Source organism: Methylosinus sp. sav-2 (genome assembly GCF_004366495.1).
Taxonomy (GTDB): Bacteria; Pseudomonadota; Alphaproteobacteria; order Rhizobiales; family Beijerinckiaceae; genus Methylosinus.
Genome location: NZ_SOEJ01000017.1, coordinates 1 through 57,671, shown reverse-complemented (window position 1 = coordinate 57,671; position 57,671 = coordinate 1). Strand labels below are relative to the sequence as shown.

General features: G+C 64.1%; 44 protein-coding genes, 3 tRNA genes and 2 pseudogenes (1 of these 49 running past the window's edge). 26 read left to right on the top strand and 23 right to left on the bottom strand.

Annotated elements, in window-relative coordinates:
* The 3 genes from EDE12_RS18940 to EDE12_RS18930 all read left to right on the top strand — a co-directional run.
* Nucleotides 1–234, top strand: the 3' portion of a protein-coding gene (locus EDE12_RS18940; RefSeq protein WP_026599190.1) for a YaiI/YqxD family protein. It extends 225 nt beyond the left edge of the window; 234 of the gene's 459 nt are visible here — the last part of the coding sequence; the start codon falls outside the window, past its left edge; its stop codon occupies nt 232–234.
* Between the two features lie 76 nt (nt 235–310).
* Nucleotides 311–2,155, top strand: coding sequence for a DNA mismatch repair endonuclease MutL (gene mutL, locus EDE12_RS18935; protein ID WP_026599189.1), 1,845 nt, complete (start codon nt 311–313; stop codon nt 2,153–2,155).
* Between the two features lie 147 nt (nt 2,156–2,302).
* The gene (locus tag EDE12_RS18930; protein ID WP_026599188.1) at nt 2,303–3,370 is read left to right on the top strand and encodes a hypothetical protein; all 1,068 of its coding nucleotides are present in this window, start codon (nt 2,303–2,305) and stop codon (nt 3,368–3,370) included.
* A 153-nt stretch (nt 3,371–3,523) separates the two neighbouring features.
* Here EDE12_RS18930 and EDE12_RS18925 read toward each other — a convergent pair whose 3' ends face one another.
* Nucleotides 3,524–3,862 (bottom strand): YidB family protein, encoded by a 339-nt coding sequence (locus EDE12_RS18925; protein WP_026599187.1) that lies wholly within the window; start codon nt 3,860–3,862, stop codon nt 3,524–3,526.
* Between the two features lie 212 nt (nt 3,863–4,074).
* Here EDE12_RS18925 and EDE12_RS18920 point away from each other — a divergent pair, with 212 nt between their 5' ends.
* Both EDE12_RS18920 and EDE12_RS18915 read left to right on the top strand, forming a co-directional pair.
* The gene (locus tag EDE12_RS18920) at nt 4,075–4,566 is read left to right on the top strand and encodes a DUF4265 domain-containing protein (protein ID WP_051592534.1); all 492 of its coding nucleotides are present in this window, start codon (nt 4,075–4,077) and stop codon (nt 4,564–4,566) included.
* 136 nt (nt 4,567–4,702) lie between these two features.
* On the top strand, nt 4,703–5,449 hold the full coding sequence (locus EDE12_RS18915) for a YebC/PmpR family DNA-binding transcriptional regulator (protein WP_024880790.1): 747 nt from the start codon (nt 4,703–4,705) through the stop codon (nt 5,447–5,449).
* A 71-nt stretch (nt 5,450–5,520) separates the two neighbouring features.
* Here EDE12_RS18915 and EDE12_RS18910 read toward each other — a convergent pair whose 3' ends face one another.
* Both EDE12_RS18910 and EDE12_RS18905 read right to left on the bottom strand, forming a co-directional pair.
* On the bottom strand, nt 5,521–5,859 hold the full coding sequence (locus EDE12_RS18910) for an integration host factor subunit alpha (protein WP_024880789.1): 339 nt from the start codon (nt 5,857–5,859) through the stop codon (nt 5,521–5,523).
* A gap of 234 nt (nt 5,860–6,093) precedes the next feature.
* Entirely contained in the window at nt 6,094–6,918 is an 825-nt protein-coding gene (locus EDE12_RS18905; RefSeq protein ID WP_026599186.1) for a carbon-nitrogen hydrolase family protein, read from the bottom strand.
* Between the two features lie 161 nt (nt 6,919–7,079).
* Between EDE12_RS18905 and EDE12_RS18900 the strand changes: the two genes are divergently transcribed.
* Nucleotides 7,080–7,156, top strand: a tRNA-His gene (locus tag EDE12_RS18900).
* 180 nt (nt 7,157–7,336) lie between these two features.
* Here the strand turns inward: EDE12_RS18900 and EDE12_RS18895 are convergent.
* Both EDE12_RS18895 and EDE12_RS18890 read right to left on the bottom strand, forming a co-directional pair.
* Nucleotides 7,337–8,515: a DUF5666 domain-containing protein gene (locus tag EDE12_RS18895; protein WP_134188227.1), complete on the bottom strand. Its 1,179-nt coding sequence runs from the start codon at nt 8,513–8,515 to the stop codon at nt 7,337–7,339.
* The gene (locus EDE12_RS18890; protein WP_036291092.1) at nt 8,512–9,375 is read right to left on the bottom strand and encodes a DUF6502 family protein; all 864 of its coding nucleotides are present in this window, start codon (nt 9,373–9,375) and stop codon (nt 8,512–8,514) included. Before EDE12_RS18890 ends, EDE12_RS18895 begins: the two co-directional genes overlap by 4 nt.
* Before the next feature lie 227 nt (nt 9,376–9,602).
* On the opposite strand from EDE12_RS18890, the gene EDE12_RS18885 reads away from it, so the two are divergent.
* Genes EDE12_RS18885 through EDE12_RS18880 form a run of 3 tightly spaced genes read left to right on the top strand, consistent with a single transcriptional unit; the run spans nt 9,603 to nt 11,847 of the window.
* The gene (locus tag EDE12_RS18885) at nt 9,603–11,084 is read left to right on the top strand and encodes a glycosyltransferase family 1 protein (RefSeq protein WP_245275797.1); all 1,482 of its coding nucleotides are present in this window, start codon (nt 9,603–9,605) and stop codon (nt 11,082–11,084) included.
* Between the two features lie 39 nt (nt 11,085–11,123).
* On the top strand, nt 11,124–11,267 hold the full coding sequence (locus EDE12_RS21955) for a hypothetical protein (RefSeq protein ID WP_157096124.1): 144 nt from the start codon (nt 11,124–11,126) through the stop codon (nt 11,265–11,267).
* Between the two features lie 40 nt (nt 11,268–11,307).
* A complete protein-coding gene (locus EDE12_RS18880; RefSeq protein WP_024880784.1) occupies nt 11,308–11,847 on the top strand; it encodes an NYN domain-containing protein in 540 nt (179 codons plus the stop codon).
* Nucleotides 11,848–11,874: 27 nt separating this feature from the next.
* Here EDE12_RS18880 and EDE12_RS18875 read toward each other — a convergent pair whose 3' ends face one another.
* Nucleotides 11,875–13,089: an MFS transporter gene (locus tag EDE12_RS18875; RefSeq protein ID WP_026599183.1), complete on the bottom strand. Its 1,215-nt coding sequence runs from the start codon at nt 13,087–13,089 to the stop codon at nt 11,875–11,877.
* Between the two features lie 349 nt (nt 13,090–13,438).
* Between EDE12_RS18875 and EDE12_RS18870 the strand changes: the two genes are divergently transcribed.
* Together EDE12_RS18870 and EDE12_RS18865 are read left to right on the top strand one after the other, a co-directional pair.
* A complete protein-coding gene (locus EDE12_RS18870) occupies nt 13,439–14,998 on the top strand; it encodes a leucyl aminopeptidase (RefSeq protein ID WP_026599182.1) in 1,560 nt (519 codons plus the stop codon).
* Nucleotides 14,999–15,106: 108 nt separating this feature from the next.
* A tRNA-Glu gene (locus EDE12_RS18865) sits at nt 15,107–15,182 on the top strand.
* 160 nt (nt 15,183–15,342) lie between these two features.
* Here the strand turns inward: EDE12_RS18865 and EDE12_RS18860 are convergent.
* Both EDE12_RS18860 and EDE12_RS18855 read right to left on the bottom strand, forming a co-directional pair.
* Nucleotides 15,343–16,710 carry a HAMP domain-containing sensor histidine kinase gene (locus tag EDE12_RS18860; RefSeq protein ID WP_024880780.1) on the bottom strand — a complete coding sequence of 456 codons (1,368 nt, stop codon included), beginning with the start codon at nt 16,708–16,710 and terminating at the stop codon, nt 15,343–15,345.
* Nucleotides 16,707–17,399, bottom strand: coding sequence for a response regulator transcription factor (locus EDE12_RS18855; RefSeq protein WP_024880779.1), 693 nt, complete (start codon nt 17,397–17,399; stop codon nt 16,707–16,709). The genes EDE12_RS18860 and EDE12_RS18855 overlap by 4 nt, the downstream gene beginning before the upstream one ends.
* A gap of 837 nt (nt 17,400–18,236) precedes the next feature.
* Here EDE12_RS18855 and EDE12_RS18850 point away from each other — a divergent pair.
* The 7 genes from EDE12_RS18850 to accC all read left to right on the top strand — a co-directional run bounded on the left by EDE12_RS18850 (nt 18,237) and on the right by accC (nt 27,943).
* Nucleotides 18,237–20,495, top strand: coding sequence for a TonB-dependent siderophore receptor (locus tag EDE12_RS18850; RefSeq protein ID WP_051592532.1), 2,259 nt, complete (start codon nt 18,237–18,239; stop codon nt 20,493–20,495).
* Between the two features lie 461 nt (nt 20,496–20,956).
* Nucleotides 20,957–22,042: an LPS export ABC transporter permease LptG gene (gene lptG, locus EDE12_RS18845; protein WP_024880775.1), complete on the top strand. Its 1,086-nt coding sequence runs from the start codon at nt 20,957–20,959 to the stop codon at nt 22,040–22,042.
* Nucleotides 22,042–24,678, top strand: coding sequence for an LPS-assembly protein LptD (locus EDE12_RS18840; RefSeq protein ID WP_024880774.1), 2,637 nt, complete (start codon nt 22,042–22,044; stop codon nt 24,676–24,678). The genes lptG and EDE12_RS18840 overlap by 1 nt, the downstream gene beginning before the upstream one ends.
* 47 nt (nt 24,679–24,725) lie before the next feature.
* The gene (locus EDE12_RS18835) at nt 24,726–25,517 is read left to right on the top strand and encodes a DsbA family protein (RefSeq protein ID WP_024880773.1); all 792 of its coding nucleotides are present in this window, start codon (nt 24,726–24,728) and stop codon (nt 25,515–25,517) included.
* Between the two features lie 82 nt (nt 25,518–25,599).
* On the top strand, nt 25,600–26,043 hold the full coding sequence (gene aroQ / locus EDE12_RS18830; protein WP_024880772.1) for a type II 3-dehydroquinate dehydratase: 444 nt from the start codon (nt 25,600–25,602) through the stop codon (nt 26,041–26,043).
* A gap of 6 nt (nt 26,044–26,049) precedes the next feature.
* Nucleotides 26,050–26,577, top strand: a complete 528-nt coding sequence (gene accB / locus EDE12_RS18825) for an acetyl-CoA carboxylase biotin carboxyl carrier protein (protein ID WP_024880771.1) — start codon at nt 26,050–26,052, stop codon at nt 26,575–26,577.
* A 7-nt stretch (nt 26,578–26,584) separates the two neighbouring features.
* Nucleotides 26,585–27,943, top strand: coding sequence for an acetyl-CoA carboxylase biotin carboxylase subunit (gene accC / locus EDE12_RS18820; protein ID WP_026599179.1), 1,359 nt, complete (start codon nt 26,585–26,587; stop codon nt 27,941–27,943).
* A gap of 99 nt (nt 27,944–28,042) precedes the next feature.
* On the opposite strand, the pseudogene EDE12_RS22340 reads toward accC, so the two are convergent.
* From EDE12_RS22340 to EDE12_RS18805, 3 genes and pseudogenes are all read right to left on the bottom strand, one after another.
* Nucleotides 28,043–28,252: pseudogene (locus tag EDE12_RS22340) on the bottom strand (transposase); the annotation flags it as partial.
* Between the two features lie 136 nt (nt 28,253–28,388).
* The gene (locus EDE12_RS18810; protein ID WP_051592530.1) at nt 28,389–29,486 is read right to left on the bottom strand and encodes a helix-turn-helix transcriptional regulator; all 1,098 of its coding nucleotides are present in this window, start codon (nt 29,484–29,486) and stop codon (nt 28,389–28,391) included.
* 149 nt (nt 29,487–29,635) lie between these two features.
* Nucleotides 29,636–30,583 carry a UDP-glucuronic acid decarboxylase family protein gene (locus EDE12_RS18805; protein ID WP_024880767.1) on the bottom strand — a complete coding sequence of 316 codons (948 nt, stop codon included), beginning with the start codon at nt 30,581–30,583 and terminating at the stop codon, nt 29,636–29,638.
* A gap of 280 nt (nt 30,584–30,863) precedes the next feature.
* Here EDE12_RS18805 and EDE12_RS18800 point away from each other — a divergent pair.
* The 3 genes from EDE12_RS18800 (at nt 30,864) to EDE12_RS18790 (ending at nt 35,656) form a co-directional block, all read left to right on the top strand.
* Nucleotides 30,864–30,939 (top strand) — tRNA-Thr (locus EDE12_RS18800).
* Nucleotides 30,940–31,718: 779 nt separating this feature from the next.
* On the top strand, nt 31,719–33,095 hold the full coding sequence (locus EDE12_RS18795; RefSeq protein ID WP_026599177.1) for a 3' terminal RNA ribose 2'-O-methyltransferase Hen1: 1,377 nt from the start codon (nt 31,719–31,721) through the stop codon (nt 33,093–33,095).
* Nucleotides 33,092–35,656 carry a polynucleotide kinase-phosphatase gene (locus EDE12_RS18790; protein ID WP_026599176.1) on the top strand — a complete coding sequence of 855 codons (2,565 nt, stop codon included), beginning with the start codon at nt 33,092–33,094 and terminating at the stop codon, nt 35,654–35,656. The genes EDE12_RS18795 and EDE12_RS18790 overlap by 4 nt, the downstream gene beginning before the upstream one ends.
* A 255-nt stretch (nt 35,657–35,911) precedes the next feature.
* Here the strand turns inward: EDE12_RS18790 and EDE12_RS18785 are convergent, their stop codons facing one another.
* On the bottom strand, nt 35,912–37,240 hold the full coding sequence (locus tag EDE12_RS18785) for an extracellular solute-binding protein (protein WP_036291088.1): 1,329 nt from the start codon (nt 37,238–37,240) through the stop codon (nt 35,912–35,914).
* A 271-nt stretch (nt 37,241–37,511) separates the two neighbouring features.
* Between EDE12_RS18785 and EDE12_RS18780 the strand changes: the two genes are divergently transcribed.
* Both EDE12_RS18780 and fdhF read left to right on the top strand, forming a co-directional pair.
* Nucleotides 37,512–39,224, top strand: a complete 1,713-nt coding sequence (locus EDE12_RS18780) for an NAD(P)H-dependent oxidoreductase subunit E (protein WP_026599175.1) — start codon at nt 37,512–37,514, stop codon at nt 39,222–39,224.
* A 22-nt stretch (nt 39,225–39,246) separates the two neighbouring features.
* Nucleotides 39,247–42,018 carry a formate dehydrogenase subunit alpha gene (gene fdhF, locus EDE12_RS18775; RefSeq protein ID WP_026599174.1) on the top strand — a complete coding sequence of 924 codons (2,772 nt, stop codon included), beginning with the start codon at nt 39,247–39,249 and terminating at the stop codon, nt 42,016–42,018.
* A gap of 37 nt (nt 42,019–42,055) precedes the next feature.
* On the opposite strand, the gene glp is transcribed toward fdhF, so the two are convergent.
* From glp to EDE12_RS18750, 5 genes are read right to left on the bottom strand one after another with little or no spacing between them, the layout of a single operon-like run.
* Nucleotides 42,056–43,312, bottom strand: coding sequence for a gephyrin-like molybdotransferase Glp (gene glp / locus EDE12_RS18770; protein WP_024881984.1), 1,257 nt, complete (start codon nt 43,310–43,312; stop codon nt 42,056–42,058).
* A gap of 2 nt (nt 43,313–43,314) precedes the next feature.
* Nucleotides 43,315–43,863, bottom strand: coding sequence for a molybdopterin-guanine dinucleotide biosynthesis protein B (gene mobB / locus EDE12_RS18765; RefSeq protein WP_024881983.1), 549 nt, complete (start codon nt 43,861–43,863; stop codon nt 43,315–43,317).
* The gene (locus EDE12_RS18760; RefSeq protein ID WP_051592529.1) at nt 43,854–45,833 is read right to left on the bottom strand and encodes a molybdopterin biosynthesis protein; all 1,980 of its coding nucleotides are present in this window, start codon (nt 45,831–45,833) and stop codon (nt 43,854–43,856) included. The genes mobB and EDE12_RS18760 overlap by 10 nt, the downstream gene beginning before the upstream one ends.
* A 16-nt stretch (nt 45,834–45,849) precedes the next feature.
* The gene (locus EDE12_RS18755; RefSeq protein ID WP_084768560.1) at nt 45,850–47,103 is read right to left on the bottom strand and encodes a hypothetical protein; all 1,254 of its coding nucleotides are present in this window, start codon (nt 47,101–47,103) and stop codon (nt 45,850–45,852) included.
* Nucleotides 47,063–48,022, bottom strand: coding sequence for a helix-turn-helix transcriptional regulator (locus EDE12_RS18750; protein ID WP_024881980.1), 960 nt, complete (start codon nt 48,020–48,022; stop codon nt 47,063–47,065). Before EDE12_RS18750 ends, EDE12_RS18755 begins: the two co-directional genes overlap by 41 nt.
* A gap of 284 nt (nt 48,023–48,306) precedes the next feature.
* On the opposite strand from EDE12_RS18750, the gene EDE12_RS18745 reads away from it, so the two are divergent.
* Nucleotides 48,307–49,092: a sulfite exporter TauE/SafE family protein gene (locus EDE12_RS18745; RefSeq protein ID WP_026599172.1), complete on the top strand. Its 786-nt coding sequence runs from the start codon at nt 48,307–48,309 to the stop codon at nt 49,090–49,092.
* 243 nt (nt 49,093–49,335) lie between these two features.
* Nucleotides 49,336–50,172 (top strand): site-specific integrase, encoded by an 837-nt coding sequence (locus EDE12_RS18740; RefSeq protein ID WP_051592528.1) that lies wholly within the window; start codon nt 49,336–49,338, stop codon nt 50,170–50,172.
* A 649-nt stretch (nt 50,173–50,821) separates the two neighbouring features.
* On the opposite strand, the gene EDE12_RS18735 is transcribed toward EDE12_RS18740, so the two are convergent.
* The 6 genes from EDE12_RS18735 to EDE12_RS18710 all read right to left on the bottom strand — a co-directional run bounded on the left by EDE12_RS18735 (nt 50,822) and on the right by EDE12_RS18710 (nt 56,933).
* Nucleotides 50,822–51,013 (bottom strand): hypothetical protein, encoded by a 192-nt coding sequence (locus EDE12_RS18735; protein WP_051592527.1) that lies wholly within the window; start codon nt 51,011–51,013, stop codon nt 50,822–50,824.
* A 50-nt stretch (nt 51,014–51,063) separates the two neighbouring features.
* Nucleotides 51,064–51,708, bottom strand: a complete 645-nt coding sequence (locus EDE12_RS18730; RefSeq protein ID WP_084768559.1) for a tyrosine-type recombinase/integrase — start codon at nt 51,706–51,708, stop codon at nt 51,064–51,066.
* 381 nt (nt 51,709–52,089) lie between these two features.
* Nucleotides 52,090–53,097: a spore coat protein U domain-containing protein gene (locus EDE12_RS18725; protein WP_051592526.1), complete on the bottom strand. Its 1,008-nt coding sequence runs from the start codon at nt 53,095–53,097 to the stop codon at nt 52,090–52,092.
* Complete coding sequence (locus EDE12_RS18720) at nt 53,088–55,316, bottom strand: fimbria/pilus outer membrane usher protein (protein WP_166671895.1); 2,229 nt, start codon at nt 55,314–55,316, stop codon at nt 53,088–53,090. The genes EDE12_RS18725 and EDE12_RS18720 overlap by 10 nt, the downstream gene beginning before the upstream one ends.
* 293 nt (nt 55,317–55,609) lie before the next feature.
* On the bottom strand, nt 55,610–56,347 hold the full coding sequence (locus EDE12_RS18715) for a molecular chaperone (RefSeq protein WP_166671894.1): 738 nt from the start codon (nt 56,345–56,347) through the stop codon (nt 55,610–55,612).
* 100 nt (nt 56,348–56,447) lie between these two features.
* The gene (locus EDE12_RS18710) at nt 56,448–56,933 is read right to left on the bottom strand and encodes a spore coat U domain-containing protein (RefSeq protein ID WP_036291730.1); all 486 of its coding nucleotides are present in this window, start codon (nt 56,931–56,933) and stop codon (nt 56,448–56,450) included.
* Between the two features lie 212 nt (nt 56,934–57,145).
* Here EDE12_RS18710 and EDE12_RS22335 point away from each other — a divergent pair.
* Nucleotides 57,146–57,357, top strand: a pseudogene (locus tag EDE12_RS22335) (LysR substrate-binding domain-containing protein); the annotation flags it as partial.
* Nucleotides 57,358–57,671 lie beyond the last annotated feature (314 nt).

Genomic DNA, 57,671 nt, shown 5'->3' with positions numbered 1-57,671 from the left:
ATTCCTTTGGCCGCGCGTGTATTGGCGAAGGACGCGCACGCCATCGCGCCCTATGGCCGCGCCTTCACCAAGGATTCGATCGGTCTGGCGCTCGCGCAGCGCTCGCTCATGGAGCATATACGCTCGACGGGCGAGGTCACCGGCGGGCCGCCGCCGTTTTCTTCGGCCGCCCGGTCGCAGTTCCTTCAGGCCTTGGATCAGGCCATCGCCAGAGAGCAGAGACGGCGGCGATAGACCGGCGCCCGCCCCATTTCACCGAATCGCTCCCCTCCTATAGATTGCCGCGCTCCATTCACCGCCGGCTCCCTTCATGCGCGTTCGCCGTCTCGATCCCATTCTCGTCGATCGCATCGCCGCCGGTGAGGTGATCGAGCGGCCGGCTTCCGCCGTCAAGGAGCTGGTCGAGAATGCGCTCGACGCCGGCGCCGCGCGCATCGACGTCGCCATAGAGGCGGGTGGGCGGCGGCTCATTCGCGTGATCGACGATGGATGCGGCATGAGCGCCGAGGATTTGGCGCTCGCCGTCGAGCGTCACGCCACCTCGAAAATCCCCGATGGCGATCTGACCGCCATAGCGACGCTCGGCTTTCGCGGCGAGGCGCTGCCCTCCATCGCCGCGGTCGCCGATCTGACCATCGACGCGCGCGCGGCCGGCGCCGAGGTCGGCGCGCAGATAAGGGTGGAGGCGGGCGAGAAGCGCGGGCTCAAACCCAGCAATTGGCCCAAGGGCGCGCGGGTGGAGGCGCGCGATCTCTTCGCGGCGACGCCGGCGCGGCTCAAATTCCTGAAGACCGAGCGGGCGGAGACGGCGGCCGTCGCCGATGTGGTCAAACGGCTGGCCATGGCCAATCCGGCGGTGCGCTTCTCTTTCGCGGCGGATATGGGCGCCTCCTTCGATTATCCCGCCTGCGGGGCGTCCGAGGAGGGGCGGGCGCGGCGCATCGCCCAGGCGCTGGGGACGGAATTCGCCGATAATGCGATCGCGCTGCATGCGGAGCGCGAGGCGTTCCGCCTCGAGGGGCTCGCCGGCCTGCCGACCTTTCATCGCGCCAATGCGCTGATGCAATATGTCTATGTGAACGGCCGTCCGGTGCGCGACAAGCTGTTCTCGGGCGCGATACGGGCCGCCTATCTCGATTTTCTCTCGCATGACCGCCATCCGGCGCTGGCGCTGTTCCTCGAATGCGATCCGCGCGTCGTCGATGTGAACGTCCATCCAGCCAAGGCGGAGGTGCGCTTTTCCGATCCCGGCCGCGCGCGCGGCCTGGTGGTGGGCGCGCTGAAGGAGGCGCTGGCCTCGGCGCTCCATCGCAGCGCCGACACGCCGGCCCGCGCCGCGCTGGATGTGCTCGCCGAGCGGGCCAGAACGCCCGGGCGGGAATGGTCGGCCGCTTCCGGCGCGGGCTTCTCTTCCTTCGGCGGGCCGCCGCGCAGCCGGCCGCTCGACTGGAATTTGCGCAGCTCGCCCAGCGCCCCGGCCGGCTTTGCGGAGCCGCCGCAAGCGGCTTTCGACGTCGGGCTGCCTTCGGCCGACGCGCGGCCCGCGGCCGCGCCGCCCGCGGCCGCCGCTGTGGAGAACCCGCTCGGCGCGGCGCGGGCGCAGCTGCACGAGACCTATATCGTCGCGCAGACCAAGGACGGGCTGGTCATCGTCGATCAGCACGCCGCCCATGAGCGGCTCGTCTATGAGAAATTGAAGGCCCAGCGGGAGGCGGAGGGCGTCGCCCGCCAGCTGCTGCTGGTTCCGCGCGTCGTCGAGCTGGATGCGACGCGGCTCGACGCGCTGCTGTCGGCGCAGGAGGAGCTTTCCGCCCTCGGCCTGGCGCTGGAGCCTTTCGGGCCGGGCGCCGCGCTGGTGCGGGAGACGCCGGCGGCGCTCGGCGACATAGATGTCGGAAGGCTCATCGAGGATATCGCCGATCTCCTCGCCGAGGAGGGGGACGCGCGTGGGTTGACGCGGCGGCTCGATGCGCTTTTGGCGCGCGTCGCCTGTCACCATTCGGTGCGCGCCGGCCGCCGGCTGACGGCGGAGGAGATGAATGCGCTGCTGCGCGAGATGGAGAAAACGCCGGGCGCCGGCCAGTGCAATCACGGCCGGCCGACCTATGTGGAGTTGAAGCTCGCCGACATAGAAAAGCTGTTCGGCCGCGGCTGATCGGCGCGGGACGCGGAAAAACCCTTAAGTCCGGGCGCGGCCGAGCGCTTTGATTTCAAGTCGGCGACGTGGCATTGTCGCGGCGCGACATTCGGCGCCCCGAAGGGAAATGACAGCGCCCGAGCCAGAGCGAAGGAACGCCGCGTCTTGATCGAACAAGCGATGTTTTTCGCGCTCGGGTTCCTCGCGGCCGGGCTGTTCACATTGATGTTCCTGCCCGCCTTCTGGCGGCGGGCCATGCGTCTGTCGCTGCGCCGGCTGAATATGCTGACGCCTCTCTCGATCGAGAAAATGGTGGCGGAGCGCGATCTGCTGCGCGGCGAGCTGGCCGTGCGCTATCGCCGGCTCGAGCAGCAGATGGCGACGGTCCGATCGACCAAGGCGCAGGATATGGTCGAGATCGGCCGCAACGCCGCGCGCGTCGCGCAGCTCGACGGCGAGCTGACGCAGGCGGTCGCGCGCGGCGATGAATTCGAGCGCAAGTTCAACGAGACCAGCGGCTTCCTCGAGGAGCGCACGGCGTTGCTGCAATCGACGGAAACCGCGCTGCACGACATGACCGACCGCGTCGAGACGTTGATCTACAATCTGCGCAATGTGGAGATGGACAAGGAGCAGCTCGCCCGCCTCAGCGAGGAGAGCCGCGCCGAGGTCGTGACCCATGAGTCGAGCATCGCCAGCCTGCATGTGCAGAACGCCGAGCTGCGCCAGCGCCTGGACGCGCTGCAGACGGAATTCGCAACCGCCTCCGCCGTGGCGGAGCGTCTGTCCGCCGTCGACGGCGTGCTGGCGCGCACGACGCGCGAGCTCGACGCCGCCGTGCTGGAGACGGCCGATCTGAAGAAGGATCTCGACGAGACCCGCGCGCGGTTGGCGGCGTCGGAGCACAGCTCCGCGGCCGAGATCGCGCATCTCGAGGCGGCTCTGCGCGTCGCCCGCGCGGAGGAGCGCGACCACGCCGATCGGCTGGAGACGGCGCGTTCCGACAATGCGCTGCTGCAAGGGACGATGGACGCGCTGCGCAAGGAGCATGCGAGCCTGCGCGAGACGATGGCGGCGGCCCCGGCCGCAGCGCCCGCCGAGGCGGCGGCGGCGGGCGACCGCGAGGTGCTGGTTCTGCGGCAGGCGATCGTCGATCTCGGCGCCAGAATGGCGGAGATCGCCGCCGCCACGGCCGCCGATCCGGGCGAAGCGGCCCAATCGAAACGCGCCTGACGAGACAGGCCCGAGCGGAGCTTTAGCCCCGCCCGGCGTTCTTCCGAGCCTTCAGAGTGATTCCGGTTCATATTGAACCGGAATCACTTTCGATCTCCTTGTTCTGTCGTGTTTTCTTCACGCGAACCGGTTCCCACTTCGCTCGAAAACACTCTAGTGCTGCTGGGGCGGCAGCTTGCCTTCCGGCGTCGCCTTGTCGACGACCTTGGGCAGATATTCGGCCAGCGCCGCCGAGACCTTGTCCATCGGAATGCCGAATTTATTGCCGAGCTCCTTCACCCGATCGGAGCCCAGCGTCTGCTGCACCTGCTCGGCGGAGATGGGCATGTTCGGGCCGGTGCCGACCCAGGACTTCACCTTCTCGCCATAGCCGCTCTTCTCGAAGTCTTGGAGCACGTTCTGCAAGCCGCCGCGCTTCTCGATATAGCCGTTGATCAGAGTGGCGAGCTCGACGCCGATCGCGCCGCCGATGATTCCGTCCAGCAGACCCATTTTTCATCCTCCTTGGCAGAAGCTGGGGCGCCATGATCCCGAGGGGCCATAGCGACGCTGCTCACTTAGGGCGCGGCGTGGCCGCGTCGATGCGGCGCGCCGCCGCGAAGGGGCGGGGAAGCGGCGGCGGGCGACGAATTGACGTCGAGCCCCCGGCTCGGCTAGGGTTTCTCCTTATCTTCCGAGACTTGCATTTCAGGGAAGGGGCGAGGGTGGAAAGCAAGCCGAAAGTCTTGTTTCCGCTGGACCCCGAGGACTGGCACGGCCATGCGTCGGAAACGCTCTGGGCCGAGCCGGTGGAAGGAAGCGGCTGGACGCGGTTCCGGCTGCTGAACTCCCCTTATTTCGTGACCGGGGTGTCGTTCCGCGACATTGTGATCGCCGTCCCCAGGGCCAACGGCCATGTCTTCGACTTCAAGGGCTTGGTGCGGAGCGGCGGCCATTCGACCTATATGCTGCTGATCGACGGCGAGGAGGTTCTGGCCGGCTCGGACTGGCGGCTGCTCAAGGCGATGGGCTGCTCCTATGAGAGCATGCATATCGACCTCAACGTCGGGCGCAAGCTGCTGCTGAGCGTCGATATTCCAGACAAGGTCGATATCGCCGAGGCGCATGCGATCATCGCGGAGGGCGAGTCGAAAGGCTTCTGGCTCTATCAGATCGGCTCCTCCACTTTCGAAAGGGAGACGCCGCTGCTCTCGTGAGCGGCGCCTGTGACGGCGAAAGCTCGAGGCCGCGTTTTCACGCTGCTTCGCCTTCCTTTATTTCCGCGCGGCGCCGGCGTATATGACGCGGCGACGCCCTGCGGGGCAGGAAAGCGGAATTTCAAGGGCCGGGACGATGGCGGGACATAGTCAGTTCAAGAACATAATGCATAAGAAGGGCAAGCAGGACGCGATCCGCTCCAAGCTCTTCTCCAAGCTCGCCCGCGAAATCACCGTCGCCGCCAAAATGGGCCTGCCCGACCCCAATATGAACGCCCGCCTGCGCGCCGCCGTGCTCGCAGCCCGCGCCGAGAATATGCCCAAGGACAATATCGAGCGCGCCATCAAAAAGGCCTCGGGCGCCGACGCCGAGAATTACGACGAGGTGCGCTATGAGGGCTATGCGCCGGGCGGCGTCGCCGTCATCATCGAGGCGCTGACCGACAATCGCAATCGCACCGCTGGCGAGATTCGCTCCTATTTCACCAAGGCGGGCGGTGCGCTGGCGGAGACCGGCGCCGTCTCCTTCATGTTCGATCGCGTCGGCCTCATCGAGTTTCCGCGCAAGGCGGCCTCTGAGGACGCGATGATGGAGGCGGCGATCGAGGCCGGGGCCGAGGATGTGGCCGTCGGCGAGGAGACGCATGACATCATCACCTCGGTCGAGGGCCTGCGCGACGTCGCCAAGGCGCTGGAGGCCAAATTCGGCGAGCCGAAAAAGGCCGCGCTGGTTTGGCGGCCGCAGAATTCCGTCGCCGTCGATGATGAGGCGGGCGAGAAAATCCTCAAGCTGATCGGCGCCCTCGAGGACAATGACGACGTGCAGAACGTCTACGCCAATTTCGAGGTGTCGGACGCTCTGGTCGCCAAGCTGTCGGGCTGAGAGGCGAGGGGGCCGACCGGCCCCGCTCGCATATTTGCGTTCCTCCCCGATCGATCGAGTGGAAGCGGCGGTCAGTCCGCCTCTTCCAAATGCTCGATCGGCAGCCCGTTCACCTGCGCGATGAGCACGGGCGACGCCTTGAAGGTCAACACCTTGCGCGAGCAGATCGGCGCCTCCACGCCGGTCTTGGGATTGCGGCCGACACGCTCGCGCTTGGCGCGAACGTTGAAGCTGCCGAAGGATCGCAGCTTGACCGATTCCCCTCGCACGAGGGCTTCGCTGATCTCCTCGAAGGTGGCGTCGAGGATCTGGCGGGCTTCGGCGCGCGACAGCGTTGGACAACAGCTGTACACGGCCTCGCGCAGGGACGCCCGCGTCAAAGTGCGCCCTGGCTCGATTTTCTTCGTCATGCTACGGATGCGGGCGCAAGCCTGCCCGCTTCGCGGCTTTTGGTTCGCGAGGCCATTATTTTTTGCTCCCCCCCCCTCTGCCGGCGCCTTTTTTGCGGCGCGCCGATCCTGTTTTGCGGATTGTCGGCAGTCTAAACAATAATGTAGCCACACTTTGCCGAATCGCGCAAGAGCGCCTGGGATTTCCCCTGAAGGCTCCGCTGGTTAGATCGTAAACGCACGGCTGCCGCCCGTTCAAACGGGCAGGCTCACCCTATGGCTCGCGACGGGAATCATGGCGCGGACCTTACGGATGCGGTCACGGTCGATTCGCGTCGAGACGAGGCCGACGCCCTCCGAAGCGCGGGCGACGACATGGCCCCAAGGGTCGGCGATCAACGAATTGCCATAGCTCGCGCGGGTCTCGTGTCCCGCCTTATGCGCGCCAGTCTGATTCGGGGCGCAGAAATAGGCCTGGATCTCGATCGCCCGGGCGCGGGCCAGCACCTCCCAATGATCCTTGCCAGTGACGAGGGTGAAGGCGGAAGGGAGGGCGACGATATCGGCGCCCTTGTCGGCGAGCGCCTGGAAAAGATAGGGAAAGCGCAGATCGTAGCAAATGGCGCAGCCGATGGTGAGGCCCTCGCAATCATAGGTGACGACCGCATCGCCGGGCTTGAAGGCGGCGCTCTCGCGATATTGCGCGCCGTCCGGGGCGGTGATGTCGAACATGTGAATCTTGCGGTAGCGCGCCACTTCCCTGCCGCTGCGGTCGAAGGCGACCGTGGTGTTGTGGAGGCGCTCCTCGCCGGGGACCTTCTCGAGAATGGAGCCGGCGTGGATGAAGACGCCATATTCGCGGGCGAGGGCGCTGCAGAGCGAATAGGCGGGGCCGCCGGGCAGCTCCTCGGCGGCGGCGGCCTTGTCGGCGCGATTGCCGCCGATGAAGTCGAAAACCTCCGGCAGACAGATCCAGTCCGGCCGCTCCTCGCGAACGGCCTGGTCGATGAGCGCCCGGGCGGCGGCGAGATTGGCGGCTTTGTCGCTGACCGAATTCATCTGGACCAGGGTGACTTTCATCGCTTCACGTCTCACGGGCTGGAGGGGGCGGCGCCGCCGCCATGGGAGGCGACATTCTAGACCGGCGCGGCGATCGCGAAACGCGGAAATTTTCGCTTCCCTTCCTGCATTTCTGCATTGCATTGGCGCGACGATGCTTCTAGTTTCCGCCCCGCCGACGTGCCGCCATAGCTCAGTTGGTTAGAGCACCAGATTGTGGATCTGGGGGTCCCCCGTTCAAGTCGGGGTGGCGGTACCATTCAAGCTGCTGAAAAATAGAGGCTCTTGGCTTCCGCGGGCGCAGCCGTGACGTGGCTGGCGCGGTCTCGAATCTCGCCGTTCGGCGCTGTCTCTCCGCGCGTGAATTTGTCAGTCGCTCGCAACGCGCTCTAGCTGCGTCGCGACCCTCCGCCGCCGCCTCCGATTTTACACGCGCAAATCACCGCCCCGGCCGTCCGACGCCGGGGCTCGGCGCGCCGCCGCCGCCGCCGAAGCCGCCCGGCCCAGACGGAAAGCCGTGACCGACCGGACCCGTCGGAATTGCAGGAGTCCCGTAGCCGCCCGGCGCGCCCGGAGAGTCTAGGCCGGATGGAAATTGGACGCCGACGCCAGGGGATGCGTCCGCGGGCCGGCGCGTCGGGCTCGGCGGCTCGAGGTTCTCGCGCTGCTCCTTGGCGGCGCCGCGCTTGCCGAGCGTCTCGCTCGTTCTGAGCGAGCGAATCGACCAGCCGCCCGCCGTTGTCGCATCTATGTCGACGACCGCGCGCGCCACGCCCTGGAAGGAAAGATCATGACCGCCGCCGAGCGTCAGGCCGCTCGCGGTCTTCACTGTCGCGCCGCGCCGCTCGAGATAGGTCTCCACCAGAAAATTGCTCGGCCCGCGCGGGAGCCAGGCGTCGGCGGATGTCGAGGTCACGTCCAGAGTTCCATCCGCGGCCGCGCCGCGCACCAATATGCGCTGGCCGAGCATGGCCTCCGCGACGCCGGACAAGGTCTGCGCGCCGATCGCGAGCCGGCGATCCGACGCGCGCGTGACGACGCCGGCGAGCTGGGCGGCGCCGGGCTCCACTCTTTCCACGAGGCTCGCGACGATCGTCTGATCCGGCAGGCGAAGGCCGCTCACCGCCACCTGCTGGCCGACGGCGAAGGCGCTCGGCTTCTCGATTCTTGCGCCGCGTCCGAATTCGATTCTTTGGCCGAGAACGCGCAAGCCATGGTCGAAGACTTGCTCCACCGGGCCGACGACCTCGCGCAGAATCTGAATTTTATTCGTGGTCGATCGTCCGCCGTCGTTGAAGGCCACCAGCGAGACGACATGGCCGATGCGCAGATCGCCGACGTTCGCCGCGCGGCCGTCGATGCGCACCTCGGCGTCCGCAGGATAGGAGACGCGAAGCCCGTTGACGATGATGCTGCCGAAAGCGCGAATGGTTCCGACGACGCCGGTTCCGCCAATGCCATTGTCGCGGTCGGGAATGACGGAGATATAGCCGGTTCCGCCAATGCCATTGTCCTTGGGCTTGTCTCCGGCCGCCTGCACGCGCGTCACGGCGGAAGAGAGAAGCGAGACGAGCAGCGTCGCCAATTGCCGTCGGGTCGGATGGCGGAACGGGCTCACGAGCGCGCGCCCTTCTTTCCGCTCGCCGACTCGCCCGAAGGCCGCTCATCCTCGCGATACACATAGACGCCGAAGGTCCAGCGCCAGCCTCCCTCCTCGCCGCTGCGCTGGAGCGTCTGCGCCTCGCGATTTGCCGCGATCAGCCCTTCCATCGCCAGCTCGCGCGACAGCGCCTCGAGGCGCCGCGCGCCATCCTCCGAGAGACCTTCGTAATGAACGGCGCGCTCCATGAAAGGCGCCGGCTCCTGAATGATATTGGCGGCCGCCGCCGCTATGTGATCGTGGAGATTGCGGCCGAAATAGTAGAGCTGACGCTCGTCGCCCTTGTTGGGCGCGATCGCCGCCTCGCCGAGCACGACGCGTCCATCCGCATCGAGCGATGCGATTTTGCGATCGAGCCATTCGTCGAGCACGGCGCGCGGGCGCACGTCGCGCGTCACTTCCTCGACCAGCGATTCGAAGGTCGGACCGCGCCCTTGCGATCCCGCGCGCCGCAGCGGCGCCGGGGCGCCCTTCCTATCGGTGAAGCGCCGATCGCCGAGCCATAGAGCGACGATCTGCGACGTGCGCGAGACGCTGGCGGGAACGGTCCGCACCGGCGCGCCGGCCTCTCTGAGGCGCCGGACCTCCTTGCGGTGAATGCCGGTGAGCAGGCTGATGCGGCTGTCGGTCTGTTCCTTGTCCGGCAGAGCGAAGTCGTGAACCGCGACATTCACATAGAGCTCGCGCAGCAGATCGCAGAGCGCGGGAAATGTCGCGCCGTAGCGAATGAGCAGCCGCACGAGCGGACGCAGCAGCCGGGCGATCGGCTGTTGCAGACGCGCGGCGTCGGTAAGCCCATTGTCCTCGCTATCGGCCATGATCGAAGGTAACCCGGCGGCGCGTGGGATACAATCCCACGTGCTCTTGACAGGGTGGATTTTTGTTCGCAGAGTGCGTGGGATATTTTCCCACGCTGCGCGAAGGGCCGGCGAAGCGGGCGAATGTCACGCTTGAAACGCGCGTTCCCGACGAACTGCCGACGATGGCTCGGGTCGAGAGGCGCGAGACGACGGCGATCGTCGGAGCATTCGGGAAACTTCGAGCCATGAACATGCATGCAATGCCGGATTTTCTGAAAAACGCAGGCTCTGCGGGGCTCTCCGACGACATCGCGCGCCAGCAGGACGATGCGACGCGGATCGCGCTCTATCTCGCTGCGCAGATCCAGAAGGAGCATCTCGAGCTTCATCGCCAGCGCGTCGCCGGCGCCATCGATCCCGTCACCGCGCATTGCTATCTGAAGATCAAGGAATTCATCTGGACCGCGACGCGCCTCCTCGGCTTGGCGCATCTGCATGACGGCACGCGCAAGCGCATTCCCGCTCCGTCGCATCCGCGCAATCCGCTCGGCGGCGACGATCCGACTTGCGCCATTCTCGACTCCACATCGCCACGGCTCTTCATCGATGTGACGCCGACCTATCGACATGGCGGCAATCAGGGGATTCAGCGCGTCGTTCGCGAGATCGCCAAGCGTTCGATGCGCGGCGAAGGCGCGCTTCCCGTGGTGATCCAGAATGGACGGCTCGCGCCTTATTTCGAGCGCCGCGCGCCGCTGCCGCCGATAGAATTTCGCAAGGGCGACAAATTCCTGATCTTGGACGCGAGCTGGCTGGTGACGGACGAATATGTTCCGATCATCGAAAAGCTGACGGCCGCCGGCGGACAGCTCGTCACTTTGGTCTATGATCTCATCCCGCTGACGCAGCCGCTCAGCGTCGCCGCGCCGATGACGGATCAATTCAAGACATGGTTCGAATCCATCGTGCTGAAGAGCGATCGCATCCTCTGCATATCGCGAAGCGTGGCCGATGACGTCGTCGCCTATATCTCGCGTGAGGGCGCGCGGACGAAGCCGGATCTGCGCGTCGGCTGGTGGCGGCTCGGCGCGGATTTCGACGAGCAGGCCGAAAAATCCGTCTCCGCCGAGGCGCGTGAGATAACAGCGGACGACACGCCCATCTTCTTGAGCGTCGGCACGCTCGAGCCCAGAAAAGCCTATCCGATCGCGCTCGAGGCCTTCGATATTCTTTGGCGCTCCAATGTCCTCGACGCGCGCTATGTCATCATCGGCCGTCCCGGCTGGCAGAGCGAGGCGCTTCAGCGCGACATCAACGACCATCCCGAGCTCGGCCGCCGTCTCTTCTGGCTGAACGATGCGAGCGACGCCGATCTTCGACATTGCTATGAGCATGCCCGCGGCTTGATCTTTCCGTCCATGGTCGAAGGATTCGGCCTGCCGCTCGTCGAGGCCGGCCGGCGTGGTATTCCCGTCATCGCCTCGGATATTCCGGTCTTTCATGAAATCGCCGGACCCGATGTCCGCTACTTCGATCTTCTCGATCCGGTCGATCTCGCCCACGAAATTCTGCGCCTCTCGCGCGAGGCGCCGATGCGCGGCGAAGCCTCTTACCTCACATGGGACGACGCCGCGGACGCGCTGCTGGAGCTGGTGACGAGAGACGCCTATCAGGCGCGAATCGTCGGCGCGGCGAGCGCGCCCGGCCTCGCCGCGCATGGCCGATGAGCCGAGCGCTTTTTGAAACATCCTGCAAGAGGAGCTTGCATGAATCTATCGATCATCATGATGATCCAGCCGCTGGTCGAGAAAGCCGACGGCATTCTCCAGCTCTTGGCCAATGGGCTCGTCGTCGTCGATCTCGCCGGCTTTCTGCTGATTCTCGGAGCTCTCGTCTTTGAGCTTTTTTGACGTCGCCGTCCGAGCGGCGCATGCGAATACGAGACAGAAAATGCGATATTTCGATCGAAGCGCAATATTCATCGACGGCGCGAATCTTCATCTGACGGTCAGCTGTCTCGGCATAGATCTCGACTACGCCCGGCTTCTGCGCGCGCTTCGCGGAAAGGCGTCCTCCGCCCAGGCTTTCTATTATGTGGCGTTGAGCGACTCGCAATCCAATGGAGCCATAAATCGGCTGACGGACTGGCTCGCCTATAATGGATATATCGTCGTCGCGAAGCCGATCGCGGAAACGGTCGATGGCTTCGGCCGCCGTCGATTCAAAGGCAGCATAGACGTCGATCTCGCCGTCGCCGCCATGGCGATGGCCGAGCATGTCGATGCGATGACATTGGTGTCGGGCAATGGCGCCTACCGATCGCTCATCGGCGCGGTCCAGCGCAAGGGCGTGCGCGTCTCCGTCGCTTCCACGATCAAGACGCATCCGCCGATCATCGCCGAGGAATTGCGACGCCAGGCGGATGATTTCATCGATATCGGCGCCATAGCGGACAAGATTCGACGCGCCTCGATCGAAACCATCGGCTGATCGAGAGGCCGAGGAGAGCGCGAGCGATCACGCTCGATCATTGCGCGGCTTTGCGTCGCCTGCCGGAAGGAAGATCGCGAGCAGTCCGATCAGCGGCAGGAAGGAGCAGATCTGATAGACGAATTCTATGCTCGTCCGATCCGCGAGCGCGCCGAGCGCCGCTGCGCCGAGGCCGCTCATGCCGAATGCGAAGCCGAAGAAGAGGCCCGAGACCGCGCCGATGCGATTGGGCGTCAGCTCCTGCGCATAGACGAGAATCGCCGGAAACGCCGAGGACAGCATGAAGCCGATCACCGCGCTGAGGCCGACCGTCGCCGGCAGGCCGACATAGGGCAGGGCGAGAGTGAAGGGCAGGACGCCGAGAATGGAGCCCCAGATCACGCGCTTGCGGCCGAGCCGATCGCCCATGGCGCCGCCGATGACCGTGCCTCCCGCCGATGTGGCGAGAAAGACGAACAGATAGATTTGCGAGTCCTGCGGCGACGTGTCGAAGCGGCTCATCAGATAGAAGACATAATAATTGCTGAGCCCGGCAAGATAGACGAATTTCGAGAACATCAGCGCGATGAGAACCGCGAGCGTGCGGCGGCGCTGCGCCGGTGAGAGCCCCACGCTGGCGCGCGTCGCCGCGCCGGACCGGCTGCGCGCATGGCCATTGTTGCGAATCCAATGTCCGAGCGGCGTCACCACGCAAATGCCGCCGAGCGCGACGAGCGCGAACCAGGCGAGGCTGCTCTGTCCGCGCGGCAGAATGAAGAAAGCCGCGAGCAATGGTCCGAGCGAGGAGCCGAAATTGCCGCCGACCTGAAACAGCGATTGCGCGAGGCCATGCGCGCCGCCCGAGGCGATGCGGGCGATGCGCGAGGATTCGGGATGGAAGATGGAGGAGCCGACGCCGAGCAGCATCGCCGCTGCGAGCAGCGCCGGATAGCTCGGCGCGAAGGCGAGGCCGAGCAGGCCGCACAGGGTCGAGCCCATGCCGACGACCAGTGAAAAAGGCTGCGGGCGGCGATCGGTGTAGAGGCCGACGAGCGGCTGCAGCAGCGAGGCGGTGATCTGATAGGCGAGGCTGAGCAGGCCGATCTGCCCGAAATCGAGATCGAACCCGCCTTTCAGCAGCGGATAGATCGCCGGCAGCAGCGATTGCATCATATCGTTCAGAAAATGGGAGAAGCTGATCGCGCCCAGCACGGGAAATGCGGGCGCGCCGGCCTCCGGCCGATCGGCGACGGATCTGCTCAAGGGTGACGCCTTTCTCCCTCTGAGCGCGCGAGGACGCGGCTGAACGGAGGGAATTCCGACTCGGGGCTGCACGCCGTCCGAGGCGGCGATTCATAAAAGGCAAAGCCTTCGTCGTCCACCCGAAGACGCGCCGCCGGCAGGGCCGAGGTCGGCGAATGGAGCCGAGGTCGAGGCGGTCGAGACCCGAGACGAGCGCGCGGCGCGAGCCGGCTCCGGACGAGGGCGTTGCCGGCGGAGACCGCGGTCGAATTCTGACGAGCGTTGACCCTCGGCGCCGTCGGGACGATAGTGCGGCAACGACTCCGCGTAACCGCGGCAAGCGCCTGTTTTCCCTATGAGAGGTTAGAAGATGTCCGCCTATGTGAAAATCGAGACTGTGTCTTTCGGCGAGGTGGAGCGCCGCCTTGCGGCGGTTCCGGAGGACGGCGGCAAACCTCTCGTCCTCGTCGCCCTCGCGGGAGCCAAGCTTCGCTTCGGCTCGGAATCCGAGACCATTCTCAAAGAGGCGCTTCCGCAGCTGAGCCGCGCCGCCGCCGCGGCGAAATTCACCGGCAAGCGCGGAACCTCGCTCGATCTCTACGCGCCGCAGGGGCTCCCCTCCGTCGGCCGTCTGCTGGTCATCGGGGTCGGCGCCGCCACTGAGGGCGATTCGGCCGACAAGGCCGAGGTTTTCGACGATTTTCTCGGCCTCGGCGGCCAGCTGGCCGCCAAGCTCGGCCAGGGCCAGAATGCGCTCGTCGTCTTCGATCCGCCGGAGGCCCCGGCCGATCCCGCCGCGGCGGCCGGCCAATTCGCGCTCGGCGCGGAGCTGCGCGCCTATAAGTTCGACCTCTACCGCACCAAGAAGAAGAAAGACGATACGGAGCGCGACGGCGCGAGCGACATAGCGCTCGCCATCGCCGATCCTGACGCCGCGCGCGCCGCGGTCGGGCAATCGCTCGGCCTCGCCGAGGGCGTCGTCATCGCCCGCGATCTCGTCAATGAGCCGGCCAACGTCCTCTTCCCGGAAGAGTTCGCGCGCCGCGCCGCCAAGCTCGCCGCTCTCGGCGTCGAGGTGGAGATTCTGGACGTTCCGGCGCTGCAGGCGCTGGGCTTCCGCGCGCTGCTGGGCGTCGGCCAGGGCTCCGTCCATCCGAGCCGCGTGGTGGTGCTGCGCTGGAACGGCGGCGCCCCCGGCGCGCAGCCCATCGCCTTCGTCGGCAAGGGCGTCTGCTTCGACACCGGCGGCATCTCCATCAAGCCCGCCGCCAGCATGGAGGATATGAAGGGCGACATGGCCGGCGCCGCGGCCGTGACCGGCCTTCTCCACGCGCTCGCCACGCGCAAGGCCAAGGCCAATGTCATCGGCGTGCTCGGCCTCGTCGAGAACATGCCCTCGGGCGAGGCGCAGCGGCCGGGCGATATCGTCACCTCGCTCTCCGGCCAGACGATCGAGATCATCAACACCGATGCGGAAGGCCGCCTCGTGCTCGCCGACGCGCTCTGGCACGTGAAGGACAAATACAAGCCCGCCTTCATCATCGATCTGGCGACGCTGACGGGCGCCATTCTGGTGGCGCTGGGCCAGGAGCACGCCGGCCTCTTCTCAAACAATGACGAGCTGGCCGGCCGCATCCTCGACGCGGGCAAGGCGACCGGCGAGAAGCTCTGGCGGCTGCCGATGGGTCCGGCCTATGACAAGCTCGTCGATTCGAAATTCGCCGACATGAAGAACACGGGCGGCCGCCACGCCGGCTCGATCACGGCGGCGCAATTTCTGGAGCGATTCGTCGACAAGACCCCCTGGGCGCATCTCGACATCGCCGGCACGGGCATGGGCTCGCCGGCCTCCGACATCAACCAGAGCTGGGCTTCCGGCTGGGGCGTGCGGCTGCTGGACCGCCTGGTGAAGGATTATTACGAGGCCTGACGAGACCGGCCGCCCCGCCGGGCTTCGGCGGGGCGGTGAATGACGAGCAATTTGGTTCGGATAACCTCTTGCTCGACCGACCGGAGCAGTCTATAGACCCCCTCGTCCGCTCCCTTCGTCTAGTGGCCCAGGACGTCGCCCTCTCACGGCGAAAACACCGGTTCGAGTCCGGTAGGGAGCGCCAATAAAATCAAGCGGTTGGAATTTAGTCTCGCGCCCGAGGCCGTGGCGCGTCCGTGGACCGGCGTCCAAATTCGGCGTCTGTGCCGCCACGCCCGCGGCCTGCCGCGATCGCGCTATTCCCCATCATTCGTCAGATGGCGCTGAGCCGATCAGAATTTCTGTCACTGCGATAGCGTCAGCGCGATTTTGAACGTCGCGCCGCCGCCGGGAGTGTCTTCGACCCAGATGCGGCCGCCATGAGCGTCCATAATTTCTTTGGCGATCGCGAGGCCCAGACCCGTGCCGGACGTCGTTTCGGTTTTTCGCCAGAAGGCTTCGAAGACCATTTCGCGAAGGGCGGGCGCGACGCCTTCTCCATGATCGATGATCGCGACGATTCCGTCATCATCGACTCGAACCACAATCGTTCCGTCTTTCGGCTCGGCGCGAAGCGCATTGTCGATGAGATTTGTCACGACGCAGTCGATCGCACGCTGATTTCCACGCACGAGCATCGACGCCCCGCTGCTCTCGAAATCGATGAATCGATTGCAATCCATCGCGAGCGGCAGAAAGTTGGACACTATTTGCCGAACCGATCGCTCGAGATCGATGCTTTGATCGAGCGTCGTCTGGCCTTCCGTCAGCCGCGCGGCGACCAGCATTTGTTCGACGATCGACCGAAGCTGGCTCGCCTCGCCCAGCAATTCGCTCTTGAGGGTGGACGCTTTCGCATTCTCCAAGCGCGCGCGCATTATGGCGAGCGGCGTGCGCAATTCATGCGCCGCATTGGCGGTGAAGCGCCGCTGTCGCTCCACCCCCGCATCGAGGCGCATCAAAGCCTCGTTCATTCCCTCCACCAAAGGCGCGATTTCGACGGGAACGCCGCTCGTCGGCAATCGCTGGCGCAATGAGTTCATGTCGATTCGCGCGACTTCGCCGACGATCGCTCGCAAGGGCGTCAGGCCGCGCCGCACGACGATCCAAGCGACTCCGACTGTCGTCAGCATGCCGACGATCAGATAGGCGCTGACCCAGGCGAGATCGTTCTTAAGGGAGAAAAATATGTCTTCGGGCCGAAATTTTTGTCCATAGAGCGCAACTTGCATCAGGCCTATGGGCGTCTTGCGAAACATCATATGACCGGAGCTGCCCGGCCATTGGTCGTCGCCCATGGTGAAATGGAGATGATCGGCGCGGATCTCGGCCAAGCTCGCCAATTTGGAGACGAGCTTCGGGGACGAGCCCGCCAAAGGCCGCATCCGCACCGGATCGAACACGGCGAAGAGCAGACCGGGAACGCGCTGCATTTCGAGTTGCAGGCCGCGCGTCGGCTCGATTTTTCCGAGGCCGTCCTCTCCGCGCGCTAATGAGTTGTCCACGAGAGCGGTTACGCGAACAGACGCCATTTCATCGAATGACGCATTGAACCCGCCGACATTGGCCAGTCCTAGAACGAACATCACGATCCAGGCGAACACGAATGCGGGAATTTGCGCGGCCGTCAGCAGAACGGTAACGCGCAATGCGAGCGACGGGGCGTTGGTCACGCCTCGTCCTCATTCGATTTCGATTCCCGAATGATGTAGCCGAGGGAGCGAGCCGAATGAATTTCGACGCCGGCTTTCAATTGGGTCAGGCGAACGCGCAGGCGCGACACCTGCGACGTCAGCGCGTGGTCCTGCGCCTCGATCTCGTTTCCGTAGAGCTGGGCGTTGAGCGCTTCTCGCGAAACGACGCAATTGGCGCGACGCAGCAAAGTCTCCAATAGGATCAGCTCGCTGCGTGGGAACAGAGCGGGTCGACCGGCGATCGACACTGTGCGCTCGTCCAAATCGAGGGACAGCGTCCCGAGCTCGATCGGCGGACTCGGCTGATCCCTGCGCCTTCGAAGATGCGCGCGAATGCGGGCGATCATTTCGTCGAGGTTGAACGGCTTGGTGAGATAATCGTCGGCTCCGGCCTCCAGTCCGTCGATTTTATCGTCGATCGCATCGAGCGCGGTCAGCATCAGAATGCGGATCGCCGGCTGCTTCTTTCGCAGCAGGGCGATCAGAGAGATGCCGTCTCCGTCGGGTAGTCGCCTATCCAGCAAGGCGAGCGAATAAGCATGATCCTCGAGCGCGATGGCGGCATCCTCTTTCGTGCCGACTCGATCGACGCCATAGCCGGCGCGCTCGATCCTGGCCGTCACTTCGGACGCCAAGGCCGCATGATCTTCCACCAAAAGAATTCGCATGGGCGCCGCTCCCAGCTGTCATCGATGCGCGGCTCGAGCGACGAGCGTCCGAAATACGCATCCTCCGTTTTCATATCGAAGGAGAGCCGCCGGGAAAAGCGCTCGGCGAGATGCGTTATGGAGCGAGTCTCATACACTTCGGCCTCGAGACTGTGGCGCCGGCGCCACAGCTTCCGCCTTTTTGATGTATTTTTAGGGCCGCGAGGTTCCCGAGACACTTCGCTCTTAATGCTCGAGCTCACGACCCGAGGCGTCGCCCTGGCCAAAGCCGGAGGCAAACATGCTATGGCATTGGCCGAACGGGTCTTTTGAGACATGGGCAGTCATGATGATCGCGCGAGAGGGCCAGCAAGCGGAAAGGCGCCGACGACCGGCGTTTTCTGCGTTCCTCTTCGGCATTTTGGCTCTGTCCTTCGTATTCCTCAGCCTCGCCGCGGGGCCGTCTTCGATCCCGTCTCTCGCGCGGGTCGGCGATGGCGGTTTCGCCATCTCCTTTCGCGGCGCTCCTTGCCTGGCCGACCGGCATAGGAGTGATGCGCCTCCCGCAAAAACTGGCGATCATTCCCAGTGCTGCGTCCTCTGCGGCGCGCGCGATTTCGACGGCGCGACGCTCGCTGGCGCGACGCAGAAGAGCGAGGCGTTCGCGCCTCGGCCGGCGCTCGTCGTCGCTGCGGTTCGGCAGCGTGAGACAAGGGTTCGCCCGCCCACGGGTTGGGCCAGCTCCTGGTCGTCACAGGCGCCGCCGATTTTCTCCTGACCGGCTGAACGAAGACCCTCGGGTCCAACCATCTCGTCACCGTTCATGCGGGCGTCGATCGCCGCGCAAGGAGATATTCTATGCTTCGTTCCATCCTGTTGCGCGGCGCATCCGCCGGCGCGCTCATGGCCTTGTCCTCGATCCATCCCGCTCTGGCGCAGGAGTCGTTGCCGGCGATCGACATTGGCGCTGCGGCGGGGCCAGTGCGGCCCACAGCGCAGTCTGCGCGCGCCGAGGCGGAAAAGACCAGCTACCACCCCAAAAGCGCAACAACGGCGCTCAAGACCAATACGTCCATCATGGAGACGCCGGTCTCGGTGCAAGTCGTGCCGCAGCAGGTGCTGCTGGATCAACAGGCGACGACGCTGGCGCGCGCGGTGGACAATGTCAGCGGCGTTCGCTCATTCGATTCCGGCTATATCGGCGGCAATGATCAATTTCAGATCCGCGGCTTCACGACCCCCTATGTCTATACCGATGGGCTGCGGTTGCAGAGCGGCCTGCCCGGAACGTCGTCACTGATCAATGTCGAGAAGGTCGAGGTTCTCAAGGGGCCGGCCTCCATCCTCTATGGCCGCGCGGACCCCGGCGGCATCGTCAACGTCGTCACCAAGCAGCCCGAGGCGGTTCCGCATTACGTCATCCAGCAGCAAATCGGTTCGTATGATTCCTACCGAACGACGCTGGACGCCACCGGTCCTCTGACGAAAGACGATACGCTGCTCTATCGGCTGACGGCGGAGGCGGATCTAGAGCATTCTTTTCACGAGACGAACTATTCACGAAATTACTTCGTCTCGCCGGTCGTGCGATGGAATATCGACGCCGCGACACAAATAACATTCAATCTGCAATATGGCCGTCAAGCCATTCCCTTCGATGTCGGCACGTTCGGATTCACCAAATACGATCCGCTCTCATTGGTGTTCGGCGTGGGTCCGGCGGCCTTTCTGCCGCGCGAGCGCGCATTCAACGATCCGAACTCCTCGATGAATGTCGAGACCGTGAAATACGGTTATAATTTCTCGCATAAATTCTCGGAGGATTGGACGCTGACCAATCGCTTCGAAGGCATTGTCTATCACTCGGACAATTACTTGGTGGTTCCGGTCGGATTCGCAGCCAATTCGCCGACGCAACTGAGCCGCGTCGCGATCGCCAATAGCGGCGTGCGAGACAGCGTGAATTTAAATCTCGATCTCACGGGAAGATTCGAAACCTATGGCGTCGAGCATTCGGTGCTGGTCGGCGGCGATTACTTCTCCAATCGGGCGTTCAATCCATTTTTCGGCGCATCGAAAATTCGGCAGTCGAACATCGACTATCTGTTTCCGATCCATAGCGTCACGCCGACCACTCTCAGCCAATACAATAGCTTCCTTCCCGGCTCGACCTCGATCAACCGAGAAGACTGGTACGGATTCTATGTTCAAGATCAGCTGAAGCTTCCCTACAATCTGTTCGTGTTGGCCGGAGCTCGCTACGACCGCGCCATCACGCATTCGAACGCCTATGACGGAAACGGCGAGCAGCTCGGCAATAATTCTCAACGCGTCACGCCGCGCTTCGGCCTGCTGTGGCGGCCGATCGAGGAAGTGAGCCTCTATGGCAGCTATCTCGAGAACTTCGGCTCCGCCGGCGGCGTCTCCGGCCCCGCCGGGCCGACACAGCAAATTCTGCCTTCCGAGACTGCGCAGCAATGGGAGGTCGGCGTCAAAACCGAGCTGTTCGACAAGCGCCTCACTGCGACTTTGGCCTATTACAATCTCATCAAGCAGCATGTCGGCGTGTCGGACCCCGATCCGACCAGAGCCGCTCTCGGCTACCGCGTCGCGACGGGCGAGATTCGCAACAGAGGCGTGGAGCTGGATGTCGCAGGCGAGATTCTGCCCGGTTGGAAGGTGATCGGCGGCTATTCCTATATCGACTCGATCGTCGCCAAGGACGAGGGCGTCGTCAGCGATCCGCTCGGCAATACGGTCAGCTTCAAGGGCTTCACCGGCTTCATCCCGGCGGATGTGTCCCGTCACATGGGCAATCTGTTCACGACCTACGAATTGCAGGACGGCGATTGGAAGGGCCTGAAATTCGGCGGCGGCGTCAACGCCCGTAGCAAATCCTACGGCGACAGCCTGAACAGCTATCATGTTCCCGGCTACGCCATCTTCAATCTGCTCGCGTCCTATAGCTGGAACCTCTACGGGACCAAGCTGACCGCGCAGCTCAATGTCGAAAATCTGGCCGACACGCGCTATTACCCCACCGGCAACCGAGGTCAGTTCCAGATTGGCGTCGGAACGCCGCGAACATTCAAGGGCTCCATCCGCATGGAGTTCTGACGGTCTCTCGCGCCCTCCGGGCGCGGGCGCATCGCTGGGTGGGCTCGGCGATGGCGGGATTTCTCGTCATTGTCGAGCTGACCGGCGGCATGCTCGCATGCGGAGAGATATTGGCGTCCGCAAGCGGAATCGACGCGGCAGGAGGGCGCCGAAAAGCGCGCCGGGCCGGGGAGGCCGACATCCGGCCGAAGCGATGGGGAGGGGCGCGGCGATATTCCTGAGGGTAGCGGCGGCGGGCGGGCGCTTTGCCCAGGAAAAGCCTCGAGCGGGGGGCAGCTTGCCTTGGCCGCCGATCGACCCTGGCGCCGGCCTCGGCTTGCGCCGCGACGGCGGAGCGTCTAGCCAAGCGGCTCGGAACAGGCGCGCCGACGGCGGGGCGCATCGGGGGGAGGGCGGCGACAGGCGATGGCGATCGATTCTGCGCGACATGTGCCGGCGCCGTCGCGCCGCGCGAGGGCCGCATGATCGGCGTCACCATCACGCGCTATCTCGCCGCGCGCTTCACCAAGACGATCATGGCGATCTTCGTCACCATGTTCTGCCTGATGTTCGTCGTCTATTTCGTGGAGCTGCTGCGGCGCGCCGGCGACGTTCCGCAGGCGGGGGCCGGCACGGTGGCGCTGATGACGCTGCTGCGCGTCCCGGCCACGGCGGAGATGATTCTCCCCTTCGCTGTCCTGTTCGGCTCCATGGCGACCTTCGTCGACCTCACCCGCAAGCTCGAGCTGGTGGTGGCCCGCGCCTCCGGCATGTCGGTCTGGCAGTTCCTGCTGCCGCCGGCGCTGGTGGCGGCGACGATCGGGATCGTCTCGGTCACACTCTATAATCCTGTCTCCGCCATGATGAAGATGCGCTCCGACCAGATGGAGCTGGATCTTTTCGGCGTCGAGGGCAGCGTGCGCATCGATCACGGCAAATGGTTCCGCCTCAATGGCGTCGACGGCCAGGCGATCATGCATGCGGTCGATGTGCGGGCAGGGGGGCTCGCGCTCGATGGCGTCAGCGTCAATGTCTATCAGAAGGACGGCGTCTTCCTGGAGCGCGTCGAGGCGCATCGGGCGCGGCTGCAGGCCGGGGTCTTCGTGCTCGAGGACGCCCGCGTCAGCGCGCCGGGGGAGGAATCGCGCGCCGTCGGCTCCTATCTGCTGGCCACCGATCTGACGCCCGAGCAGCTCGCCTCCGCCGCCACGCCGCCGCAGGGGGCGCCCTTCTGGGATCTGCCGCGACTCGGCGACAGCAGCCGCGACGCCGGGCTCGATCCGACCGGCTATGCGCTGCAGTTTCAGACACTTCTCGCGCGACCGCTGCTGCTCGTCGCCATGGTTCTCGTGGCCGCTTCCTTTTCATTAAGATTCTTTCGATTCGGCGGAATCGCGCGGACCATTTCGGGTGGCGTCGCGTCGGGCTTCGTGCTTTATATCGGCACGAAAATCTTTTCCGATCTGGGTGGCGCAGGCGTCATAAGCCCGCTCGTCGCTGCTTGGTCGCCTGCTCTCGTCGGAAGCATGTTGGGTGCGCTCGCTCTCTTGCATTCGGAGGACGGCTGATGGGCCTTCGCCGTCGTCGCCGCACTCGCGAACATAGGCCGAGCGCGGAGCGCATCCGCTCCGCGCAAGCCTCGTCGCGTCGCGTCTCAAACATCATCCCCATTCTTTTGCCGGCCCTGGCCGCGCTCCTCGCCGCCGCGCCCATCGCCGCGCGCGCGCAGCCTTTGGCCGCGCCGCCGCCGCAGAGCGCGCAGCGCATGGTGGTGGAGGCCAAGGAGCTCGCCTATGACGAGCGCCGCAATGTCGTCACCGCGCGCGGCTCCGTGCAGATCTACTACAAGGGCCGGGTGCTGGAGGCGGATCGCGTCATCTATGACCGCAATACGCAGCGCGTCTTCGCCGAGGGCCACGCCAAGCTGACGGAGAAGGACGGAACGGTCGCCTATGCCGAGCGCTTCGACTTCACCGACGACTTCAAGAACGGCTTCATCGAAAGCCTGCAGGTCGAGAGCGCCGAAAGCACCCATTTCACCGCGCCCCACGCCGAGCGCACGGGCGATGTCACGACCTTCGACCAGGGCGCCTACACGGCCTGCGACGCCTGTCAGGACGATCCGACCAAGCCGCGGCTGTGGACGGTGCACGCTAAGCGCATCATCCACGACAATGACGAGAAGGTGATCTATTACGAGGACGCCTCGCTCGAATTGTTCGGGACGCCGATCGCCTATCTCCCCTATTTCTGGTCGGCCGATCCCTCGGTCAAGCGCAAGTCCGGCTTTCTCAACCCGCAGCTGACCTATCGCCAGCAGCTCGGCTTCGGCGTCGGCGTGCCCTATTATTGGGCGATCGCGCCCGATTACGACCTCACCATCACGCCGACCGGCTTCACCCGGCAGGGGGCCTTCCTCTCGGCCGAGTTCCGCCAGCGGCTGGAGAACGGCTCCTATATTATCCGCGCCGAGGGCACGCATGTCAGCGACCCCAGCGCCTTCACCATCGCGCCCTATGGCGCGCGCAACGAACGTTGGCGCGGCTCGATCTATTCGAATGGCGAATTCGCGCTCAATGACAATTGGCGCTTCGGCTGGGACGTCACCGCGCTCAGCGATCGCTATTTCCTGCAGGACTACAAGCAGTACAACAGCTTCCTGCAGAACTACTTCTTCCGCGAGGCGTCCTCCACCGTCTATCTGACGGGGCAGGGGCCGCGCAGCTATTTCGACCTGCGCGGCTATTACTTCCAGGGACTGTCCGCGACCGACGTGCAGGCGCAGCAGCCGGTCGTGCATCCGCTGCTCGACTATAATCGCGCTTTCGACGTCGATCCGGCCAAGACATTCGGCATTGGCGGGCAGATCACGCTGGACGCCAATTTCACCAGCACCTCGGCCAGCATCGCCAATTACGAGTCGATTCAGCCGCGCACGCTCGATTCGGCCTATGGCCTCTACAATGTCTGCCAGCTCTACTCGCCCTCGGCCGACCCCTATAAGAGTGGCTGTCTGCTGCGCGGCGTTGGCGGCAATTACGAGCACGCCACGGCGATGGCCTCCTGGCAGCGCCGAATCATCGATCCGCTCGGCGGCTCCTGGACGCCTTTCGCCTTCACGCGCGTGACGGGCTCCTATCTCAACTACGACACCAGTAATTCCTACGCCGCCTACAACAGCTATTGGCAGCCGATTCCCAATTCGGCGCAGTCGCTGTTCGTCAATGGCTCGGACAGCGTGTTTCGCGGTCAGGCGACGCCGGGCGGCGGCGTCGAATGGCGCTATCCCATTCTCGCGCGCAGCAGTCTCGGCGATCTCGTCGTCGAGCCGATCGCCCAGGTGGTGGCGCGGCCGAACCAGTCGTCGATCCCCTCGCTCGTCAACATGGACGCGCAGAGCCTCGTCTTCGACGATTCCAACCTGTTCGAATGGAGCAAATATTCCGGCTACGACCGTTTCGAGACCGGCACGCGCATCAATTACGGCGGCCAGGCGACCATGACTTTCGCCAATGGCGGCTTCGTCAACGCGCTCGCCGGCCAGTCGCGGCAGCTCGCCGGCAAGAACGGCTATTCCACCGCGGATGCGGCCAATGTGGGCCTCGCCTCCGGCCTCGACACGCGCACATCGGACTGGGTCGGCCGCCTCGCCATCGCGCCCACCTCATTCTTCAGCATCGTCGGCAAAGGGCGCTTCGATCCGGACGGATTGCGCGGCCGGCGCATAGATGTCGTCGCCTCGTTCAAGCTCGATCCGCTCACGGTCAATCTGCAATACGCCAATTACGCGTCGCAGGCGGTCATCGGCTTCGACCAGCGCCGTCAGGGCATGTCGGTGAACGGCCGCTACGATATCACCAAGAATTATTTTCTCACCGGCTCCGCCACTTTCGACATGAGCCGCTATCTCTACAATTCCTTGACCGTCTCGCCGGCGACGAATATCACGCTGACGGGCAGCACCATCACGGGATCGGCTCCGCTGTTCTCGGTCGCCGCGCTAGGCCTGGGGGGCGGCTACAAGGACGAGTGCACCACCTTCTCCATCAATTATTCGTCGGTTTTCCAAGGGAACACCTCGAGCGGACTCTCGCGGAACCAGACGATCATGGTGTCGCTGCAATTGCGCACGCTGGGCGACGCCAAGTTCAACTACGGGCTCGGCTCGCTCCAGCTCAATGACGGCGTGCGCACTCAGCCCTGACGAGCGAACGTCGTGACGACGTTCCGAACCCTTCGAGGAGATTTCCCATGCCGCTGCGGCTCGCCAAAATCTTCGACCAGAGCGCTCTGGCCCGCGCCGCGGCCGCCGCGGTCATCGGCCTCGCCGCCATCGCCGCGCCGCTGCGCGCCGAGACCGCCGTTCCGCAAAAGGCCGAGATCGAGAAGATCGTCCACGACTATCTCCTCGCCAATCCGGAGGTGATTCGGGACGCCATAGACGAGCTCGACCGCCGCCAGAAGGTCGCGGAAGCCGATTCGCGGCAGAAGGCGGTGGCTCAAGGCGCGGACAAATTGTTCAACTCCGCCAGCCAGGCGGTGATCGGCAATCCGTCCGGCGACGTCACCCTGGTCGAATTCTTCGACTATAACTGCGGCTATTGCAAACGCGCGCTGGACGATGTCGCCAAGCTCATCGAGGGCGACCCCAAGCTGCGCGTCGTGCTGAAGGATTTCCCGGTGCTCGGCGCCGGCTCGGTCGAGGCGGCGGAGATCGCGACCGCGGCGCGCCTGCAGCTCAAGCCGGAGAAATTCTACGAATTCCACCGCAAGCTGCTCAATACGCGCGGCGCCGTCGGCAAGGCGCAGGCGATCGCCGTCGCCAAGGAGCTGGGCGTCGACACCGCCAAGCTCGAGAAAGATTCCAAGAGCCCCGAGGTCAAGGCCTCGATCAAAGAGGTGATGGAGCTGGCCGACAGCCTCAATCTGACCGGCACGCCCTCCTGGGTTCTGGGCAAGGAAGTGATCATTGGCGCGGTCGGCTTCCAGCCGCTCAAAGCCAAGATCGAAAATACTCGCAAATGCGGCAAGACCGTCTGCTGACGGAGGCGGGGCTTCCTTCGCGGCGGCAATGACGCTAGAAGGGGCGCGCCGGCGCGGCGCGCGCCCTTCGTCAGGACCCTTTATGCCCGCCGTCCACGTTCTAAACGGTCCAAATCTCAATCTGCTCGGGACGCGCGAGCCCGACGTCTACGGCCGCGCGACGCTCGACGATATAAAAACGCGGCTGGCCGAGATTTGCGCCGCCCGCGGGATCGAGCTTTTGTTCCGGCAGTCCAACCATGAGGGCGACCTCGTGGATTGGATACAAGAGGCGGGCAAGGCCGGCGCGCCGGTCATTCTGAACGCCGGAGCCTTCACCCATACGTCGATCGCGCTCCACGACGCCATAAAGGGCTCGGGAGCGACCGTCGTCGAGGTGCATCTCTCCAATGTGCATGCACGGGAGAGCTTTCGGCGGCACTCCTACATCGCGCCTGTGGCTCGCGGCGTCATCGCCGGTTTCGGAGCCGATTCCTATGTGTTGGCGTTGAACGCATTGTTCGATCGAGAAGAAAGAAAGACCTGAGCAATCATGGCGCGCAAAGTTCAAACTCGTCGCCCCTCCACCCCTGCCGCAAAACCCAAAGCCGCCGCCGGAGCCGCCGGCGTCGACACCGAGCTGCTGCGTGAGATCGCGCGCCTGCTCGCCGAGAGCGATCTGACCGAGATCGAGGTCGAGAAGGGCGATCTGCGCATTCGCGCCGCGCGCACACCGGCAGCGCCCGCCCATGCGACCATCGCTCTGCCGGCCGCAGCCTATGCGCCGGCGCCGATCGCCGCTCCGGCGCCCGCAGCCCGGCCCGCTGCGCCCGCGCCGGCCGAGCACGCCGATGCGCTGAAATCGCCCATGGTCGGCACCGCCTATCTGCGGCCGAGCCCGGACGCCAAGCCTTTCATCGAGGTGGGCGCCCGCGTCACCGCCGGCGACAAGCTGCTGCTCATCGAGGCGATGAAGACCTTCAACGACATTGTCGCGCCCAAGGGCGGCGTGGTGACGGCCATATTGGTCGAAGACGGACAGCCGGTCGAATATGGCGAACCGCTCCTCGTGATCGAGTAGGGCGCCCATGTTCGACAAAATCCTCATCGCCAATCGCGGCGAGATCGCGCTTCGCATTCTGCGCGCCGCCAAGGAGCTCGGCATCGCCACCGTGGCCGTGCATTCCACGGCGGACGCCGACGCCATGCATGTGAAGCTCGCCGACGAATCGGTCTGCATCGGGCCGCCGGCGGCGCGCGAATCCTATCTCAACATTCCGGCGCTGCTCTCGGCCTGCGAGATCACCGGCGCCGACGCTGTGCATCCGGGCTATGGCTTTCTCTCGGAGAACGCCCGTTTCGCCGAGATCGTCTCCGAGCACGGCCTCACCTTCATCGGCCCCAAGGCCGAGCATATCCGCCTGATGGGCGACAAGATCGAGGCCAAGGCGACCGCGAGGCGTCTCGGCATTCCCTGCGTGCCGGGCTCCGACGGCCCCATCACCGATGGGAAAGAGGGCGCGAAGGTCGCCGCGAAGATCGGCTATCCGGTGCTGGTGAAGGCGGCCTCCGGCGGCGGCGGCCGCGGCATGAAAGTCGCCCGCAGCGAGGCCGAGCTGCATTCCGCCATCGCCACCGCGCGCGCCGAGGCCAAGGCCGCCTTCGGCGACGACACCGTCTATCTCGAGAAATATCTCGACAAGCCGCGCCATATCGAGATTCAGATTTTCGGCGACGGCAAGGGGCAGGCGATCCATCTCGGCGAGCGCGATTGTTCGCTGCAGCGCCGGCACCAAAAGGTGTGGGAGGAGAGCCCTTCGCCCGCGCTCAATGACGAGCAGCGCGGCGAGATCGGCGAGATCTGCGCCAAGGCGATGCGCGAGATGCATTATGCCGGCGCGGGAACGATCGAGTTTCTCTACGAGAATGGCTCCTTCTATTTCATCGAGATGAACACGCGCATCCAGGTCGAGCATCCGGTGACGGAAGCCGTGACCGGCGTCGATCTCGTCAGCGAGCAGATCCGCGTCGCCGCCGGCTCGCCCTTGTCGCTGCGGCAGGAGGATATCTGGTTCTGGGGCCATGCGATCGAATGCCGCGTGAACGCCGAGCATCCGTCGAGCTTTCGGCCCTCGCCGGGACGCATCGCCTATTACCATCCGCCGGGCGGCGTCGGCGTGCGCGTCGATTCCTCCGCCTATCAGGGCTATACGATCCCGCCCAATTACGATTCGCTGATCGGCAAGCTCATCGTCCACGGCCGCAACCGCACCGAGGCGCTGATGCGGCTGCGGCGCTCGCTGGACGAGTTCATCATCGACGGCGTGGATACGACGCTGCCGCTGTTCCGCACGCTGGTGCGCAACGCCGATGTGCAGAATGGCGTCTATGACATCCACTGGCTCGAGCATTTTCTGGCGACGGGCGGCATAGACCCGAGCTTCTGATCAGCGCGCCTTGCGGCGGCCGGGCAGAGCGCAAACGGCGGCGAGCGCGGTCTCCAGCTCCGCGCTGCCGGCGGCTTTCGCCGCCTCGCGCAGCAGGCGCCATTGGCCGGCGTCCGACCAGCGCAGAAACTGCCGGTAGACCGTGCTCCAATTGCCATAGTGCGGCGGCAGATCGCGCCAGGCGCTTCCCGTCCGCGCGATCCACAGCACGCCGTCCATGACGCGGCGGTGGTCGCGCGGCGGCCGCCCGCGCTTAGTCCCCGTCTCGATAACGAAGCCCGCGCAGAGCGCCCATTCGCCATGGTCCAGCCGGCCGTCGATCACGAGGGTCTCCGCACGCCGTCTCGTGCGCTGAAGCGCGTCGCGCGCGCTTTCTGCGAGAATGCTGCATTCTCTCCTATAGCTGTCGCGCTTTCGGCGTATCCCACGAATGGAGGAAAAGCGATCAGGGCAGCGTCGCGCCCGACAGCAGGCGCACCAGCTCCACCTGACGCGACACGCCGGTCTTGGCGAAGATGGCGCGCAACTGCGAGCGAATGGTCTCGCCCGAGACGCCGTGCTCCCGCGCGATCTCGGATGCGGCGCGGCCCGCCGCAATGGCGCGGGCGACGCGCGCCTCTGCGGGGGTGAGGTCGAACAGTCCTTGCAGCAGGCCGGCGCTGGGCGCGGCGCCGATGGTCAGCTCGGTGACGATCAGCAGCAGCTCGCCGGCCGCGAACACATCCTGAGCGGAGCCGCGGATCGGCGCGAGATGCAGGACCAGCGGCGGCCCGCCCTCGCGAGCGGGCACAGGCAGGGATTGCACCCCGGCAGGCGCGCCGACGACGCGCAGCCGGGCGAGCGCCTGCGCGAACAGCGCATCGGCGCGCGGATCGGCGATGACGGCGCGCTCGCGCCGATCCTGCACCAGCGACGGCACGAAGCGCGCGAAGAGATCATTGGCGAGCAGTAGCCGATGCGCGCGCGACAGCACGGCCGCCGGCAGGCCGAGCGCGCGCATCGTCTCCGCAGCGGCGCGCGCGCGCGCGAGGCCGAGCCGGGCGGAGATCAGCGCGGCGCGGGCGAGATGGCCGCCGATCGTGTCCAGCGCATCGAGCATGGCGCGATCGAAGGGGCCGTCGACGAAGCGCTTTTCCCAGCTGAAGATCAGCATGTCGCCCGAGGGCGGGGCGGCGATCCGGCCGGCGCACCAGCCGAGCCCGAGGCTCCGCAGATAGGTGTAGGTCGGATCGGCGTCCATTTCCTCGGGCGAGAACATCTCATGGTCGCTGAGGAAGCCCGCGGCGCCGAAGGAGAGCCCGCGCGCCGGTCGCGGATTGCGCGCCGCCCATCCCTGCTCGACGAATTCCGCGAACATGGGCGCAATGCGCGGCGAGGCGGTCCAGCCGGAGAATTGCGAATTGGCCGCGAACAGAATGCCGCCGAAAGAGCCGCTGAGCGTCGAGATGGCGTCCAGCACCTCCGGCCACAGCTCCGGAACGACGGCGGCCTCGTAAATGCGATCGGCCAGGCGTTCGAATTGCGGCGGCGCTGATCTGTGCATGGGTAAAATCCGCGGCGGAAACGAGCAATGGATGCAATATATCCGCCGCGCAGCTTTGAATATGAGACGGTCTCGCGCGCATTCTCATAACGCCGGCGCGTGCGCCGAAAATCGTCGCTACTCGCCCGGCCTCGCCGTCAGAACGCGGCTCAGGCCTCGCCCAGCAGCTCGTCGAAATAAGCAATGGTGCGCAGCAGCCCCTCGCGCAATTGAATTGTCGGTCCCCAGCCGAGCAGGCGCTCCGCCGCGGAAATATCCGGCCGGCGCTGCTTGGGATCGTCCGCCGGCAGCGGCTCGAAGACGAGCTTGGAGGAGGAGCCGGTGAGGTCGATCACCTGCTCGGCGAGCTGCCGAATGGTGAATTCATTCGGATTGCCGATGTTGATGGGGCCGACGATATCGTCGGGCGAATCCATGAGCGCGGTGAAGCCGCCGATGAGATCGTCGACATAGCAGAAGGAGCGCGTCTGCTGGCCTTCGCCATAGATGGTGATGGGCTCGCCCTTGAGCGCCTGCACGATGAAATTGGAGACGACGCGCCCATCGCGGGCGTGCATGCGCGGCCCGTAAGTATTGAAGATGCGCACGACCTTGATCTTCAGTCTATGCTGCCGATGATAGTCGAAGAACAAGGTCTCGGCGCAGCGCTTTCCTTCGTCATAGCAGGCGCGCGGCCCCAGCGGATTGACATTGCCCCAATAGGATTCCGGCTGCGGATGCACGGAAGGGTCGCCGTAGACCTCCGATGTGGACGCCTGAAACACCTTGACCTTCAGCCGCTTGGCGAGGCCCAGCATGTTGATCGCGCCGATCACGCTGGTCTTGGTCGTCTGCACCGGATCGAATTGGTAATGGATCGGCGAGGCGGGGCAGGCGAGATTATAGATCTCGTCGACCTCGACGAAGAGCGGAAAGGTTATGTCGTGGCGCAGCAGCTCGAAATTGTTGTGATCGAGCAGATGATGAACGTTTCTGCGCTGGCCGGTGAAGAAATTATCGACGCAGAGGACCTCGTGTCCCGCGGCGAGCAGCCGCTCACAAAGATGCGACCCGAGAAAACCAGCGCCACCGGTGACGAGAATTCTGCGGCTTTCCATGCGAGCGCCCTGCATAGCCCCGAAAAACAGCGTGTTCTCGAATTGCGATTCGTGGCGGCGCTGCGGTTTCAGATAGCACCTCGACCCGCGCCGCGCAACGCCGCCGCTTCCCCCTCGCGACGGCCGTGAGACGCCGCCGGCGCCCGGAGTGAATTTGAGCGCTCGAGCATTTCACTCGAAACGGAAAGCCCGCCTGAGCCAGCGGCTGCGCTCTTTTCCGAAACGACACGGCAGCGTATAGAGAGGCCCGACGCCGCAACGCAAACCGTTCGGTCGAGGGGCCGGTTTAGCTCAGCTGGTAGAGCAACTGATTTGTAATCAGTAGGTCGCGGGTTCGAATCCTGCAACCGGCACCAATATTTCAATATGTTAGCGCGACGCTCTGCCGGGGCAATGGGAATTGGGGCAACGGTGGGGCAACGTGTCGGAAAATCCGACCGGTTCGGGCTGCCATTGTGCCCGGATTTTCTCCGGATCGATTCGGAATGGCTCGACGGCGAGGTTGTCATCTGAGGCCCGCAGGCGCCTTCCGCACCGAGGCGAGCGACCTCGCGTAATTCTCCAAAAATTCGGACACGATCGCGACGCGGCGGAGGTCCGGTTAAGTCCGGCGGCGCCGAGACCCCGGCCTACCGCGACCAGTTCGTGGACGAGACGGTCAATCTCGATATCCCCGTCTAGGAGGGCGACCAGTCGAGATCTGACTACATCGGAGCCGCGATGCTGGGTGCCCGCCGGCGTCGATATCGACGGCCTGATCTCCGGCGTTCCGATCCTGATGGTGGGCTCCGGCGCCGACTCTCCCGTCGATGGGCGACGGACCCCGGTCACGAGTCAGGGCTACTTGATTTCGGCTCAGGAATTCCGTTCGGCGGACGAGTGGTAGCGGAGGAGGGACTCGCTACCAATAGACACGTAATATGTTGATTCAACCGAAAAACCCTATCCGGCAACACCGCCGTCCAATGGTGACACTGATACATCATGGTGGCGCCTGGACGCAAGATCGTGGACCATCGGCATGGTGGTCCGCGCGTCATCGGCGTCGAGCGCCGCCCTCGGCCGAGACAAGCGGAAGCTCGCCTGCTATAGGCTTCCGCGCCGAACACATTGCCGAGCAAGCTCGATATCCGTCATGTATTTGTCCATCGCCACCACGCATGCGCCGGCCACCGATCTCGGCTTTTTGCTGATGAAGCATCCCGATCGCGCCCATGACATCGAGCTTTCCTTTGGACGCGGAACCGTGTTTTTCCCGCAGGCCGAGGCGGAACGCTGCGAGGCGGCGCTGATCCTCGACCTCGATCCGGTCGCACTCGTGCGCGGCCGCGGCGGCGCCGAAGGGGTCGCGGATCAATATGTCAACGACCGTCCCTATGCGGCGTCGTCCTTCCTCTCCGTCGCGCTCAACAAGGCGTTCCGCACGGCGATGACCGGCGTCTCGCGCGAGCGGCCGGAGCTGGCAGCGACGGCGATCCCGCTCGAGATCGTCGTCGCGCCTCTGCCCGCGCCGCGCGACGGCGATTTGCTGGAGCGCCTTTTCGGGCCGCTCGGCTGGACCGTGGACGCGCGCCGCATCGAGGGGGCGGACGCCCCTTCGCGCTATGTCGAGCTGCGGCTCGCGGGGACGCTGCGCCTCGCCGATGCGCTCGGTCATCTCTATGTGCTGATCCCGGCGATGGACGCCGACAAGCATTATTGGGTCGGCGACGACGAGGTGGAGAAGCTCGTCGCCAAAGGCGGCGCCTGGCTCGCCGCGCATCCCGAGCGGGAGACGATCGCGCGGCGCTTTTTGAAGAACCGCCGCAGCCTCGCGCGCGCTGCCCTCGCGCGTCTTGCGCCGGAAGCCGAGAATGAGGACGGTCCCGAGGACGAAAAGACGCAGCCGCGCGAAGAGGCGCTCGAAGCGCCGCTGCGTCTGCACGATCGGCGGCTCGACGCCGTCATCGGGCTGTTGAAGGAGGCGGGCGCGCGGCGCGTCGCCGATCTCGGCTGCGGAGAAGGCCGGCTGCTGCAACGGCTGGTCAAAGAGCGCAGCTTCGAGCGAGTGATCGGCCTCGACGCTTCCACCCGCGCGTTGGAGCGCGCCAGGGAGCGGCTGAAGCTCGATCGCGCCGGCGGCCCCTCCATGGAGCGCGTGAGCCTGCTGCATGGCGCGCTCACCTATCGCGACGCGCGCTGGGCCGATGTCGACGCCGTCGCCCTCGTCGAGGTGATCGAGCATCTCGACGCCGACCGTCTGCCGACTTTGGTCGAGATCGTCTTCGGCGCAGCGCATCCGAAGACCGTGATCGTGACGACGCCGAACGCCGAATATAACGCTTTGTTCGCTTCTCTGCCCGCCGGCGCCTTCCGCCATCCCGATCATCGCTTCGAATGGACCCGCGCGCAATTTCACGATTGGGCGCGAGCCATCGCCGAAAGCCGGGGCTATTCGGTCGCTTTGTCCGGCATAGGCGAGGAGCACCCGGACCTCGGCCCCGTCACTCAGGTCGCGGTGTTCTCGAGATGAATGCGCCTCTTCCGACTCTCCTGGACATTCCCGATTTCTGCCTCGTCGTGCTGATCGGCGCGACGGGCGCGGGCAAATCGAGCTTTGCGTCGCGCTGGTTCAAGCCGACGGAGGTGATCTCGTCGGATCATTGCCGCGGTCTCGTCTGCGATGACGAGACCGACCAATCGGCGTCGGCCGACGCTTTCGCGCTCGTTGCCGCCATTGCCGAGAAAAGGCTGAAGAACCGCCGCCTCGCGGTGATCGACGCGACCAATGTGCGCGCCGCCGATCGCAAGTCCTGGGTCGAGCTCGCGCGCCGCTGGCATGCGCTGCCCGTGGCGATCGTCGTCGATCCAGGCCTCGACGTCTGCATCGAGCGCAACAAGACGCGGCCGGATCGCGACTTCGGCCCCGGCGTGCCGCAGCGCATGATCCAGGAGATTCATCGCGGCCTGCGCGGCCTCGCCAATGAAGGCTTTCGGCAGATCTGGAAGCTGTCTTCGGTCGCGGCGGTCGAGGCGGCGGTCGTCGAGCGCCGCCCCATGTGGACCGACAAGCGCGACGATGTCGGCCCCTTCGATGTGATCGGCGACGTGCATGGCTGCCACGACGAATTGCGGCGGCTGCTCGAAGCGCTCGGCTATGTCGTCGAGGGCGATGGCGACGCCGTCGCCGTTTCGGCCCCGCATGGCCGCAAGCTGGTCTTCGTCGGCGATCTGGTCGATCGCGGTCCGGATGTTCCGGGCGTGCTGCGCCTCGCCATGGCTGCGCAGGAGGCAGGCGTCGCCTATGTGGTGCAGGGCAATCATGACCGCAAATTGTCGCGCTGGCTCGAAGGCCGAAAGGTCACGGTCGGCCATGGGCTTCAGGAGTCGATCGATCAGCTCGCCGAGGAGCCGGGCGAGTTCCGGGAGCGCGTGAAGACTTTCCTCGCGGATCTCCGCAGTCATTATTGGCTCGACGGCGGCAAGCTCGCCGTCGCCCATGCTGGGCTGAAGGAGGAGATGATCGGTCGCGGCTCGCCTGCCGTCCGCGAATTCGCTCTGTTCGGAGAGACGACGGGCGAGACGGATGAGTTCGGCCTGCCGGTGCGGCTCGATTGGGCTGCGAATTATCGCGGCCGCTCGGCAATCGTCTATGGCCATACGCCGACGCCGGATGCGGAATGGGTCAACAACACGATCTGCGTCGACACGGGCTGCATCTTCGGCGGCAAGCTCACCGCACTGCGCTGGCCGGAGCGGGAACTGGTCGAGGTTCCGGCGGCGCGCGTCTATTGCGAACCGGCGCGCCCGTTCGTCGCCGCGCCGGAGACCGCCTTGCAGGCCGAGGCGGATCGGCTTCTCGATCATGCCGATGTGTCGGGACGGCGATGGATCGACACGACGCTGCTGCGCCGCATTCCGATAGCCGAGGAGAATTCGGCGGCGGCGCTCGAAGCGATGAGCCGTTTCGCCCTCGCGCCGCAATGGCTCGTCTATCTCCCGCCGACCATGTCGCCGGTGGAGACGAGCGCGCGCGACGGCTTTCTCGAGCGACCGGAGGAAGCCTTCGCCTTTTTCCGCGAGCGCGGCCAAAGGGAAGTCGTGCTCGAGGAAAAGCACATGGGCTCGCGCGCCGTCATCGCGCTCTGCCGCGACGTCGATGTGGCGCGGCGCCGCTTCGGCGTCCTCTCCGGCGAGAGCGGCCAGATCTGGACGCGCTCGGGCCGCGCCTTTTTCGCGGACGCCGCCGAATGCGAGGCATTGCTCGCGCAGCTGCGCGCCGCCTGCGACACCGCGCGCCTCTGGGAGACGCTCTCGACCGATTGGCTCCTGTTCGATGCGGAGATCATGCCCTGGTCCGCCAAGGCCTCGGCGCTGATCGACCAGCAATATGCGCCTGTAGCCGCCGCGAGCCACTCCGGGCTCGCCCTCGCCCATGACGCCGCCGCGCGCGCCGCCGCTCGCGGCGTTCCTGCCGATGCCCTGCGCGATCGGCTCGCGATCCGCGCCGAAAAAGCCGCGCGCTATGGCGAGGCATGGAAGCCCTATGTCTGGCCGGTTCGCTCGCTCGACGATCTGCGCGTCGCCCCGTTCCATCTGCTGGCGAGCGAAGGCGCGACGCATTTCGACAAGGATCATCTCTGGCACATGTCGATCGCCGAGACATTGGCTGCGTCCAGCGCGCAGAATGTCACGACGACCCGCTGGCTCCGCCTCGCTCTGGACAACGCCTCGGCCTGCGAGGCGGCGGCGCGCTGGTGGGAGGAGCTGACGGAATCGGGTGGCGAAGGCATGGTCGTGAAGCCGCGAGACTTCGTCGCGCGCGGCGCCAAGGGGCCGATCCAGCCGGCGCTGAAAGTGCGCGGCCCGGAATATCTGCGCATCATCTACGGCCCGGAATATGACCTGCCGGAACATCTCGAACGCCTACGCCAACGCGGCCTCGGCGCCAAAAGGACCAACGCCCTGCGCGAATTCGCGCTCGGTCATGAAGCCCTGACGCGCTTTACCGCCGGCGCGCCCTTGCGCAAGACCCATGAATGCGTTTTCGCGATCCTCGCGCTGGAGAGCGAGCCGATCGATACGAGGCTCTGAATTACAGGGTTTCCAACGCGGGGGCTACTCTCACGTCGCTTTTTTATGGGTAATGTTGTCCAAGATGCGCCATAAGCCGTCACTCGTCGCGGACGACCAGAGGGGCCGCTTTCCCTGGATTTCGCGGACATTCGTCGCGTCGGATCGCCCGAACACAGACGTTCGAGCGCTACGCGGGCGCGACTATGAAGTTTATCCTCGCCGACATATCGGCGCGCTAGAGTGCGCTGCCCCATCAAGATGGGATGCTATTATTCAACCGGGCAATGGGGCGTGCAGCAACGCCATCGCTGTCGCTCTCGAAGCGGCGAGCTCGGCGTTCCATCGCTCCAGAATCTCCGCATCCGGCGCATCGCGACCTGCGAATTGCGCGAGATATTCCGCACGATCGGCTTGGCGAGTGGAAACAGGAACCGAACCGGCGAGGCGACGCGCCTCGGCGATTCGCTCAGCTTCTCTTCCTGTCGCATTGCCGAGCCGAGTCTCTGCGTCATGGATAGACCGCCAGAGCGACGTCACCTCGGCATGGCGCGTCGCGAAGGCGATGTCGAATAGCGCACGAACGATCCCCGGCCGATGGCGCCCGAGGTCGAAGTCATAGTCGAAAATATTCTCGCTGCGCAGGTCGAAAGGATTGATGAGAGCCTCGCTCCCGGTCCGACGATAGGCGTCGGGACGCGCCGGATGCCGTACGCTGTCCGCTTCCAGCAATATTTTCTGTCCGTCGCAGGAGAGGACGAAGTCGACGAAGGCCTTCGCCGTATCGAATTTCCGGGTCGACGAGGTGACGGCGATATTGCTCGGCAGAAATGCGGTGCGCGCTGGATAAGCGAAGGCGATCGGCGCGCCATTGGCGCGAGCCGAGAGCGCCAGGAAATCGATCGTCAGTCCGATCGGCGCTTCGCTCTCCTCGACCGAGGCGGTGGGGCCGCGCCCGTGCGCAACGAGGCGAGCATTGGCGACGAGCTCGCTCACGATCGCCCAGCCGCGCTCCCAGCCCTCTGCTTGCAAGATGACGTCATATAAAGCCGGCGCAAATCCGACCTTGCTCGGAACGGGAGCGACGATTTGGTCGGCAAAAATAGGCGAGGCGAGATCGCCCCAGCTTTTCGGCTCGGGCAGGCCGCGCTCCCGAAGCAGAGACGGATTGAGCGCGAAGCCGTAGCCTGCGAGGTCGTAGGCCTCGTACGTCCCGGACGGATCCGACAGCGGCTGATTGCCGACGCGCCCCGGCAGGACCGCGCGATCGACGGCGATCGGGCGGAGCGCTCCCTGATCACGTAGAAGGGGGAAGTTGGGAGAAGGCGCCCAATAGACGTCGACGCCTCCCTGGTCTGGTCCACTCAACAGAGCGAGAGCGTCGCGTGAGTGCTTCCAGACGAATTGGACATGGGCCTCCGGGTATCGTCGTTCGAACTCCCGCTCGTATCGCGTCGTGAGCTCTTCGGGAAAGCTGGTCACCACGATGAGCGGGGCATTATCGGCGCGCGCACGCGGCGACAGGCTGCAAGTGAGAGCGAACGCCGCGGGCGCAGCGCCGATGAGCAAGCTCCGGCGGGTCGGGGAGGAGGAGAACAACGCCATAGGAGCCTCGCTATATGTTCATTTTACATGTTTATAGAGATATTGCAGCGCAGCATTGAAAGTCAATATAGACAGAGGTGGTGAAAATAGGCGGATGGCGCCGATTCTAACGGCAGCCGCCCAAAAAACTTGCTAAGACTCGACATGTAATGCGTGTATATAGATCCCCAATCGGCCGCTCTCCGCGGCGGCTTCGCTGCGACCGTACGACAATCGATTGCGGAAGAGCGGCCGAGAGCGATGCTCTCAATTTCGAAAAAGGGCTAACGGCGTGAGCAAGCATGACGTCCATGACGTTCTCAAATTCGAGCATCCCGGCGCGGGGCGTCGCCGGGGCCGCGCGACGCCGAAGGGTCGTCAGATCGACCCCGACGCCGCGCATGAGATCGCCGAGCTGCTGGGCGACAGATCGCGCCAGCGCGATCTTCTGATCGAATATCTGCATTTCATTCAGGATCGCTATCAGCAGATTTCCGCCGCGCATCTCGCCAGCCTCGCCGATGAGATGGGCCTCTCCTTCGCCGAGGTTTTCGAGACGGCGACATTCTACGCGCATTTCGACGTGGTGAAGGAGGGCGATCCGAAAATTCCGTCGATCACCATCCGGGTCTGCGAGTCGGTCTCCTGCATGATTCACGGCTCGGAGCGGCTGTTCGCCGAATTGCAGGCGAAGGCTGGCCCAGATATTCGCGTCGTGCGCGTGCCATGCGTCGGCCGCTGCGACACGGCGCCGGTCGCCGAGGTCGGTCATTATTTCGTCGATGCGGCGAAGACCGAGACAGTGCTGCACGCGGCCGAGCATGGCCACACCCATCCCGATATTCCCGACTACATCGGCTATGACGCCTATGTCGCGGCGGGCGGCTATGCGCTGTTGGCGAAAATCCGTACGGGCGAATTCAGTGTCGATGCGGTCCTCGACGGTCTCGATCATTCGGGTCTGCGCGGTCTCGGCGGCGCCGGTTTTCCGACGGGCCGTAAATGGCGGTCGGTGAGGGCCGAGAAGGGGCCGCGCCTCATGTGCGTCAATGGCGACGAGGGCGAGCCGGGCACATTCAAGGATCGCTTTTATCTCGAGCGCGATCCGCATCGTTTCCTCGAAGGGATGCTGATCGGCGCGCATGTCGTCGACGTCACCGACGTCTATATCTATCTGCGCGACGAATATCCGGCGATCCATGAAATTCTGCGGCGCGAGATCGCCAAGCTTCCGCCGGGCGGCCCGCAGGTTCATCTGCGCCGCGGCGCCGGCGCTTACATCTGCGGCGAAGAATCTTCGCTCATCGAGAGCGTCGAAGGCAAACGCGGGCTGCCGCGGCAAAAGCCGCCTTTTCCATTCCAGGTCGGCCTTTTCGGCCGTCCGACGCTCATCAACAATGTCGAGACGCTCTATTGGATGCGCGACATTCTGGAGAAGGGCGCCGATTGGTGGGCCAGCCAGGGCCGCAACGGCTCCAAGGGCCTGCGCAGCTATTCCGTCTCCGGCCGCGTCAAGGAGCCGGGCATGAAGCTCGCGCCCGCCGGCCTCACCATTCGCGAGCTCATCGACGAATGCTGCGGCGGCATGGCCGAGGGCCATAGCTTCGCGGCCTATCTGCCGGGCGGCGCATCGGGCGGCATTCTGCCGGCCTCCATGGGGGATATCCCGCTCGATTTCGGCAAGCTCGAGGAATATGGCTGCTTCATCGGCTCCGCCGCCGTCGTCGTGCTCTCTGACAAGGACGACATACGCGACGTGTCGATCAATCTCATGCGCTTCTTCGAGGACGAGAGCTGCGGGCAATGCACGCCCTGCCGCGTCGGCACGGCGAAGGCCGTGAAGCTGATGGAGCGCCCGATATGGGACGAGGCGCTGCTCGCCGAATTGTCTCAGACGATGCGGGACGCCTCGATCTGCGGCCTGGGGCAGGCCGCCTCCAATCCTCTGATGAGCGTGATCCGCTATTTCGGGCCCATGATCGAGCCGCGGCAGGCGGCCGAGTGAGCGATCTTTTCGGATGGAAGCGATGACCGACAAAATTTCTTTCGAGCTCGACGGCCAGACGGTCGAAGCCGCGCCCGGCGAGACGATCTGGCAGGTGGCCAAGCGGGTCGGAACGGAAATCCCGCATCTTTGCTTCTCGCCCGAGCCCGATTATCGCCCGGACGGCAATTGCCGCGCCTGCATGGTCGAGATCAAAGGGGAGCGCGTGCTCGCAGCCTCCTGTATGCGCAAGCCGACCGCGGGATTGAAGGTAGAGACGCAGAGCGCCCGCGCCGTCACGGCGCGTAAGATGGTGATGGAGCTGATCGTCGCTGATCAGCCGCCGCGTGAGACGACGCATGATCCTTCATCCAAGCTCTGGATCTGGGCGGAGAAGAGCGGCGTGACGACGAGCCGTTTCCCCGCGGCGGAGCGCTGGGAGGGAGACGCGAGCCATCCCGCCATGCGCGTCAATCTCGACGCCTGCATCCAATGCGGTCTCTGCGTGCGCGGATGCCGCGAGATACAGGTCAATGATGTGATCGGCGTCGCCTATCGCAATCATCATTCGAAGATCGTCTTCGATTTCGACGATCCGATGGGCGAATCCACCTGCGTCGCTTGCGGCGAATGCGTGCAGGCCTGCCCGACCGGCGCATTGATGCCGGCGGCGCTGATCGACGACGCCACGCAGCAGCGCAAGTTCCATCCCGACCGCACGGTCGATTCGCTCTGTCCCTTCTGCGGCGTCGGCTGTCAGGTCTCCTATCAGGTCAAGGACGATCGCATCGTCTATGCCGAGGGCAAGAACGGCCCGGCGAACCATAATCGCCTCTGCGTGAAGGGGCGCTTCGGCTTCGATTACATTCATCACCCGCATCGCCTGACCAAGCCGCTCATTCGTCTGCCGAACGCACCGAAGAGCGCGGACGCTCAGGTGGACCCGGCCAATCCCTTCACCCATTTCCGCGAGGCGAGCTGGGAAGAGGCGCTGGACGCGGCGTCGGCAGGACTCGCCCGCGTGCGCGATGCGCATGGCTCGAAAGCGCTCGCCGGCTTCGGCTCGGCCAAGGGCTCGAATGAAGAGGCCTATCTGTTCCAAAAGCTCGTGCGCACGGGATTCGGCTCCAACAACGTCGATCACTGCACGCGCCTCTGCCACGCCTCCTCCGTCGCCGCGCTGATTGAGGGACTGAACTCCGGCGCGACGACGGCGCCCTTCATAGCGGCGCTCGACGCCGAGCTCATCGTCGTCATCGGCTCTAATCCGACGAGCAATCATCCGGTCGCCGCGAGCTTCATCAAAAATGCGGCGAAGCGCGGCGCCAAGCTCGTGGTCATGGACCCGCGCCGCCAGCCCTTGTCGCGCCACGCATGGAAGCATCTTTCGTTCAAGCCCGGCGCGGATGTGGCGCTGCTCAACGCGATGCTGCATACGATCATCACGGAAGGCCTGACCGACGAGCAATATATCGCCGGCTACACGGAAAATTACGAGGAGCTGCGCCAGCGCATCGTCGATTTTCCGCCCGAGAAGATGCAGGATGTTTGCGGGATCGACGCGCAAACCATCAAGGAGGTGGCGCGCGCTTATGCGACCTCGCGTTCCTCCATCATCTTCTGGGGCATGGGCGTCAGCCAGCATGTCCACGGAACGGACAATGTGCGCTGCCTGATCGCGCTGGCGCTCGTCACTGGACAGGTCGGCCGGCCCGGGACCGGCCTGCATCCGCTGCGCGGCCAGAACAATGTGCAGGGCGCGTCGGATGCGGGCATCATCCCGATGGTCTATCCGGATTATCAATCGGTCGAGAAGGCCGAGGTGCGCGAATTCTTCGAGGAGCTCTGGGGGCAAAAGCTCGATCCCAAGCGCGGGCTGACCGTCGTCGAGATCATGAATGCGATTCACGCCGATGAAATCCGCGGCATGTATATCGAGGGCGAGAATCCGGCTATGTCTGACCCGGACCTCAATCATGCGCGCGCCGCGCTCGCCAAGCTCGAGCATCTCGTCGTGCAGGACCTCTTTGTCACGGAGACGGCCTTCCACGCCGACGTCATTCTTCCGGCTTCCGCCTTCGCCGAAAAGACGGGGACCTTCACCAATACGGATCGTCGCGTCCAGATGGCGCGCGCGGTGGTGCCGCCGCCGGGCGACGCGCGTCAGGACTGGTGGATCATTCAGGAGGTGGCGAAGCGCCTCGGCTGCGACTGGAGCTATTCCGGCCCCTCGGAGATTTTCGCCGAAATGGTGAGGACGATGCCGTCGCTGAATAATATTACCTGGGAGCGGCTAGAGCGCGAGGGCGCCGTGACCTATCCGGTCGATGCGCCGGATCAGCCCGGCAATGAGATCATCTTTGCATCAGGCTTTCCGACGGCGAGCGGGCGCGGCAAGATCGTGCCAGCCAATGTGTCGCCGCCGGACGAATTGCCGGATGCAGACTATCCGATGGTGTTGTCGACGGGCCGCGTGCTCGAGCATTGGCACACGGGCTCGATGACGCGCCGCGCCGGCACGCTGGACGAGATCGAGCCCGAGGCGACCGCGTTCATGACGCCCAAGGACATGCGGCGGATGGGGCTCGCAGCCGGAGACTTCATCCTGCTGGAGACGCGCCGAGGCGCGATCGAGGTCAAGGTGCGCGCCGACCGCGATGTGCCGGAGAACTTCGTTTTCATGCCCTTCTGCTATGCGGAAGCGGCCGCCAATCTGCTGACCAATCCGGCGCTCGATCCCTTCGGCAAGATTCCGGAGTTCAAATTCTGCGCGGCGCGGGTTCGGCCGGCGTTGGCGCAGAACGCCGCAGAGTAAGGCGACGCCCGCGGACGTTTCACGAAGCGTCCGCGGATTACCTCAAAAGCGCATAATCGACGAAGGCGACCTTGTCGCCCGGGGCGACGCGCTCGACATCCTCTGCCAATTCGACGAAGCCATGCGTCCGCGTGAGCGACGTCAGCACGGCCGCGCCCTCGACCGGATATTTCTCTGCGATCGTATCGCCCGTCGCGTCGTCGCGGAGCGACACGCGCACATATTCGCGCCGCCCTTTCTTTTTCTTATATTTGAAGCCGGATGTGACCGCGAGCCTGCGCGCCGGCTCGAATGCGGCGCCTAAGAGAGCCGCGATCAGCGGCCTCACGACATGAACGAAAGTGACGAAGACGGCGACGGGGTTTCCGGGCAGGCCGACGAAAGGCGTTCCGCCGATCACGCCCATGGCGACGGGGCGACCGGGCTTGATGGCGAGACGCCAGAAGGCGAGCGAATCCTCCGCGCCGATCGCCTTCTTCACATGGTCTTCTTCTCCGACCGACACGCCGCCCGAGGTCAATACGAGATCGTGCGTCGCCGCCGCCTCGTGCAAGGCTCTGCTGATGATGTCGGGATCGTCGGCGAGCACGCCGAGATCGTCGACCTCGACGCCGAGGCGCCCGAGCAGCGCATGCAGCAGAAAACGGTTCGCGTCGTAGATCGCCGCCGGACGCAATGGCTCGCCAGGGGAAAGCACTTCGTCTCCGGTGGAAAAAATCGCCGCACGTAAGCGCCGCCGAACGGGAAGATGCGCGACGCCGAGCGCGGCGGCGAGGCCTATGTCTTCCGGTGTGAGGCGCCGGCCCTTCGGCAAGGCCGGATCACCGGCGCTTATGTCTTCGCCGCGCAGGCGCCGGTTGGCGCCGAGCGTGAGGCCCGGGGGCAGCGCGACGGAACCGTCCTCCAGCAGACGGCAATCCTCCTGCATGAAGATGGTGTCCAGTCCTTCCGGCATGGACGCGCCGGTGAAGATGCGCACGGCGGCGGCGCTCTCCAACGCCGGCTCCGGCGCATGTCCCGCCGCCACGCGGCTGCCGACCGGGAGGATGGTCTCGGCGCCCGGCGTCAGATCGCCGAAGCGAACCGCATAACCGTCGACGGCCGAATTGTCGAAGCGAGGCAAATCGATCGGCGCGACGAGCGCCTCGGCGAGAACGCGCCCCTCGGCGGCAAAGAGCGAAACACTCTCGAGTCCCTCGACGCATGGGATGCGTGCGAGTAGGAGCGCGACCGCGTCATCGACGCGCATCGGCTTCTCGCCGGCCGAAAAACTGTCCTTGCCGAGCTGCGCCATGTCTAATCCTTCTCGGAATCAAAGCTCGCATACGCTGTTTCGAGCGTCGCTATGGTCTCGTCTATCGGGCGAGCGTGCGCGTCGATCAGATCTGCTATTCTCTCGACATCGTCGAGCGAGGCGTGAGGAAGCGCGCCTTCCGCCAGATCGCTCGCCAGCGCCACGATCGTCTCGTCATTGGGATGGAGAAAGGGCTTGCCATTGGCCGCGCGATGAACCTCGATCTTGATATGCGGATCGGTCTTGAAGCCCTCGACCAGAACCAGGTCGACGGGGGCGAGCATCCGCAACAGATCGGCGAGACGCGGCTCCGGGGCGCCGCGCAATTCGTGCATCAGGACGAAGCGATTGGAGGATGAGACCAGCACCTCCGTCGCGCCCGCCTCGCGATGCAGCCACGAGTCCTTGCCCGGCTTGTCGACGTCGAAATTGTGATGCGCGTGCTTGAGCGTCGAGACGGTGAGGCCGCGCTCGCGTAGAAGCGGAACCAGTTTCACGATGAGCGTGGTCTTTCCTGCGCCGCTCCAGCCGGCGAAGCCGATCACGCGCATGGCGTCTCGCTTTCTTTCGGCGCGCCGGCGGTGAAGCCCATGCCGCCCAACTCCCTCCGCACATCCTCTCGGCCGAGCGCCTCGATGAAGGCGCGAACGGCGGGGACCTCGCACCGCGAAAGCGGGATCACGAAGTCATAATGCTCCTCGCCGATCGGGAGAAAACTCAATCCATAGGCGCGCGCTACGGGCTCGATCGCGACCCCCCAATCGGCGCGCTGCTGCGCGACCGCCGCCGCCACGGCATTGTGTGAGCTCGGCTGATTCCAATAGCCATTCGGACGCGCGGCGCCGATTAGTCGATCGATCATGATACGCGTGCCGGAGCCCTGATTACGATTGACCATGAGGCAGGTGGGATCGGCCAGCGCCGCAGAGATCGCCGCCTCGACGGCGCAGCCTTCGAAGCGGGCGTCGCCGGCGCGAAAGACGAGGCCTTGCATGCGTCGCCATCCTCGAACCAAGCGCTGCTCCGGTCCGAGGAAGGGCGCATTGTAGACCCCGGTCTTCTCGTCCATCAGATGGATCGGCGCAATGTCGCATTCGTTCCGCCGTGCGGCCGCGAGCCCGCCCATGCTGCCGATCGCGACGACGCGAACGGCTATTCCCGCCTCGGCCAGCGCGTCGATGATGATTTCGAGCCCGATGCAATGCGAGCCCATGATCACGAGATCGGGGACGCGCAGCTCTGGATCGAACAGCGTCACCTGCATGCGCGCGCCGGCTTCGAGATGATCGGCCAGCGCGTCGATCCTCAGAAATCCGTCGGCGCGGGCGAAGCCGGAAACGGCTCCCGATCCCTTGCCCAAGGGAAAGGCTTTCAGCCCGTCCTCGCGCTGCGTCAACGCCACCATCACGAACTCGGTCCGACCGAGGTCGGAGAGGATCGGAAATGGAGTCGTCGCCTCGACCGAGGCGTCGAGACGCGCGCCGAGCCCGCTCATCGCGCGAATGACCGGCGCGACGAAATCATGGAAGGTGAACATGGCCGAGGTCGGGAACCCCGGCAATATGACGACGGGCTTGCCATCGACGACGGCGAGGCACAGCGGCTTTCCCGGCTTCAAGGCGACGCCATGGGCGATTATTCCCGGCTCGCCGAGCCGCGCCACGACGCGATAGGTCAAATCTCCCGCGCTTTTCGACGTGCCGCCGGACAGAATGACGCCGTCGCATCGTGCGAGCGCATCTCGCAGAGCCGCCTCCAGCGCCGCCTCATCGTCGCCTATGGCGCCGAGAACGATGGGCGCGCCGCCGTTCTCCTGCACCGCCGCGGCGACGATCGGCGCGTTGGAGTCATAGATCGCCGCTGGGCGCAGCGGCTCGCCCGGCTGGACGAGCTCGTCGCCGGTCGAGAGGATCGCGACGCGCGGCCTGCGATAGACTGCGACGCTGGCGACGCCGCAGGCCGCCATCATGCCGATCTCGCGGGAGCCGATCCGGCATCCGCGCCGCAGCAGCGTTTCGCCGCGCGCGATATCGGCGCCGGCGAAGCCGATGTTCTGCCCCGGCGCCAGCGCACGACGGATTAGAACGTCGTCGGCCTCGCCCGGATCGCTGTGCTCCACCATGCAAACGGCGTCGGCGCCGCGCGGCAGAGGGCCGCCCGTCGCGATCGGCGTCGCGGAGCTTGCCGCGACTTCGAGGCGTGGAGCGGTTCCGCAGGCGATCGATTCTGGATTGAGCGCGAGGCAAATCGGCGCCTGCTCGCTCGCGCTCGTGAGGTCGCCGGCTCGAACGGCGAAGCCATCGACCAGCGCCCTATCGAAAGGCGGAACGTCGATCGGCGAACGAAGCGTTTGCGACGTGACGCGGCCGAGACTTTCGCCGAGCGAGACGGTCTCTTCGCCGAGCGGCCGCATGGCGAGGCAGGCGTAGAAGCGCCGCATCGCCTCCTCGCGCGAGAGCACGGTGAGGAATTGCTCTTGCGTCACTGCCGAGATGTCGCGATGGTCGTCGGTCTTGCTCATGCGCTTCGAGCCGATCTCACAAGAATTGCCCGGTCACGATCTCACCGGCCGCGAAACCTTCGGACTGGGCGTCCACGAGCAGCCAAGCGTCGGCATTGGCGATCGCCGAATAGGGGATGTCCCCCGTTGCCAAAGGCTCCCACCGAGCGCCCGTCTTTGCCTCGCCGTCCAGGCGGCGCAGCAATGTCAATTCGCTGACCCCCGGCGCGGATACGATCTTTCGAGTCGAAGGCAAGCTGGCGGTCCCGTCGCGAGATGTGGCGCCGGCGAGCCGGCGCAGGCACGGGCGGATAAGCAAGAGCCAAGCCGCCAAAGCGGACTCGAGACGCGCGCCGACGAAGATGGTCGCCGTCTCGGATGAGTGGGGCGCTCCCGGCGACTCTCGAACCGCGCAACCCGTCATCTCTCCCGGACGCATCGCGATGCACGAGAACAGCGTTCTCTCCTGTCGCTGCGCGCGATCGCGCCATTCGCTCGGATCGACGACGAGGATGATATCTGCCATCTCCAAAGGGTCGGCTCGCGCAGCCGTGTCGATCATGGCGCAGTCGGCGCCCTCTTGCTTCGCGAGATCCGCGAGCCAATCGCCGACGACGCCGGCCCCGACGATCATTACGCGCGGAATGCGCACGAGCGCGTCACTGATCTCAGCGATTTTCAGGAGAGCAATATGTCGCTCGTCCAGTCGGGTTCCCGCGGTGGCGATAATCTCTCCGCGACGCAAATCATTTCCGGCGGCGCGCATGCCTTCGCCCCGTGCGATCGCTCCCCAAATCTCGAAAGCGCCGGACTGGTCCGACGCCTTTGGCAATGGAAGAACCGCGTCGGCGAAATCGGGCAGCGTTTCCCCGATACTGACGCGCCGAGGAACCGTGCTCGAAATTCCCGGCGCATAGGGCGAAGCGCCGAGCGTGTCATCCGCCTTGATCGCCCATCCGTCGTCGAGGGCCTGGTGAAAAGGCGGTATCGCCGCCGGCGCTTCGATGTCTGCCGCCGCGACCCGATGAAGCGCGGCCGCAGTCTCGACGCGTCGCGGCGTCACTGCGCGCGTCGTGGCGGCGACCAGTGAAACGGCCTGCTCCAGCGACTGTCGACCCGGCTGTGCGTGGTCCATGGGACCCCATTCGATATGGCTACGGAGCTCATTCCTCGTTCGTGTGTCGAAGGTCGATAGATTAGGCTCGAGCACTACGAGCCTCGAACCATCGACAGATTTTCGAGCGCCCGGCTCACGTTTCGGCGACGATTTTTCCGATGTCGCGGATATCATATCCGCCAATGTTCTCGAATTCGTTCCTGAACCTATCGGAGCGCAGGATTTTCAACATTGTCGCTATTTCGGCTGTCTCGAGCTGCTCCTTCTTGATGACAATGTCGTAGCGCTCCTTCTTGAGCGGAACGAAATCGACATTCTCGACCTGTCGGGCAATTTTCTCGTTGCCGACAGCAACATCCGCGTCGCCTCTCCCCACCGCGCTCGCCACAGTGAGATGCGACTGGTTCTCATTGTCGTAACCCTTGATTCTGCTGCCGTATAGCTCCAGTAGGCCGAGGTTTTCGTCGAGCAGCACGCGTGAGCCGGCGCCCTTCTCGCGATTGATCATCGTGATGTCGTCTCGCGCGAGATCGCGCCACGAGCGGATGCCTTTCGGATTGCCCTTGGCGACGTAAAAACCTTGCATACGGTAGGTGACATTCACGATCAGGCAACGGACTCCGGGCACGAGCGCTCTGACATAGGGCGCGTTGTAGTCGTCGGTCGAACTATCCCAAAGATGTGCGGTCGCGGCGCCCACCTTATCCAAATAGAGGGAGACGAGGCTGTCATAGCTGCCGATGTAGGCCCGCAACGCCATCACGCCATGCATGCGCATGAAGTTCGAAAGAATGTCGAGTATCAGATCCTGGCCGCAGATGACGAAACCATTCGCGCTTCGGCGTTCCGGCGACAAATCGAAATAACGGTCCTCGTCGAGCGCCGACGGACCATTGCGTATCGCAGCGCGCGCGGTCTTGCCGGACCGTTCGACGTATTCCCGCACATGAGCTTCGGTGAATCGGATCTTTCGACCGACCTTGTAATGGCCGATGTCGCCGTTCTTGATCAGGCCATATACGCCACTCTTGCTGACATGCAGCATCTCGGCGACGTCCTCGGCGGTCAGGGCGCGACGTTCGTCTGGCAGCACGGCCTATATCCATATCGGTAGCATTTCGTATCTTTTCGCATATTTCTGATGCGGCGTCACCTCGTTTCAGTCCCTTCATATTTACATTGATGCTTTTCCATTGCATTTGAAGCCGCGTTTTCGAGGCTAGCGAACCACTATCTTCGATTTCGGCTGATTTCGTACTGTTTCGGGTATCGCGTCGTGCGTCGCGATCCGAAACCCATCGGAGGTCCGATATGCCCGTTCCGTCAGAGTCCGCGTCGTCATCCACTGTGGGCGAGAACGGTGGAACCAATCGGCTCATGACGAAGCCCAGGCAGGCTTTCGCTTTCGTCGGCGGCGCAGCGATCGGCGCGCTCGGCGGGCTGATAGGTCTCGGCGGCGCGGAATTTCGACTGCCGCTGCTCATCGGGCCGTTTCGATTTCGCGCCCTCGAGGCGGTCATCCTCAACAAGGCGATGAGCCTCATCGTCGTCGCGACCGCTCTGCCGTTTCGCGCCGCGTCCGTCCCCTTTGCAGCTGTCGCCTCCAATTGGCCGATCATTCTCAATTTGCTCGCAGGCAGCTTGGTGGGCGCGTGGCTCGGAGCAGGATGGGCGACGAAGCTGAGCTCCCGCAACTTGTATCGGATCCTCGCCGTGCTTCTGGTGCTGATCGCCGGAGCGCTGGCTTTCGGACATGGCGCGACGACGGCGTCCGCGCACGTTTCGGGACCGTTGCTGATCGTCGCCGGCGTGGTCGCGGGCTTCGGCATCGGGATCGTCGCCTCGCTTATGGGAGTCGCGGGAGGCGAGCTGTTGATTCCGACTCTGGTGCTGCTCTTCGACGCCGACATCAAGCTCGCCGGCAGCCTCTCGCTCGCCGTGAGTCTGCCGACCATGATCGTCGGCTTCACTCGTTACAGCCGCGACAGCGCCTTTGGCGTCGTGACCCGCAACAAGACGTTCGTCCTCATCATGGCGTTGGGCTCGATCGCGGGAACCTTCATAGGCGGACGTCTTCTCGGGATCGCGTCGGATCAGCTCTTGATCCCGGCTCTCTCCTTGATTCTCGTGGCATCGTCGGTGAAGGTCTGGCGCCACGAATAAATCGGCGGGAGTACCCGCTCTTCCTCAAACGACGACCTCCTTTCGCCTGGACACGGGAATGTCTCCTATCGGCGCAGCCGGACGTCCGCCGTTCGCATGGCGCGGGTCCGAAATGGGTCATGAACTAAACCGCTCTCGCGGTAGTTTGCGGCCGGCGTTTCGGGCGGGCTGCGGGTAACGGGTGGTCGGCGAACTGTCTGAAGATCGTGGGGTTAGCAACCTCGCTTCAGACAGGAGCAACGCATGACAATGGAGTGCGTCACCCCGCTTCGCCGGCGCATGATCGAAGACATGACCATCCGCCATATGGCCTCGGAGACCCAGCGCAATTACATCCGCGCGGTCAAGACCTTGGCGGTCTTCCTTGGCCGATCTCCGGATGCCGCCACGGCCGAAGACCTGCGTCTTTTCCAATTGCACTTGACCGCGACCCACGTCCGCCCGCCGACGATCAACATGACGGTCTCAGCATTGCGGTTCTTTTTCGGCGTGACGCTCGATCGGGCCGACGCGACCCGCCATCTGACCTTCGTCCATGAGCCGCGCAAGCTGCCGGTCGTCCTCAGCCCCGAGGAGGTCACGCGCCTGCTGGAGGCGGCGCCCGGCGTCAAATACAAGGCCGCGCTCGGCGTCGCCTATGGCGCCGGCCTGCGCGTCTCCGAGGTGGTCTCGCTGAAAGTCTCGGACATCGACAGCACGCGCATGTTGCTCCGCGTCGAGCGAGGCAAGGGCGGCAAGGATCGCCACGCGATGCTCTCGCCGCGGCTGCTGGAGCTCTTGCGCGACTGGTGGCGCATCGCGCGCCCGCCGGTCTGGCTGTTCCCCGGGCAGGATCCGATCAATCCGATAACGACGCGCCAGCTCGATCGGGCCTGTCACGCGGCGGCCCAAACGGCCGAGATCGCCAAGCGCGGCACCCCGCATACGCTGCGGCACAGCTTTGCGACCCACCTGCTCGAGCAGAACATCGATATCAGGGTGATCCAGGTTCTGCTCGGCCACGCCAAGCTCGACACCACCGCGCTCTACACGCGCGTCGCCGCCAACACCATCCATGTCCATGCTGCGGCGGCCGCATGATCGTCGTCGAGACGTTCGAAGGCGGACGCGCTTCGCGCGGCTTTTCGTTCTCGAAGATCAGGATCGACAGCTCATGATCGCGATCATCTCATTCCCGGCCTCGCAACCGTGCTCCTTGTCGCCGCAGATCGCTCTACGGCTGCGACGCTACTCGCACGAATCTGCGCCGGGCGCTGTCCATCACCGTCCCCGCCGCGAAAACTCCGATGCCATCGCCGACAAAGAATGCTCCTTCGCGCCCCTCCGTCACTCGAAATCGGCCCTGACGACGGCGCCTGTCATTCCAACGCCCCGTCGAGGCTCTTCGCCGACGCATAAATCCCCATAGCTCGCGCCGGCGACGGCGCCCTTCCGACTCGCGGTTTCCTTCCTTGGAGGTTTTCGGATGCCGGCCCCACGGCTGCGCAACGGCGCGTGCTCGCAAAGGGCCGGCATCCGAAAACCTTTACACACAGTTCCTCCTTCGCCTTCGGGAAGGGGGAACTCGCGCCATGAGCGGTCATTCGTCGCGGACGACCCGAGGGACCGCTTTCCCTGGATTTCGCGGACGTTCGCGGCGGCGGATCGGCTGGACATAGAGCTGCGGCTTCCGAGGCTCGGCTGAAGCTCTCGTGACCCGTTTCGCTCCCTGAGACGGTCGCGGGGTTCGCTATGCCAAGTTGTCGGTATGCGTTTGCGCGCGGCGGCGGCGAGTATCGGCGATTTCGCGCGCGATCGGAAGCCTGCGGTCGAAGGCCGGCTCGGCGATGGGCGCGACGAAGATCGCCGGATCGGCGCCGTCGCCGACGTCGACCTGGCACATGAGGCCGAAGGCGTCGCCAGCGTCGAACGCATTGGTCACTGTGCATCGGCGATCCGAGCCCCGGCTGCGCGAGGCCGCAATCGACGCGGTCAAAGGTCGACTTGCTCTGAAATGCTGAGAGCGTCGTCGACATCGATGCCGAGATAGCGCGCCGTGCTTTCCAATTTGGTATGCCCGAGCAAGAGTTGGATGGCGCGCAAATTGCCAGTCTTCTTATAGATCTGCGCTGCCTTGGTTCGCCGCATGGAATGCGTTCCATAAGCGGAGCTATCGAGTCCGGCGCTCGCGACCCATTTCTGCACGATTCGCGCATATTGCCGAGTAGAGATATGCGGCCGCGTCGTGAAGCGGCTCGGGAAGAGATACCCGCCATTGACCACATCACGGCCGTCGAGCCATTCCTGGACCGATCGACGGGTTTGCTCGGTCACCTCGAATTGAACTGGGCGGCCCGTTTTCTTCTGGATCACGACAGCGCGGTCGCGCACACGGCCGCCGACACAGACGTCATTCACTTGCAAACGCACGAGGTCGCAGCCTCGCAGCTTGCTATCGATCGCGAGATTGAACATGGCGAGATCGCGCTTGCGGCTTTCGAGCTGCAAGCGAACCCGTATTGTCCAGACGTCTTTCGGCCTCAGCGGTCGTTTCTGGCCGAGCAGGCGTCCTTTGTTCCAAGGGTCATGATTGCGCGGTGCGCTGGCTGAATCGGAACTCGGCATGATCGTCCCCATCGGAGCCGACCCCTTCCTCCCTGGCGCCCATGAAGTGGGTGAGGCAGCTATGTATGCGCGCCGACGCGGCTTTCCATCCTCGGAAGCTCGAAAGCGATCCTTAGCAGTCCAGGCGCCGCTCGACGCCGAGTAGGAAATGCGCCGTTGCGAAGGCGGCCCGCGCAGAACAGCAGTTACGCAAGACGTGGTGGAACCAGGTGCGCGGCGTCTATCGGCAAGCATGGAGGGCGTCACGGTCACGGCGCCCCTGACGACAGCAAAGAGCTCGCGGCATAGGCTCGTTCTACGCGCGGAGGCAGCCACCGCAGGATCCTAATTTGCACCGAGAAGCAAGCAGAGCCCCATTGGAGGCGCCGTGACAGGATGCACAACCGCTGAGCATCAGTATGTCACGGTCACAGCGATGACATCTGAATACGCTCCGACAGGCGGCGTCTGACCTGAGAACACGCGTCCGAAGATCGTGAGCGACTGCGCTGATGCGTTCCCGGTTCCCGCCACCGTGTTCGCGCCGATCAAGTCTCCCCACGGCGCGCTTCTCGCGCTATTGCTGTAGAGTCCATATGTTATCGTGTCGCTGCCTGCGTACATTTTGCGTTGCGTCGGATCGGTGGCTCCCGACAATCCGCCGGACAAGCCGACCGTATAGGGGAGACCATTGCTGCACGTCAGGCTCATCGTGGACTGCGCATCTATATTCGACCCGAAGCTCAATATGTTCCCAAAATTGAGATTGTTGGCGGATACGCTGCAATTCGCTTGAACAGTCGCGGATGCGGAAAAAGAGACCGCGCTCGATTTTGTCCCTTGGGTCGATACGCCGCAGATCGCGACGGGGCTGAGATTCGGATTTTGAAACGTCTCCAAGCTCGTGCTCACGTCGATGAAGTTGTTCGTATAGGTTCCCACGCCCGCGCTCTGCTGGGAGGCGAGTACGGAGCCATATAATGTGACGCTGGCGGAGCCAGAGCCGCTCGTGATCGGAATCAGAATGGATAGCCCATTGGTCGTCGCGCTATAGGCCGGCACATAGGCGCTGTAGGATCCCATCACCGTCGTCAAGCTGGCGTCTTTGTAGATTTCGAACAAAAGCGTCTTGGGTCCGCTGATGAGCTGACGTGGCGGCCAGGACGTCGACTGGCCGGGTCCTATGCTCAGGCAAACGGTCGCCGAGACCGCATTGGGGTTTGCCCCCGAACATATGATGGAAATAATCGAAGGTTGCGCCGGAGACGCAGCGCCCGAGAGCACATCCACGATGCCGAACGACATCGTGCCCGACGTCGAGCATGACATAGCCGCGACGGCTTCGCCGCTCGATGTCGTCAGGCCGAGGAAAGCGGTAACGAAAAAAAGAAAGGCGCTCGAGAAAAATTCGTTTATTCGCATGTCACTCGGATCTCCCTATTCGGCCCGGCCGTCTGCGGCGCCTCGAAAGAGCCGCGACAATCCCGGGTTCCAAGATCGACGATGATCGAATTGCTCGCCGCGAGATCGGTCACAAAGGCGCGGCCGTCATAGCCGACGACGAAGGCGCTATCGCTGTCGACGAGCTTGCCGCGGCTTCCGACTTCGATCGGCTTTCCGGCCTTGTCGGTCAGGACGAGGACGATGGGCTTGGCGTTTGCCTTCGCGCCGAAATCGATCGCGACGCCGCTGCGATATCGTGGCGCGACGACCTCTTGGGTTTTCACCGAAACCACGTCGACCGGCAGCGTCATCAGATCGATGTCGACCTTGTTGCGTTGATAGGAGCGGAGCGTCGGTATCAACAAGGTTCCGAGAACATTGGTTTCGCCGACGCGGCTATTGTCATGCGCCACCGTCACGCCGGGAGCGCCGGCGTTCACGATCGCAAAACTATCCTCGACCTTCGGCCCGATAGCGACATTCATGTCGGCGAGCGCGATCGCGCCTTCGAATTGCGCCGCGCCACTCACAAAATTCGCTTGTTGCAGGCCGTTGATGCGGGCTGTTCCGACAGGGGTTCGATAAGAGACCGCCCCGTTCGTCATCGAAGTGGGTCCCTGGGTTCGGTTCAGCGACCACCCATAGCTCCCGATGCTCGCTTCCATGTTCTTGCTGGCTTGCGCATTGAAGCCGATACGGCCTTTTCCCGTCGTCGGATCGAACACTGTCTGCGCGCCGCCTCCGACTTGAACATTTCCGCCGATCGGGAAGGAAACTCCCGCGAAAACGCCTTTGTTTTCTATGCCGGAAATATTGCCGAAAACAGTGACGAACAAGCTTCCCTCATAGGGAAGCTGTCGCGAGTACGAAGCGGTCAATGTTTGAGAGGCCATGAGCCGGTTCGATTGCCAAGCCCAGATTCGATCCCTGTTGTCAGGCGTGATCTGCGCGAAGGTGAACGACGCATTGCCGCCGATTACAGGGAGTTTCGCGCCTATAGAAATGCGATTGATCATGCGCGGCGGATGAACGAAAACGAGGTTCGCAGCCAGCTGTTGATTGGTTTGAGGAGTATAGAGATAGAATGAACGGGAGTCGGCGGCCCAACGGGCCGCGGTCGCGGAGGCGAGATCATCGTAAGCGCCGAAGGTCTGCTGCGTGCTGGCGCTGAATGAAACGCCCAGCGGCGTCATCACATTATATGACGCATAGCCTTGGCCGCCGAACGCCGAGAGATAGCGGGACCCCGAGACGGCGGCGGTCAGCGAGCCGAATCGTCCAAATTGCGTCGCCGCCCCGATGCTTCCATTGTAGAGCCCAGAGCCGACTTCCGCATGTCCCAGCACAGTCAATTGGTCTGTCACGCCATACCGAGCGCTCGACGAGACGACGGGGCGGTTGTCGTAATCATTCGAGCGATAGGCGTAAAACTTTCGCGCAAATCCGGCTTCGAACGTGTAGTCGAAGAGCCCCGGGGCGATCAGGCGCTCGTTCGTGAATAGAAAGAGATCGGTTCTTGTTTCCCGTCCAGATGCATCTCGAATGACGACTTCGGCATTGCCGTTCGCGGACGAAACGGGAAGATTGGCGATACGAAACGGCCCCTCCGACACTTGTTGCGTAAATATAGGCGCGCCATTGACCAGAACGTCGACCGACGACGGCACCGCGGCGCTGCCCGAGACGGACGGCAGCGCCGCGGTCACAATGTCCGGGCGCATTGCGAAATTTCTTTGGATCTGTATCCCGCCGAGCCGCATCGGCCTCGTCCAATCGAGGGCGCCGGAAATCGTGTCGCCCGCACGATACATGGTCTGCGTGTCGGGATCGGCGTAGACGTAAGCGGTCTCGAGTCGCAATCCGATCGTGGCGTTTGCCCTGTATAGATTGAAGTTGTTCGTGTTTCCGATGATGCCCGTCTGCGTCACGACCCCATAGGGACTGAAAATTCGGATATCCGTGGATAGGCTGGCTGCCGTGATCGCCGGTCTCCAATGCGTGATCGCAGTGGAGGACGAAGCGAACATCACATAATTCACCAAACCTCCCCAGGAGGACGTCGCGCTCGGAACGGCGGGACGTTCGCCGCGGCTGTCGTAAATTTTTGGAATGCGCTGATCGTCGGACAGATCGAAATAGAGCTGCTGCTTCGGCTCGTCGTAACGATAGGCCAATCCAGAGCCGTTCAGAACGACCATATCTTTGCGCCCACCTGCGCCTGGCGGCTTGACGCCGATGTCCTCGAGATCGCCGCGCTCGACCGCGAAGGCGCCGTCTGGCGATTTCCTGGCGGATACGAGCAGACCCGTCGATTTGCCATTTACGTAGGCTTCCAGACGGAGGTCCAAAGTCCCTGTGGACGCACGATCGCCTTCCATATCGGCGATCGCATTTTGTTCGAGCTCCAGGGCTCGCGCGCGGCTTTCGGCAAGCGCGCATTCTATGAAAATGCAGCTGGCGGCTATGATGCTGAGCCGCCGCAATGTCGAACCTATCGAGGTTTTGCGACGACAGATATGAACTCACGATCTACAGTAGCCGAAACTTTTCCGTCCCGGAGATCGAACTTTCCCGGCAGCTTCCAACGTCTTTCCGAATGTCCTAACGCATAGCCCGCCAGCCCATTCGCGATGGGCTTGCCGTTCAAAGAGAGAGCAGAGATTTTGGCCCGACGATCGCCTTCGTTTTTCGCGACGAGGAACCGACCGCCGTCGCGATTCGTGACAAACCAGGATAGGCGAGGCTGACTTCGCGTTTCCTCATAGAAAAAAATGGGAATGACATAGCGCAGAGCCACGGCGATAATCCCGTTGCGTCGCATCGTGGCGTCGGGGATTTCGTCGACGACGAGACGGTAGCTTTCTTCACCTGCAATCGGCGCTTCGACGATTCTCACCACGCGTATCGTATATTCCGCGCCAGGGCCGATCTCCGCCATGGGAGGCGAACAAACGACATTTTGCGTCGGCTCCAGGACATCCTCTCCATGCTCCTGTCGCCAGACGAAAACGCGGACTTGGCCATTGATCGGTCGATTTCCGCTGTTTCGAAGCGTGATCGTCACCGTCTGTTGTGGAGCTGCGGCCTCGAGCGAGATCGGCGAAACTACGAGCGAGGCGGCGGACGCGCCGTCGAAGACGGCTGCGCTGCAAAACAAAGAGAAAACGAAAAATAGCCTCTTTGATTTCACTGCAATTCCTCTGCGGACGATGAGGTCGAGAAGCGACAAAGGCGCCGGCTTTTCTCGCGAAATGCGCCGGCTGCGCGATGTCTTCGATCACTCATGAGATTGATCGGGCGCCCTTCGCCGAAAAGCGAAGCCGCCTCGTTCAAAAATTCACTGTCACGGTAATCGTATCGGAATACGCATCGGGAGTGCTGAACTGCCCGGCCGGGATTTGCCCATAGACTGTCAGGAGCTGAGGAGCGCCGGTGCCAGTGCCCGAAACCCAGCCAGGCGCCACATCATCCCAATTTATCGTATATCCGGCGTTTTGAAAGAGCGAGTAATTCAAAAGCGCCGCCGATCCTGCAGCCTTCATCTGACGCGTCGTGGTGCTCGCGCCATACAATCCTTGGTTCAATCCGACATTGTAAGGGGTGCCGTTCGTGCAGCTGACAGTGAGAGCGGAGGTCGTTTGATTGAGGACTCCACCGTAATTGCCGAAGAGCATCGGGAGCGCCGAAACCTCACAAAGGCTCGTCACATTCGCCGACACGGTGAACGTGGTCGTGACCGTCGCCGCTTCGACATGATTCGCAAAAGCAAGCGCTATGATTGCTCCGCCGAGAGCTGATTTAAACGATCTATGCATAATAATCCTCGTCGCATAGCGATGCATGAAAGGAAATTGAGAGAACTGAAAATTGCGCACAAATACATGTACGAATATTGGCTCTTTAATATCGTTAGATATTCGGAATTAAAATTGGTGATTTTACGCAAATGGCGCTATCGTGCGTAAATGTGCGCGTTTGGGGCGTTGCGGAGCGTATAATTCCATCGGAATCGGACACAGATCGGCGTCACTCTGTGCAAATCGAAGCTGCCTTAGCCGGTCTCGGTGTTGCATTGGCGCCGCGTCTCTATATCGAAGCCGAGCTGGCGAAAGGTCGCTTGGTTGCGCCATGGCCTGAAGGTGAGTCGATCTCCAAGACGCTCCCATTGAGCGCGGTCCGATCGACGTCTTTGCGACTTGGCTCCTCGAGGAAGCGCGAGCGTCAGATCCAACGCTTTGATGGCGGCAGTTTCGGATTTTCCGAAGTAGGCTTCGTCGGGCGGATCTGCGGGCGCTGTTGCCGGTCTCGACGGCAGCCTCTTTCGAGTTCCGAGTTCGTTCAACGCCCACCGCATAGCGGCGGCGGACCGACAAGCCGCCGATGGGCCCCGTTGTCGATGATCAGCTCTCTTGGAAGGGCTCCGCCGGAGCATAGGCGGCGAGAAAAACCCCGACTCCAGTGGTGATCGTGCGGTTGCGCTCGGTCGCCGACAATGCCGACTCGTCGCCGAGCATGGCCCGCAACTGAAGGTCGCCACGGATCAGGCCGATAAA

Bases quoted from the DNA above. Each gene is read 5' to 3' on its own strand.
- EDE12_RS18925 (WP_026599187.1), bottom strand. From the start codon at position 3,862: ATGGGTCTGCTGGACGGAATCATCGGCGGCGCGATCGGCGTCGAGCTC.
- EDE12_RS18755 (WP_084768560.1), bottom strand. From the start codon at position 47,103: ATGATATCCGCGACATCGGAAAAATCGTCGCCGAAACGTGAGCCGGGC.
- EDE12_RS18760 (WP_051592529.1), bottom strand. From the start codon at position 45,833: ATGAGCAAGACCGACGACCATCGCGACATCTCGGCAGTGACGCAAGAG.
- aroQ (WP_024880772.1), top strand. From the start codon at position 25,600: ATGCCCGCCGTCCACGTTCTAAACGGTCCAAATCTCAATCTGCTCGGG.
- EDE12_RS18740 (WP_051592528.1), top strand. From the start codon at position 49,336: ATGACAATGGAGTGCGTCACCCCGCTTCGCCGGCGCATGATCGAAGAC.
- EDE12_RS18905 (WP_026599186.1), bottom strand. From the start codon at position 6,918: ATGAAAGTCACCCTGGTCCAGATGAATTCGGTCAGCGACAAAGCCGCC.
- EDE12_RS18850 (WP_051592532.1), top strand. From the start codon at position 18,237: ATGCTTCGTTCCATCCTGTTGCGCGGCGCATCCGCCGGCGCGCTCATG.
- accB (WP_024880771.1), top strand. From the start codon at position 26,050: ATGGCGCGCAAAGTTCAAACTCGTCGCCCCTCCACCCCTGCCGCAAAA.
- EDE12_RS18730 (WP_084768559.1), bottom strand. From the start codon at position 51,708: ATGGGGACGATCATGCCGAGTTCCGATTCAGCCAGCGCACCGCGCAAT.
- EDE12_RS18725 (WP_051592526.1), bottom strand. From the start codon at position 53,097: ATGCGAATAAACGAATTTTTCTCGAGCGCCTTTCTTTTTTTCGTTACC.
- EDE12_RS21955 (WP_157096124.1), top strand. From the start codon at position 11,124: ATGAATCTATCGATCATCATGATGATCCAGCCGCTGGTCGAGAAAGCC.
- EDE12_RS18810 (WP_051592530.1), bottom strand. From the start codon at position 29,486: ATGCACAGATCAGCGCCGCCGCAATTCGAACGCCTGGCCGATCGCATT.
- EDE12_RS18720 (WP_166671895.1), bottom strand. From the start codon at position 55,316: ATGGTCGTTCTGAACGGCTCTGGATTGGCCTATCGTTACGACGAGCCG.
- lptG (WP_024880775.1), top strand. From the start codon at position 20,957: ATGATCGGCGTCACCATCACGCGCTATCTCGCCGCGCGCTTCACCAAG.
- EDE12_RS18880 (WP_024880784.1), top strand. From the start codon at position 11,308: ATGCGATATTTCGATCGAAGCGCAATATTCATCGACGGCGCGAATCTT.
- EDE12_RS18805 (WP_024880767.1), bottom strand. From the start codon at position 30,583: ATGGAAAGCCGCAGAATTCTCGTCACCGGTGGCGCTGGTTTTCTCGGG.
- EDE12_RS18915 (WP_024880790.1), top strand. From the start codon at position 4,703: ATGGCGGGACATAGTCAGTTCAAGAACATAATGCATAAGAAGGGCAAG.
- EDE12_RS18790 (WP_026599176.1), top strand. From the start codon at position 33,092: ATGAATGCGCCTCTTCCGACTCTCCTGGACATTCCCGATTTCTGCCTC.
- fdhF (WP_026599174.1), top strand. From the start codon at position 39,247: ATGACCGACAAAATTTCTTTCGAGCTCGACGGCCAGACGGTCGAAGCC.
- EDE12_RS18870 (WP_026599182.1), top strand. From the start codon at position 13,439: ATGTCCGCCTATGTGAAAATCGAGACTGTGTCTTTCGGCGAGGTGGAG.
- EDE12_RS18855 (WP_024880779.1), bottom strand. From the start codon at position 17,399: ATGCGAATTCTTTTGGTGGAAGATCATGCGGCCTTGGCGTCCGAAGTG.
- EDE12_RS18890 (WP_036291092.1), bottom strand. From the start codon at position 9,375: ATGGCCGATAGCGAGGACAATGGGCTTACCGACGCCGCGCGTCTGCAA.
- EDE12_RS18745 (WP_026599172.1), top strand. From the start codon at position 48,307: ATGACGAAGCCCAGGCAGGCTTTCGCTTTCGTCGGCGGCGCAGCGATC.
- mobB (WP_024881983.1), bottom strand. From the start codon at position 43,863: ATGCGCGTGATCGGCTTCGCCGGCTGGAGCGGCGCAGGAAAGACCACG.
- EDE12_RS18835 (WP_024880773.1), top strand. From the start codon at position 24,726: ATGCCGCTGCGGCTCGCCAAAATCTTCGACCAGAGCGCTCTGGCCCGC.
- EDE12_RS18710 (WP_036291730.1), bottom strand. From the start codon at position 56,933: ATGCATAGATCGTTTAAATCAGCTCTCGGCGGAGCAATCATAGCGCTT.
- mutL (WP_026599189.1), top strand. From the start codon at position 311: ATGCGCGTTCGCCGTCTCGATCCCATTCTCGTCGATCGCATCGCCGCC.
- EDE12_RS18785 (WP_036291088.1), bottom strand. From the start codon at position 37,240: ATGGCGTTGTTCTCCTCCTCCCCGACCCGCCGGAGCTTGCTCATCGGC.
- glp (WP_024881984.1), bottom strand. From the start codon at position 43,312: ATGGCGCAGCTCGGCAAGGACAGTTTTTCGGCCGGCGAGAAGCCGATG.
- EDE12_RS18910 (WP_024880789.1), bottom strand. From the start codon at position 5,859: ATGACGAAGAAAATCGAGCCAGGGCGCACTTTGACGCGGGCGTCCCTG.
- EDE12_RS18795 (WP_026599177.1), top strand. From the start codon at position 31,719: ATGTATTTGTCCATCGCCACCACGCATGCGCCGGCCACCGATCTCGGC.
- EDE12_RS18840 (WP_024880774.1), top strand. From the start codon at position 22,042: ATGGGCCTTCGCCGTCGTCGCCGCACTCGCGAACATAGGCCGAGCGCG.
- accC (WP_026599179.1), top strand. From the start codon at position 26,585: ATGTTCGACAAAATCCTCATCGCCAATCGCGGCGAGATCGCGCTTCGC.
- EDE12_RS18885 (WP_245275797.1), top strand. From the start codon at position 9,603: ATGAACATGCATGCAATGCCGGATTTTCTGAAAAACGCAGGCTCTGCG.